This window comes from Anaerosporobacter mobilis DSM 15930, assembly GCF_900142955.1.
Lineage (GTDB): Bacteria > Bacillota > Clostridia > Lachnospirales > Lachnospiraceae > Anaerosporobacter > Anaerosporobacter mobilis.
In genome coordinates this window covers 57672-115342 of record NZ_FRCP01000012.1, presented here as the reverse complement: position 1 = coordinate 115342, position 57671 = coordinate 57672, and the positions used below count along the sequence as shown (strand labels likewise).

Annotated in this window: 51 protein-coding genes and 1 riboswitch (2 of these 52 cut by a window edge); of the genes, 4 read left to right on the top strand and 47 right to left on the bottom strand. The window is 33.6% G+C overall.

Going from position 1 to position 57671, the window contains the following annotated elements:
• From BUB90_RS12155 to BUB90_RS12100, 12 genes are all read right to left on the bottom strand, one after another.
• Nucleotides 1-851, bottom strand: the start of a protein-coding gene (locus BUB90_RS12155) for a methyl-accepting chemotaxis protein (protein WP_073288071.1). It extends 1270 nt beyond the left edge of the window; the window shows 851 of its 2121 coding nt (coding positions 1-851); it begins with the start codon at nucleotides 849-851; the stop codon falls past the left edge of the window.
• Nucleotides 852-1142: 291 nt separating this feature from the next.
• Nucleotides 1143-1976 carry a carbohydrate ABC transporter permease gene (locus BUB90_RS12150; RefSeq protein WP_073288069.1) on the bottom strand — a complete coding sequence of 278 codons (834 nt, stop codon included), beginning with the start codon at nucleotides 1974-1976 and terminating at the stop codon, nucleotides 1143-1145.
• 4 nt (nucleotides 1977-1980) lie between these two features.
• Entirely contained in the window at nucleotides 1981-2871 is an 891-nt protein-coding gene (locus BUB90_RS12145) for a carbohydrate ABC transporter permease (RefSeq protein WP_073288067.1), read from the bottom strand.
• Between the two features lie 104 nt (nucleotides 2872-2975).
• Nucleotides 2976-4352: an ABC transporter substrate-binding protein gene (locus tag BUB90_RS12140; RefSeq protein WP_073288065.1), complete on the bottom strand. Its 1377-nt coding sequence runs from the start codon at nucleotides 4350-4352 to the stop codon at nucleotides 2976-2978.
• 215 nt (nucleotides 4353-4567) lie between these two features.
• Nucleotides 4568-6832 (bottom strand): helix-turn-helix domain-containing protein, encoded by a 2265-nt coding sequence (locus BUB90_RS12135; RefSeq protein ID WP_073288063.1) that lies wholly within the window; start codon nucleotides 6830-6832, stop codon nucleotides 4568-4570.
• A 311-nt stretch (nucleotides 6833-7143) separates the two neighbouring features.
• Nucleotides 7144-9264 (bottom strand): methyl-accepting chemotaxis protein, encoded by a 2121-nt coding sequence (locus BUB90_RS12130; protein ID WP_073288061.1) that lies wholly within the window; start codon nucleotides 9262-9264, stop codon nucleotides 7144-7146.
• 291 nt (nucleotides 9265-9555) lie between these two features.
• On the bottom strand, nucleotides 9556-10593 hold the full coding sequence (locus tag BUB90_RS12125) for a 2-hydroxyacid dehydrogenase (protein ID WP_073288059.1): 1038 nt from the start codon (nucleotides 10591-10593) through the stop codon (nucleotides 9556-9558).
• Nucleotides 10594-10622: 29 nt separating this feature from the next.
• Entirely contained in the window at nucleotides 10623-11651 is a 1029-nt protein-coding gene (locus BUB90_RS12120) for a ribonucleotide-diphosphate reductase subunit beta (RefSeq protein WP_073288057.1), read from the bottom strand.
• Between the two features lie 116 nt (nucleotides 11652-11767).
• Nucleotides 11768-14062 (bottom strand): ribonucleoside-diphosphate reductase subunit alpha, encoded by a 2295-nt coding sequence (locus BUB90_RS12115; RefSeq protein ID WP_073288054.1) that lies wholly within the window; start codon nucleotides 14060-14062, stop codon nucleotides 11768-11770.
• 418 nt (nucleotides 14063-14480) lie between these two features.
• The gene (locus BUB90_RS12110; RefSeq protein ID WP_073288052.1) at nucleotides 14481-15842 is read right to left on the bottom strand and encodes an MATE family efflux transporter; all 1362 of its coding nucleotides are present in this window, start codon (nucleotides 15840-15842) and stop codon (nucleotides 14481-14483) included.
• Between the two features lie 162 nt (nucleotides 15843-16004).
• Complete coding sequence (locus BUB90_RS12105) at nucleotides 16005-16796, bottom strand: helix-turn-helix domain-containing protein (RefSeq protein ID WP_073288050.1); 792 nt, start codon at nucleotides 16794-16796, stop codon at nucleotides 16005-16007.
• 232 nt (nucleotides 16797-17028) lie between these two features.
• Nucleotides 17029-17979, bottom strand: coding sequence for a radical SAM/SPASM domain-containing protein (locus BUB90_RS12100; protein WP_073288048.1), 951 nt, complete (start codon nucleotides 17977-17979; stop codon nucleotides 17029-17031).
• Between the two features lie 278 nt (nucleotides 17980-18257).
• Between BUB90_RS12100 and BUB90_RS12095 the strand changes: the two genes are divergently transcribed.
• The 3 genes from BUB90_RS12095 to BUB90_RS12085 are packed head-to-tail and all read left to right on the top strand — an operon-like array spanning nucleotide 18258 to nucleotide 20156.
• Nucleotides 18258-18632: a GntR family transcriptional regulator gene (locus BUB90_RS12095; protein WP_073288046.1), complete on the top strand. Its 375-nt coding sequence runs from the start codon at nucleotides 18258-18260 to the stop codon at nucleotides 18630-18632.
• Nucleotides 18625-19521 carry an ABC transporter ATP-binding protein gene (locus BUB90_RS12090; protein WP_242952534.1) on the top strand — a complete coding sequence of 299 codons (897 nt, stop codon included), beginning with the start codon at nucleotides 18625-18627 and terminating at the stop codon, nucleotides 19519-19521. Before BUB90_RS12095 ends, BUB90_RS12090 begins: the two co-directional genes overlap by 8 nt.
• The gene (locus tag BUB90_RS12085) at nucleotides 19515-20156 is read left to right on the top strand and encodes an ABC-2 transporter permease (protein WP_073288044.1); all 642 of its coding nucleotides are present in this window, start codon (nucleotides 19515-19517) and stop codon (nucleotides 20154-20156) included. The genes BUB90_RS12090 and BUB90_RS12085 overlap by 7 nt, the downstream gene beginning before the upstream one ends.
• 79 nt (nucleotides 20157-20235) lie before the next feature.
• Here the strand turns inward: BUB90_RS12085 and BUB90_RS12080 are convergent, their stop codons facing one another.
• From BUB90_RS12080 to BUB90_RS12030, 12 genes are all read right to left on the bottom strand, one after another.
• Complete coding sequence (locus BUB90_RS12080; RefSeq protein ID WP_242952533.1) at nucleotides 20236-21207, bottom strand: N-acetylmuramoyl-L-alanine amidase; 972 nt, start codon at nucleotides 21205-21207, stop codon at nucleotides 20236-20238.
• A 37-nt stretch (nucleotides 21208-21244) separates the two neighbouring features.
• Nucleotides 21245-22459, bottom strand: coding sequence for an AI-2E family transporter (locus BUB90_RS12075; protein WP_139241760.1), 1215 nt, complete (start codon nucleotides 22457-22459; stop codon nucleotides 21245-21247).
• A gap of 312 nt (nucleotides 22460-22771) precedes the next feature.
• Nucleotides 22772-24268, bottom strand: a complete 1497-nt coding sequence (araA, locus tag BUB90_RS12070; protein WP_073288040.1) for an L-arabinose isomerase — start codon at nucleotides 24266-24268, stop codon at nucleotides 22772-22774.
• Nucleotides 24269-24424: 156 nt separating this feature from the next.
• Nucleotides 24425-24952, bottom strand: coding sequence for a GNAT family N-acetyltransferase (locus tag BUB90_RS12065; protein ID WP_073288038.1), 528 nt, complete (start codon nucleotides 24950-24952; stop codon nucleotides 24425-24427).
• A 231-nt stretch (nucleotides 24953-25183) separates the two neighbouring features.
• Nucleotides 25184-26674, bottom strand: a complete 1491-nt coding sequence (locus tag BUB90_RS12060; protein WP_073288036.1) for a serine hydrolase domain-containing protein — start codon at nucleotides 26672-26674, stop codon at nucleotides 25184-25186.
• Nucleotides 26675-26894: 220 nt separating this feature from the next.
• The gene (gene ppdK, locus BUB90_RS12055; RefSeq protein ID WP_073288034.1) at nucleotides 26895-29519 is read right to left on the bottom strand and encodes a pyruvate, phosphate dikinase; all 2625 of its coding nucleotides are present in this window, start codon (nucleotides 29517-29519) and stop codon (nucleotides 26895-26897) included.
• A gap of 721 nt (nucleotides 29520-30240) precedes the next feature.
• Entirely contained in the window at nucleotides 30241-31629 is a 1389-nt protein-coding gene (locus BUB90_RS12050; protein WP_073288032.1) for a glycine--tRNA ligase, read from the bottom strand.
• Between the two features lie 160 nt (nucleotides 31630-31789).
• Complete coding sequence (locus tag BUB90_RS12045) at nucleotides 31790-32398, bottom strand: hypothetical protein (protein WP_073288030.1); 609 nt, start codon at nucleotides 32396-32398, stop codon at nucleotides 31790-31792.
• Between the two features lie 77 nt (nucleotides 32399-32475).
• Nucleotides 32476-33216, bottom strand: coding sequence for a DNA repair protein RecO (recO, locus tag BUB90_RS12040; protein ID WP_139241759.1), 741 nt, complete (start codon nucleotides 33214-33216; stop codon nucleotides 32476-32478).
• The gene (locus BUB90_RS23275) at nucleotides 33161-33352 is read right to left on the bottom strand and encodes a hypothetical protein (RefSeq protein ID WP_139241758.1); all 192 of its coding nucleotides are present in this window, start codon (nucleotides 33350-33352) and stop codon (nucleotides 33161-33163) included. The genes recO and BUB90_RS23275 overlap by 56 nt, the downstream gene beginning before the upstream one ends.
• A gap of 131 nt (nucleotides 33353-33483) precedes the next feature.
• Nucleotides 33484-34392 carry a GTPase Era gene (era, locus tag BUB90_RS12035; RefSeq protein ID WP_073288027.1) on the bottom strand — a complete coding sequence of 303 codons (909 nt, stop codon included), beginning with the start codon at nucleotides 34390-34392 and terminating at the stop codon, nucleotides 33484-33486.
• 179 nt (nucleotides 34393-34571) lie between these two features.
• Entirely contained in the window at nucleotides 34572-37514 is a 2943-nt protein-coding gene (locus BUB90_RS12030; protein ID WP_084139224.1) for an insulinase family protein, read from the bottom strand.
• 406 nt (nucleotides 37515-37920) lie between these two features.
• Between BUB90_RS12030 and BUB90_RS12025 the strand changes: the two genes are divergently transcribed.
• A complete protein-coding gene (locus BUB90_RS12025; RefSeq protein WP_073288025.1) occupies nucleotides 37921-38121 on the top strand; it encodes a cold-shock protein in 201 nt (66 codons plus the stop codon).
• A 98-nt stretch (nucleotides 38122-38219) separates the two neighbouring features.
• Here BUB90_RS12025 and BUB90_RS23530 read toward each other — a convergent pair whose 3' ends face one another.
• The 23 genes from BUB90_RS23530 to BUB90_RS23095 form a co-directional block, all read right to left on the bottom strand.
• Nucleotides 38220-38390 carry a hypothetical protein gene (locus BUB90_RS23530; protein ID WP_170865488.1) on the bottom strand — a complete coding sequence of 57 codons (171 nt, stop codon included), beginning with the start codon at nucleotides 38388-38390 and terminating at the stop codon, nucleotides 38220-38222.
• 28 nt (nucleotides 38391-38418) lie between these two features.
• Nucleotides 38419-39015 carry an accessory gene regulator ArgB-like protein gene (locus BUB90_RS12020; protein WP_073288023.1) on the bottom strand — a complete coding sequence of 199 codons (597 nt, stop codon included), beginning with the start codon at nucleotides 39013-39015 and terminating at the stop codon, nucleotides 38419-38421.
• 23 nt (nucleotides 39016-39038) lie between these two features.
• Complete coding sequence (locus BUB90_RS12015; protein ID WP_084139223.1) at nucleotides 39039-39230, bottom strand: hypothetical protein; 192 nt, start codon at nucleotides 39228-39230, stop codon at nucleotides 39039-39041.
• 21 nt (nucleotides 39231-39251) lie between these two features.
• Entirely contained in the window at nucleotides 39252-40004 is a 753-nt protein-coding gene (locus BUB90_RS12010; RefSeq protein ID WP_073288019.1) for an ABC transporter permease, read from the bottom strand.
• Nucleotides 39988-40917: an ABC transporter ATP-binding protein gene (locus BUB90_RS12005; protein WP_084139222.1), complete on the bottom strand. Its 930-nt coding sequence runs from the start codon at nucleotides 40915-40917 to the stop codon at nucleotides 39988-39990. Before BUB90_RS12005 ends, BUB90_RS12010 begins: the two co-directional genes overlap by 17 nt.
• Nucleotides 40910-42121: a zinc metalloprotease gene (locus BUB90_RS12000; protein ID WP_073288017.1), complete on the bottom strand. Its 1212-nt coding sequence runs from the start codon at nucleotides 42119-42121 to the stop codon at nucleotides 40910-40912. The genes BUB90_RS12005 and BUB90_RS12000 overlap by 8 nt, the downstream gene beginning before the upstream one ends.
• Nucleotides 42105-43463: a radical SAM/SPASM domain-containing protein gene (locus BUB90_RS11995; protein WP_073288015.1), complete on the bottom strand. Its 1359-nt coding sequence runs from the start codon at nucleotides 43461-43463 to the stop codon at nucleotides 42105-42107. The genes BUB90_RS12000 and BUB90_RS11995 overlap by 17 nt, the downstream gene beginning before the upstream one ends.
• A gap of 91 nt (nucleotides 43464-43554) precedes the next feature.
• Nucleotides 43555-43716, bottom strand: a complete 162-nt coding sequence (locus tag BUB90_RS23525) for a hypothetical protein (protein ID WP_170865487.1) — start codon at nucleotides 43714-43716, stop codon at nucleotides 43555-43557.
• A 45-nt stretch (nucleotides 43717-43761) separates the two neighbouring features.
• On the bottom strand, nucleotides 43762-43905 hold the full coding sequence (locus BUB90_RS23520) for a hypothetical protein (protein WP_170865486.1): 144 nt from the start codon (nucleotides 43903-43905) through the stop codon (nucleotides 43762-43764).
• Nucleotides 43906-43932: 27 nt separating this feature from the next.
• Nucleotides 43933-44112, bottom strand: coding sequence for a hypothetical protein (locus BUB90_RS11990; RefSeq protein WP_073288013.1), 180 nt, complete (start codon nucleotides 44110-44112; stop codon nucleotides 43933-43935).
• A 337-nt stretch (nucleotides 44113-44449) separates the two neighbouring features.
• Complete coding sequence (locus BUB90_RS11985; protein WP_073288011.1) at nucleotides 44450-45163, bottom strand: LytR/AlgR family response regulator transcription factor; 714 nt, start codon at nucleotides 45161-45163, stop codon at nucleotides 44450-44452.
• Between the two features lie 43 nt (nucleotides 45164-45206).
• Nucleotides 45207-46562 carry a sensor histidine kinase gene (locus BUB90_RS11980; protein ID WP_073288009.1) on the bottom strand — a complete coding sequence of 452 codons (1356 nt, stop codon included), beginning with the start codon at nucleotides 46560-46562 and terminating at the stop codon, nucleotides 45207-45209.
• Nucleotides 46563-46580: 18 nt separating this feature from the next.
• The gene (locus BUB90_RS11975) at nucleotides 46581-47264 is read right to left on the bottom strand and encodes a hypothetical protein (RefSeq protein WP_073288007.1); all 684 of its coding nucleotides are present in this window, start codon (nucleotides 47262-47264) and stop codon (nucleotides 46581-46583) included.
• 321 nt (nucleotides 47265-47585) lie between these two features.
• Nucleotides 47586-49502: an FtsX-like permease family protein gene (locus BUB90_RS11970; protein ID WP_073288005.1), complete on the bottom strand. Its 1917-nt coding sequence runs from the start codon at nucleotides 49500-49502 to the stop codon at nucleotides 47586-47588.
• Nucleotides 49492-50256 (bottom strand): ABC transporter ATP-binding protein, encoded by a 765-nt coding sequence (locus BUB90_RS11965; RefSeq protein WP_073288003.1) that lies wholly within the window; start codon nucleotides 50254-50256, stop codon nucleotides 49492-49494. Before BUB90_RS11965 ends, BUB90_RS11970 begins: the two co-directional genes overlap by 11 nt.
• Before the next feature lie 118 nt (nucleotides 50257-50374).
• Nucleotides 50375-51415: a sensor histidine kinase gene (locus tag BUB90_RS11960; RefSeq protein ID WP_073288001.1), complete on the bottom strand. Its 1041-nt coding sequence runs from the start codon at nucleotides 51413-51415 to the stop codon at nucleotides 50375-50377.
• An 85-nt stretch (nucleotides 51416-51500) separates the two neighbouring features.
• Nucleotides 51501-52202, bottom strand: coding sequence for a response regulator transcription factor (locus BUB90_RS11955; protein ID WP_073287999.1), 702 nt, complete (start codon nucleotides 52200-52202; stop codon nucleotides 51501-51503).
• A gap of 143 nt (nucleotides 52203-52345) precedes the next feature.
• Nucleotides 52346-53275, bottom strand: coding sequence for a hypothetical protein (locus tag BUB90_RS11950; protein WP_139241755.1), 930 nt, complete (start codon nucleotides 53273-53275; stop codon nucleotides 52346-52348).
• A gap of 16 nt (nucleotides 53276-53291) precedes the next feature.
• Nucleotides 53292-53585 carry a hypothetical protein gene (locus BUB90_RS11945; protein ID WP_073287995.1) on the bottom strand — a complete coding sequence of 98 codons (294 nt, stop codon included), beginning with the start codon at nucleotides 53583-53585 and terminating at the stop codon, nucleotides 53292-53294.
• A 34-nt stretch (nucleotides 53586-53619) separates the two neighbouring features.
• On the bottom strand, nucleotides 53620-54384 hold the full coding sequence (locus BUB90_RS11940) for an SDR family NAD(P)-dependent oxidoreductase (protein WP_073287993.1): 765 nt from the start codon (nucleotides 54382-54384) through the stop codon (nucleotides 53620-53622).
• A 4-nt stretch (nucleotides 54385-54388) separates the two neighbouring features.
• A complete protein-coding gene (locus BUB90_RS11935; protein ID WP_073287991.1) occupies nucleotides 54389-54994 on the bottom strand; it encodes a TetR/AcrR family transcriptional regulator in 606 nt (201 codons plus the stop codon).
• Between the two features lie 263 nt (nucleotides 54995-55257).
• On the bottom strand, nucleotides 55258-56811 hold the full coding sequence (gene purH, locus BUB90_RS11930) for a bifunctional phosphoribosylaminoimidazolecarboxamide formyltransferase/IMP cyclohydrolase (protein WP_073287989.1): 1554 nt from the start codon (nucleotides 56809-56811) through the stop codon (nucleotides 55258-55260).
• A gap of 244 nt (nucleotides 56812-57055) precedes the next feature.
• A riboswitch (ZMP/ZTP riboswitch) is annotated at nucleotides 57056-57138 on the bottom strand.
• 196 nt (nucleotides 57139-57334) lie between these two features.
• Nucleotides 57335-57671 carry the final stretch of a GNAT family N-acetyltransferase gene (locus BUB90_RS23095; RefSeq protein ID WP_242952532.1) on the bottom strand. The gene runs 653 nt beyond the window's last position, so the window shows 337 of its 990 coding nt (coding positions 654-990); its start codon lies beyond the right edge, outside the window; its stop codon occupies nucleotides 57335-57337.

Here is a 57671-nt window from a genome sequence, read left to right as displayed (position 1 = left end):
CCGTTCATATCATCTACTTCTAATACTTCATTGTAATAATCTTGATCGATAAATATATTCTCTTCTCCAACTTCTGATTGCGAGGAATATATCTCAACACCATCTTTTGTTACAAGTGAAGTAATAGAACCGTCTTGATAGATCTTATCTAACATCATCTGTACATACTTATAATCAAGATCTGTTATAATGTATGTACTTCCCTTCACTGCTTCTTTGATGTATGTTAAAGCATATCCTCTCTCTACTCTCACATCAATTGCACTATGTAGACCATACCAACCATCTTTTTCAGAATTCCCCTCCATTAAATCTGTAGAGCTAAACAATTCGAAGGCCGAATCTTGAATGCCATCATTCCCTGTCACGATTGGCGCTTTTGTATCATTGATAATATACATATTTCTTATTCCATCTATAAGTACACTATTCGTCATAACATCATTCTTCAGATTCCTCATGTACTGTAAATCCTCGAACATATCATTATTTTTCATTTTATAGTAATACTCGAAATTCTTACTGGTTATTAGCTTTACTACTTGTGTATCAACCTCTGTAAACTTACTCTCCATATACCTAGAATTTGCCTCTAGGACTTGACTAAAAGAGCTCTCATAATTCTTAACTATTGCATCCGATGCTAAGTCATAAGATATGATCCCTAACGCAAATATCAATATTACTGGCGCAACAAAACCCATTATTAAAGCCGTACGCAGCTTCTTTTTCTTAGATCTTTTGGTAGACATTTTGCCTTTCGTTACATTCTTTTTGGTTTGTTTAACTTTCACTTTTGGTAGTTTTACTTCCCTCTTTTGTTTTTTAGTTTCCTTTTTTCCACTTTTCATGTTATGAATCTCCTTAAACATACTTCCATTATGTAATAATCGTGATAAAACACAATCCCCAAGTCATGTTTAAATCACTTATACGCATCACTTTATCAAAAATTTTGCATATATCTCACATTATACCATAAAATACATAATTTTTCTATTGCTTTGATGAATAAACAAATAAAAAGGTACCTATCAATCAAATTGATAAGACCTTTTTATAATCTGCTTTTATTATTATTATTATTATGCCCTGCCTATCACAGGCCTTCCCTGTTATACTGCTAGCTCAACGGCAATATCTTATTCCTTTACCGCTCCAGCTGCAATCCCTGCCAATATATATCTTTGAAAGAAAACATATATAATAATCGTTGGAATCATTATTATTATTATCCCTGCGGCTAGTGTCTGCCAAGACCCTTGTTGCGCATTCGCATAATTCATCAAAAATGTCGTTAATGTTCTAAGCTTATTCTTTGGCATATAGAGGTATGGTATATACATATCGTTTATAATATTAATAGCTTTAATAATACAAACGGTAGCCGTAGCCGGCGCTAATAAAGGAAATATTATCTTTCTAAAAAGCTTAAAATACGAACACCCATCTATTAAAGCAGCTTCATCTAGTGACACTGGAAGCGTTGAGATAAACTGTCTATATATGTATAATTGCATTAAATCCGATGCGATATATATAATAATTGGTGCACCTAACGTATTATACAGATTCAACCCTTGTATCACTTTGAATCTAGAGATTTCTGTTACAAATGTCGGAATCAACATACCAATAAAGAAAAGTCCAACTACTATCTTCTTACCACGAAAATCAAATCGTTCAATTATAAATGCTGTAATTGTACCAAACATTACATTAAAAAATAATGATACCACTAACATAATTCCTGTATTTTTAAAACCTAATAATAGATATTTATCCGTCAATACCTTTGCGAAATTATCAAATGTAATATTCTTTAATGGAGGTAGTAACAAAGGTGAAGTCAACACCATATCTGCTTTTGTTTTTAATGATGCAAATAATGTTAATAGGATAGGTGCTAATACAATTAATACCATGGCTATACATATTATCTGCTTCATAACTTGATTAGAAACTCTCTTAACCATGCTGTTACCTCCTATTCTTTAAAACGAAACCGTGAATGATTTTATTTTGAATTATATAAATTACAATAATTAACACCATAATTGCAACTGCCATTGTTGAAGCCAAGCCAAAGTTAGAAAACGTAAAGGCTGTTTTGATTGTATACAGGGTAAAGGTCGATGATGCATAACCTGGGCCACCTGATGTCATAACAAAAGGAATGTCAAACACTTGTAAGGCACCTCTTATATTATCAAATAATACAAAATCTACCATCAACATAATTGCTGGAACCTGAATGAACTTAAATATGTGAACTGTTGTTGCTCCATCCACTTTTGCTGCCTCTTCAAGATCTTTTGGTATTGATTGAAGGGCTGCCATAAACAAGATTACATGATAACCACTATATTTCCATACGGATACAAACGAAAGCACATAGTTTACAATTTTAACATCTGATAACCAATTACGAGACAAGCTATCCAAATTAAGCACTTGTAAAATAGAATCAAATGCACCATTGATTGGTGAGAAAAAATAAGAGAATACATAAGCAATGGCAACACCATTAATGATGTATGGCATAAAAACCATTGTCTTGTAGAACTTTGCAGCTCTTAATTTACTTATAAGTAAAACTGCAAACCCCAGTTCCACTGGTATCATTAATAAATGTACTACGAAGTAAACAGCATTGTTTTTTAACGAAAGCCATAAGTCGCTATTCTTTAGCATGGAGATATAATTATCAATCCCAATAAACTTACTAGATGGTGAGTACCCATCCCAATTAGTAAAACTCATTTTAAACAAATCGAATGCCGGAAATACTACAAATGCTATTAATAAAAGTAACGGTATAACAAGTGAAATAAAAATAAATTGTTTTCTTTTTCTAGATAATTTACTCACAGCTGCCTCCTTATCTTAGGTTAACGCGCCAATTTGAGACGTATCAAATTGGCAGTTGACCTATTTAGAGGCTACCAACTGTAGCCTCTATGCTAATAATTGTTTTATTTTATTCCGAGGTTTGCTCTCGCATCCTTCCATGCAGCATTAAGTTTTTCAAATTCCTTATTTAAATCAAAATCACTAATAGACATTTGAGCACCTAACATCTTATAGTCAAAGGTAGTCTCATTTTGAATTGAAGCGAAATCGTCTCCACCACCATCATACATAACCAATACTTTATCAGGACAAAGTGTATCTGATTCAGCAAGTACAGGGTCTTTGTCTTTCGTAAAGTTCTTCATAGCAGAGGCCGAAGAAACATAATTAAGAAAGTCTGGGTACCAAGCCTCTGAGTAAAACCACTCAACAAAAGCGGTTGCAGCCTCTTGATTTTTTGAATGTGTTGTTACTCCCATGAAGGAATCCCCTTGTACAATTACATTGTATGGATCTGATTCTGTGTTTCTTGTTGGTAAATAGAACGTACCTAATTGAGATACATCTTCCGTTGCACTCTTAATGTTTTGAAGTCCCCAATCTCCTAAAGCAATCATAGCTGCACCTTTTGTTGCGAATAACGTAGTTGCTTGATCATTTCCTAAACCTAAAGGATCTTTTCCTAATACCCCAGAAGTAAATAAACTATGTACTTTGTTATATGCTTTATATATATCCGTTCCTTCTGAGAATGGAGCATCTTGTGTAGTCATTGTATTCCAGTTTTGTCCATTACCTGATTCAAGAGCTGGCATAAACTCCATATATGGATAATCTGGCCATGAATCCTTTAATCCACAGGCAATTGCCATGAAATCCTTATTATCTTTTTCATAATAAGCTTGTAATGTCTTCGATACTTCTTCTAATTCGCTCCAAGTTGTAGGTACTTCTACACCTGCTTCTGCAAAAAGATCTTTCCAATAGTATACATATTCATATCCTGAAGTCATTGGAATTCCTAGTACTTTTCCATCAATCGCATATCCTGATGCCAATTCATTGTTTGAACAAGCAACTGTATCTTTTAAATCAATTAAGTAATCTTTAAATCTTGATAAAGTAAAAGGCTTATTAAACATAACATCTGGTAGTTGATTTGCAGATGCTCTTATCTTCATAGTGTTCCAATATTCACTGTCATCTTTAACTTTTTCTACTTCAATATCAATATTGGGATATTTCTCTTGGAACTTACCTACCATATCGTTTTGCTCAATAAAATCATTAAGATTATTATCCCAGATAGCAAATGTTAGTGAAGCTGATAAGTCTTTTTCTTGTCCTTTTTCCTCCTCTTCTGTATTAGTAGTATCTGTCGTTTCTGAAGTAGAAGGTGTAACCTCTTCCTTTTTGTTATTCGTTTTAGAACAACCTACTATAGAAGTTGCTAAAAGAATACACGTTAAAATAGTTGCCATAAGTTTTTGCTTTTTCATAAAATTCCTCCTTTTTTTTGATAGCTGTATCATAACAATCTTTCCTTCCAATCACTATGGAAAAACTTCATATTTCTTGATTAATTTTCACATGTTATGGTATTGATATCTTGATAATTCGTTCGTATTCCTGTTAAATAGTAAGAAATACATAGTTAAAGAATAAAACATAGACACTCTTCATACATATAGTATATTGAGTGTCTACATTGTTTTTAAGCCGTTTTTCGATACTGTGCAGGGCTTGTACCAGTATTTTTTTTGAAAACCCTATTAAAATTCTCCACATTACGATATCCAACCATCTCTGCTATCTCATATATCTTAAAATTAGTTGTCTTTAATAAATCTTTAGCCTTTTCGATTCTAAGGGATGTAAGATAACTTATGAATGTCTCTCCTGTTTCTTTTGAGAATTTACTTGTAAAATATTTCTCATTCAATTCCACATAATCGGCTACTTCTTTCAGCGTTAGATCAGAATTTTCATAATGGTTGCCTATATACCTTTTCGCTTTCAGTATAATATCATTTTCTTTAATGTATAGTTTTTCTACCGAATAATCAATAATCCAATCTATGTAATTTGTTAGCCATAGCTTTAAACTACGAATATCTTCTATCCGTTCTAATTTCTCATAATAATTATACTGTTCACCAAAGATCTCATAAAAATTGGCATGGTTCGAATAGAACTTCTTTGCAATTTCAAGAATCAATCCTAATACATGTAATTGCCCCTCTCTAAGTGATGCTTTATTCAATACTTCAAACAACTTTTCTTTTTCCGGAATAACGGTCCTTTCATCAGCTATATATAAAGCTTTGGAAAAATCCAAATATTGATTTGAATATTGTATTATTTGATCCATAAGTTCATCTTCTTTATTACAATCAACAATGGCATTCTTTCCTTTCAGAAAACGGAAATCAAAACTACCTTTCAAATGCTCTAATTCCTCAAGAAAATTCCCATAACCATATTGCTTTTTGCTAATACAAACAGTAATATCAATTCCATGTTCACTATATGTTGATTTTTGCAACTCCTGTATCATACTATAGATATTTACTACATAATCTTCTTCTGTTATACGATAGAATGCATACATGATAGTAGGATTCTCAATATATGCAATACATCGTGAACTAAACCTTAGGTTGCGTTCAAAATTACAATGGAGCTTTTCCATCTCATTATACTCGCTCTCATTCGTTTTACCTTTATTAAGAACAAATCCTAGAATAACATAACTATCTTCAAAAAAGTATTTTGATTTTCTATTCACCTCAGCTGGAGTTATCTCACCAGTAATCATTCCTGTAAAATAATCCTCTAATGTTTTTTCGCTAGTCCTTACTTTCTCTTCATAATCAGAAATTAATACTTGTAATCTTCGTACCATTGAATTAAAAGAATGAATCATTGTACGAATTTCATACTGTCCACCTGGTTCAATATGGATTTGTAGTTCCCCCTCTTCAATCTGTCTTAAACCATAATTTATTCTTTGAATTGGCTTTACTATACTTCTCAAGAAATAACTAGAATAATAACCTACTAAAAGTAATATAATCAATGCAACTAATAAAACCCAAAGCGCAACCCTCCAAAAACTTGCACTCAAATCACTTGTTTTTATGTAACTGTTTATGTACCATGTATCCGAATATAATTTTAAAGGTGTTGTAATCTGTGTATATTTCGAGTTGTTATAATTCTCTTCTCCATCTAACGTAGTAAATATATTTTCTCCATCACTAGATTTCATTTCCATAATACCGAAATTATTATTTCCCTTTAGATATTCTCTATTATAATTCTTAATTTTATCAGCAACCCCTGAATTTTGGTAAAACATAACCATCTCTATCTTCTCAGATCGATCGGTCCTACGATCAGGCGCGAAAGCAAACACTAATACTAATGAATTCTTTTTTGCTCCCGCGTAGAGGCCGTTGTTTAAATCATTATTTATGAATCCAATAACTACCTGATTCTTGTTTTTAACTGCGGTCCTATAACATGTACTACTACTTGTTTCCTCATATGATTTATTGATTGTATTCTTATAATATGAGATTCTTTGATCCTTCATATAAAATCCCACGGAAATTATATTAGATGCCGGCTCCAAAGCCAGACTACTTGCTTGATTTAACTTTTGAGAAGAATCATATCTAGATTTCAGGTCCTCTGAGTCTGTTCCTGCTGCATAATCTAATATTTCATTGTTATTACTGTAGATTAGATGGGATAATCTCATAGACATAACTCCAATATCAGAAACCAATTCCGTTACTATTGTTTCGTGTACTTGCTTAATATTTTCAATTGCCTGCTTTTTAAATTCTTGATTAAGTATATTCAGTACCGTAACCAGCACAATTAATATAGGACATATTATAAAGCTAAAAAACGATATATAAAAAACTGTCTTTAGCTGCATTTTAGACCATTTTATACGCTTTAATTTCATAAGAATCCTCCCAGTACAAGTATCTAGCCACATTTGATATTTTGTTGATTTTTATTGCTTAGAAAACATACAAATTAGCTAAATAGTATAATTATATTTTGTAAACCATCTTATTATTTAGTAGTTTTGCAATATATACTCATCAATTATTCAATATTACCATACATATCATCTATTTACAAAACAATTTTTACAAAACAACAAAATGGTACTTTGCTAATATATTGCATACATTAGCAAAGTACCATTTATTAGTTATTTGTGGTCATTCTCCACATATCAACACTCTTAAATCTACCTTCTTCTATTACCTAAATCTTAAATTTACCGATTGCTTGTTGTAATACTTTCGCATCATTAGTAAGTCCCTCTGCTGCACCCGCTAATTGCTCAATCTCTTCCGATTGACTAATTGCAGTCGCACTAACTTCCTCGGAGGCTGCCGCCGATTCTTCAGAAACTGCTGAGATATTCTGTATAGAATCTAAGGTATCATTCCTTGCACTTTCCATGCCTGCTACATACTGTTTAATCTTATCAAGTTCTAATACCAAATCTTCTACTAGTTTATTAATGCTACCAAATACTTGAATCGTATCTTGTAAAGCCTTTTCTTGTGTTAGAACAATTTGTTCTGCCTTCTGTGTTGTTTTCGCTGTTGCATTTGTTTGATATTGAATGGAATTAATGATTTCTTGAATCTGATTTGCCGATTCCATTGACTTGGTAGCTAGATTTCTAATTTCTCCTGCTACTACTGCAAAACCTCTACCAGAATCACCAGCTCTAGCTGCTTCAATGGAAGCATTCAATGATAGTAAGTTTGTTTGTTCAGAAATCTCATTAATTGCATTAACGATATTCTCAATGGAACGAGAATTCTCTTCCAGGTTTTTCATTCCTATTGATATCTCTTTTGTTATCTGTGAAGTTGCCTTTGCTTTATCATTCAAATTATTCACAATTGTCAATCCACTTGCCACTGTTTCCATAGTATTCTCGAACAAGCCATCAATTTCATTGGTTTCATCATATACTTTATTAACCATGTCTGATAATGTTGACATCTGTTTCAAACAAGAGTCTGTATCAATTACTTGTTTGGAAGAACCTATCGCAACTTCATTTATTGCAATTGATATATTCTTTGAGGATTCTAACACAATTGAAGAGGTATTCGACAAGTCTTCTGCCGAAACATTTACCCTGTCACTAACCTCAGCTACTTCTTTTACAAGGTGTTGCATGTTACCAATCATATTGGACAGACTGTTTTCTAATATCTTAAACTCATCTTTTCGCTTAGTTTTAAACTGAACTGTCAAATCACCTTGTGCTACGCTTTCCATTGTATCTTTCATGTCTCCAATTGCTTTACCAATACCTCTTGCTAATGCTGTCCCAATCATCAATGCTATAATCGCAGACACAATGGCAAATGCAATACTTGCTTTTCCGATTGAAGTTGCATTCTTAAGAATAATTGTTTTCGGAATCAAGTTACATAATACTAATTCTGTTTCTCCAACTTTGCTATATGTAAATAGATAGTTCACATCGTTTAAAGTCACATATTCATGCCCACTTGTCTTCCCCGATTCTAATACTTTTATGTAATAATCTTGATTAGCAAATATATTGTCTTCTCCAACTTTTGACTCAGTAGAATATACCTCTACTCCATCTTTTGTTACGATGGAAGTAATTGCTCCTTCTTGATACATATTATCAAGCATAGACTCTACATATCCATGATCAATATCGGTTATTACGTATGCTTTTCCCTTTAGCGCTTCCTTAATGTAGGATAACCCATACCCCTTTTTTTCTTTCGCATCAATTGCACTATGCGAGCCATACCAACCATCTTTTTTAGATTCTCCCGCTATTAAATCTGTAGAAGTAAACAGTTCATACGGTGAATTTTGAATTTGATCATTGCCTGTAACAATAGGAGCTCTATTATTACTAAGGATATACATACTTCTTATCCCATCTATAAGCACACTGTTCGTCATAACATCATTCTTAAGATTCCTCATGTACTCTAAGTTCTCGAACATGTCATCACTTTTTCCATTATAGTAATAATCGAAGTTCTTATTCGTAATGATTTTAATTGATTGTGTGGCAACTTCTTCAAATATACTTTCCATATATCTAGCATTTGCTTCTAAGATATCATTGGAAGAACTCTCATAATTCTTAATCATCGCATCTGATGCTAGATTATAAGATATAAATCCCAAGGAAAATATAAATATTACTGGTGCAGCAAAACCCATTAGTAGAGCAGTACGTAACTTCCTTTTTCTAGATTCCTTCTGAGATATTTCATTTTGCTTCACTTTCTTTTTTGATCTCTTTACTTTCTCTTTTGGTTGCTTTACTTTCTTTTTCTGTTTTTCCATTTCCTTTTTTGCTTTTTTCATATCATGTACCTCCTTAACCACCAATTAATTATGCATTCAAACAATAGTGAAAAACCATAATTCCCCTAGTCATGTTAAATTCACTTATATGCATTGTTTTTTTACACTAATTTTGTATATATTTTATATTGTACCATATATTACATAATACTTCTATTGATTTTAAAGAAAAACTAAATTAAAAGGATACTTATGAATTTAATCGCTCCCTACTTTGAAACTATTTCCATTTTATTAAAAAAGGTAAAAAAATAAGGACGCTATTTATTAACGCCCTTTTTTTGCATACTCTTAGAAACAACGACCTGATTCTTTCCTCGCGCAATTCTCAATCACTTTACCAGATTGGCAATGATAACATACTTCATTCGTTAAACATTCCCCTGCAAAGTACTCATCAAAGTTATCAATTGTAACCTTAGCGATATTCTCTAATGCTTCATTGGTTAAGAAGGCTTGGTGAGAAGTTAATAATACATTTGGCTTTGATACAAGAAGGGATAACATATCATCTTTCACAATAGCTCCAGACATATCCTCAAAGAAGTAATCTGCCTCTTCTTCATATACATCAAGACCAGCACCTGCCACGGTTCCATCATTCAGTGCTTCAAGTAAAGCTTCTGTCTCAATTAACGCACCACGAGAAGTATTGACAATATATACACCCTTCTTCATCTTAGAGAATGCATCTTTTGATAATATATGTTTTGTTTGATCTGTTAATGGACAATGTAAAGAGATAATATCACTTTCCTTGAATAAGGTGTCTAAGTCCACATATTCAAGATCTGTATTCTTAGCAGGATACAAATCATATGCAAGTACACGCATACCAAATCCCAAGCAAATCTGAATAAATGTTTGTCCAATCTTTCCTGTTCCGATAATACCTATTGTCTTCCCATATAAATCCATTCCCGTCAATCCGCTCAGACTAAAGTTGAAGTCTCTTGTACGGTTATATGCTTTATGAATCTTACGATTAACTGCTAACAAAAGTGCCATCGCATGTTCTGCTACCGCATGTGGTGAATATACCGGTACACGTACAACATGTACCTTGCCAAATGCCGATTTAAAATCAACATTACTATACCCAGCACATCTCATTGCAATAATGTTAATTCCAAGATCATAAAGTTGATCAATTGTTTCTTTACAGATTTCATCATTTACGAATGCACAAACGCCTTGGCATCCTTTTGCTAGTCCTACTGTTTCATTGTTCAATTTACTCTCGATAAATTTGAATTTATAGTTTGTGCCTAACTTTTCAAGCCATTCCTTATCATATGGTTTTGTATCAAATACTGCAATTTTATTCATAATTTTCCCTACCTTTCTGTAATCATTCTTTATTCTAATTCATCAAAATCAAAAGCTGCTGCCTTAGTATAATTAGTAACTTTTGCTTCAAAGAAATCTGTCTTCGTACTATTTAAGTTGGCAAAAGATTCCAACCAAGACATTGGATGTTCTTTAATATCAGGATATAATTCACTGATTCCAATTGCTTTAAGTCTTAGGTTTGATAAGTACTTAATGTATCTATCAATCAATTCATTGTTAATTCCAAGAATTTGATTATCTGTTACATATTGCCCCCAGGATATCTCGTGCTCTACCCCAGTTTTCATCATCTGACGAATCTCTTCTTCAAATTCAGGTGTAAATAACTCTTTATTCTCAATTCTCATCTCCTTGATGATGTTTTGGAATAATACAAGATGCGTAACTTCATCACGGTTGATGTATTTGAATATCGTACTTGTTGCTGTCATCTTACCTTGTCTTGCTAAGGTATAGAAGAAGCTGAACCCTGAGTAAAAATAAATACCTTCTAGGATGTAGTTGGCTATAATGGCACGTACAAAATTATGCTCATTCGGATCTTCATTAAATCGTTGATAGATATCAGCTATAAATTTATTTCTTGTTAACAAATGCTCATCTTCACGCCACATATCATAAATCTTATCACGTGTAACTGGATTCGTTACTGTGTCAAGGATATAAGAATAACTCTGTGCATGAATCTCTTCTTGAAAGGCTTGAATATTTAGCAGAGAGGTAACTTCTGGTGCTGTAATATATCTCGAAATATTCGGGAGATTTTCACTTTGAATGGAATCTAAGAAATTCAAGAAAGAGATAATCTTATCGAACGCATTTCTCTCTCCATCCGTTAGATACGGAAACTGTTTTATATCCTCGTTCAATGCAATCTCTTCTGGAATCCAAAAATTATTCAGCATAGTCCGATATAAAACCCTAGACCAATCATACTTAATTCTATTCCATTCTCGTAGATTGGTTGTATTCCCATTTATCATACTACTTGTACCACGTACACCAAATTCGTTAAATATTTTCTTTTTATCCATATCTTTTCCTCTCATTTTTCTTTATATATTTCGTATTAAGGATTCCAAAGGTCCATTTTTATCTCCAACGTTATTTATGACCTTATGAACCTTGATTCATTTAAGTTAGAGTAATTCTAGCTTGAACAACTTGTACATTCATCCATCTCAAGGGATTGGTTTCTTATATAGTAAATCGTCTTAAGTCCTTGCTTCCAAGCCTCTACATATAAGTTTAGTATATCTTTGGCTTTATATTCAGGCGTGATATAGAAATTAATGGATTGAGATTGATCAATATGACGTTGACGAATTCCACAGGCTTTAATGGAATATTGTTGATCAATTGTATGGGCTTCTTTGTAAAACCAATAGTTTTGATCATTCAATTCCGGTGCAGTTTTTGTTATAAAACTCCCCTTCTTCTCTTCTACGAAGAAACGTCTGAAGATTGGATCAATTCCTGCGGAAGTATTGGCGATATTCGATGTACTTCCTGTTGGTGCAACCGCCATAATATATCCATTACGTAAACCATACTTAGCTACATCTGCTTTCAACTTCTGCCATCTTTCACTTGAATACCCACGTTTATCAAAGTAAGCTCCCGTCTGCCATTCTGAACCTTCGAAGGCATCATAAGCTCCCTTTTCTTTCGCTAATTCCATAGAGGCCTTAATCGCTTGGTATGCGATCTCTTCAAACAATTCATCCGCTTGCGCTAAATGTTCTTCGCTTTCCCATGGGATTTGATTTTTCGCAAGATAATGATGATATCCACTTGTTCCAAGTCCAATTGCACGATATTTATCTGATGTAATCTTAGCGTCTAATTCAGGAACTTGATTCAAGGTAATAACGTTGTCAAGCATTCGAATCTGTAGAGGAATATTATGTGCTAAATCTTTCTTTTCGACTTTACCAAGGTTAATCGAGTTCAGATTACAAGTAACCATATCGCCCGGTTTCATCTTATGAATGATTTGTTTGGAACCATCTGCTTCCTCTATTATAACTTCTTCTATTAATTCAGTCTCGCTCATATTTTGCGCAATTTCTTGACAAAGATTTGATGCATAGATCATTCCTTCATGCTTATTGGGATTTGCCTGATTTACTGTATCTCTAAAGAATAAGAAAGGTACACCTGTCTCAACAGCACTTTTCATAATCTTCTTCATAATATCAAGTACTTTCACTGTGATTCTAGGTAATTCTTCACAGGCTTCACAGGCGAGATATCTTCTTGTAAATTCTTTATCTTCTACTTCATCGTAACTATCTTCTAAGGAGAATCCCATAACTTTCTTTACCATATATGGATCAAACAGGGACCACTCCCCTCTAGTCTCCAAACGTTCCATGAACAAGTTTGGAATGCTTAATCCTGTGAATATATCGTGAGCCTTTCTACGATCATCTCCGTTGTTCGTCTTAAGTTCAAGGAAATCATATAAATCAGCATGCCAGATATCAAGTGTAACAGTTGCCCCACCTTTACGGCGACCTAATTGATCAACTGCTACAGCAGTATCATTATATAGACGTACCCATGGGATAACTCCTCCTGATGCATTCTTGTGTCCTCGGATCTCACTATTCAAACTACGAATCTTACCTAAATAGATCCCTAAAGCCCCACCATGTTTACTTACCTTTGAGAACTTTTGGTTGACATCATAGATTGACCAAAGATTATCCCCCACGGTAGATATGAAGCAACTACTTAATTGATAGAAGCTAGTTCCTGCATTCGCTAAAGTAGGAGTCGCTACTGTCATTTGCAATGTGCTTAAAACATCATAGAATTCTTTTGCATACTTAACTCTATTCTCACCTTCTGGTATTGCAAGATGCATTGCAATCACTAGAAAACGTTCCTGTGGAAGTTCACAACCGCCCCCATCCCTGCTACGTATAAGATATCGATCAGCTAATAATTTTACGCCTTCATAATTGAATAGATAATCTCTCTCAGGTTTGATGTACTCGCCTAATTCCCGAATCTGTTCTTTCGTATAATTCTCTTTTAGATAAGTGCCATATTGATTCGAAGCTGTTAATGTATCCACTAATGCTACAAAATCACCATAACCAAAATGTTTATACCCTCTACTGATAGCTGCTTCCTTATACAAATCAAATACAAACAATCTTGCCGCTACGTACTGCCAATTAGTATTGGTACGATTTGTTATGTTCCCGAATTCATCTCTTGTTGCATGAATTACTTTTTCAATTGCTGTCTGGATTAATACTTTCTGAATAGCTTTGGTAGTCATACCATCAACGTATTGTATTCTTGCATCTAGCTCTAATTCAATAGGATCACAACCGTCCAATCCTTCACATGCAAATGCAATCATTTTCTTTGTCTTTTCCACGCATAGTGGTTCTATCGAGTTATTTCGTTTTCGAATGTTAATTGTCATTACTGACGCCCTCCCAGACCTTAAGTTCTTTTATTTTTATCTATATATTGATTTAATCTATTACTTTTATCATCTCAAACACATTATATAGTATTGTAATAATAATTACTATTACTATATACTTTTTAAGATAAAATATCAAGTGTTAGTTTTCCTCTATATCAATTTTATTTATCTACAGAACAGGTTATACTATGCATGGCTCATTCTTACATACCAGAGTAAAAGAAAGAAAAAGAGACAATTTTTATTCTCTTACTTAAAGGCATGTTTAACGATCAAACTGAGTGCCAAAAGAATAAAAATTGTCTCTTATCTTGTTACTATAATTACTTACTGGTTAGAGTGTCAAAAGCTAATTTAAATTTCGTCAATTTGCATAAATTTATGTGTGAGTATGTTATGTCAACGTAGTCCATTATGCTTTAGCTTCTAATCGCTCAAAATTGTGCAACCAATCTACTTTCTTATAATAAATTAAGAATATAATAGAACTTAAGGACCATGTTAATGGATAAGCCCAAAAGATTACTCCAATCTTTGGCACGAGATGAACTGCTACGGTGATATACGTAATACGAATCAAACACCAAGTAATCAACATTGTTATCATCGGAACAATTGCTTTACCTGCGCCACGCATAATTCCGGCTATACAGTGGGAAAACGCTAATAAGCAATAAAACAATGCTTCAGTCCTTGATTGTTTTGTACCGAAAGCAATAACTGTTGGATCATCGTTGAATAGACGTATAAATATTGGTGCCCCTATCCATATTATTATTCCGACAATCTCTGCCATAGTCACAGAACAGGCGATACCGAATTTGGCTCCTTTCTTAACCCTGTCGAACTTCCCAGCCCCAAGATTTTGTCCAACGAAGGTTGTTAATGCCATAGAAAAACATGTAATTGGTAAGAAGGCAAAACCTTCAATTTTTGAATATGCCCCACAACCAGCCATTGCATTAACACCAAAAGCATTAATATTCGACTGAACAATAACATTAGCAAAACCAATGATAGAATTTTGCACCCCAGATGGTAAACCTAACTGTATAATCTGCTTAAACATCGGGCCATTAAAACGAATCTTACTTAATGAAACCCTATATACTGTATCATAATGCATTAAGCGATAGAAGCACAATATTGCACTGATTGTTTGAGAGATAACAGTCGCTAAGGCTGCTGACCCAACCCCAAGCTTTAATACTCCTACAAAGAAGAGATCTAAGGCAACATTGACAATAGAAGCTACAATCAGGTAATAAAGTGGGTGTCTGCTATCCCCAATTGCTTGTAATATACCAACTGCTATGTTATACATAACAACTGCTGTTACTCCAACAAAGTAGATACGGAAGAATAGAATTGAATTCGGTAAAACCGATTCTGGTGTTCCCATCCACTTCAATATCTGTGGAGTGAATATAATTCCTAGTATCGTTAAAATTACACTTGCTACCAAACCAAATGCTATGTCAGTATGTATTGCTAATTGTAATTTCTTATAATCTTTAGCTCCAAAATACTTTGATATGACAACGCCAGCTCCCATGGCGATACCATTGAAGAAACCAACCATTAAAAATATCAAATTACCAGAAGAACTTACTGCTGCTAGTGCATCATTACCGATAAAATTACCAACAATCAGTGAATCTACTATGGTATACAACTGTTGAAACACATTTCCCCAAAAGACTGGTATTGCAAACAAAATAATTTTCTTCCAAATACTCCCCTCCGTGAGTAATGTTGAATGATTCTCTTTCACAACTACAGATCCTTTCGTATATTAATCCAAACAATAAAATCGATGGCTCCAATTTGTATTGTACACGAATTTGAACCACCGACATATAAGTATAACAGATTCTATTGGATATAAAATGTAGTTTCTTATAAATAAAAAGTAGTTTCACGTAAAAACTTAATTCTAAACTTCAAAAAAGGTAAGTACACATCCGTCAATCGTTGTAACTGAACAAGTTTTTCCTCCCCACACTTCCTCTTTTACTTCAGTAACCTTGTTCCAACCATTCAACTTAATAAATTTATAAAGGTTATCTACTCCCGTGATTAACATAAATCCAACTACTCTTTCTTCTGGTTCTCCCTTAAACAAATGAATTCCTGTGAATGGTGCTATATGCAGTGCTTCCATCTCCATTGGAATATGATTTACACAACCATACAAACCAAGGCCCTCACCATCACGTGATTCAATCTGACCATACCAACCAAGAATCTTCTGAAACCATTCTAACGTTTTATCCATATCCATGGTGTGATAAACAGCTCCTGTTTCCCTAACAACATAACCTCTCTCGCTTAATTTACTCATAAGTCCTTTCCCTCCTGATAAATTAGATTTAATATCAATTCTAGAGAATACTTGCAGATTGGCTTGTGTTTTTCTTGCTTCTGACGGTGTAATCCCATGAAATCTTGTAAATGCTCTTGTAAAACTTTCATTCGTCTCATATTGATAATCAATTGCAAGATCCATGATAGAAGTTACTGCATCAATAACTTCATATCCAGCAAGCGTAAGCCTTCGATTGCGAATATATTCACTCACTGTACAATTACATAGAAGTGTAAACATCTTTTGGTAGTAAAATGTAGAAGTATATATACTACCTGCTAACTCTTCTAGCGTTACCTTATCTTTAATATGATCTTCAATATAATTGACTGTACTTTGAATATCCGTTACCCAATCCACAACATCACCTCCTTACAAGTAAATAATAACAGTTATTTTACTCTCTTTCTTGACTTTATAGGTTCTCATTTGTTCAATTTTAATCTATGGTTTCAGTATTTCTACAGCTTATATAAGATAATGCTAATTAGAAATTATAAGGTAGTTTCACGTAATTAAAAATCTAAACATTAAAATCTTCCGATTTACTTACTATAATACTTTCCCGTAAATACCTTAAATCGCAGAACCTTCATAAAGTATTCCTTTTTACTACATTCGCTACTGCTTTACAAAAACTACAAGGAGAATAATAATCTTCTTGATTAATGTTAAGTTCCTTTTGTCCAACGACTTCTACTAAACCTTTTATTCCATCTTCAATTAAAGCTTTGGTGAATGGATTTTCATATGGATTGTATCTTTTTAATATCGATATGATATCTTCCTCCAATATATTTCCTATGACAAAATTACAAGGTAGCACATCACCATTACAATCAATCATGATTTCAGATACCTGATCGAGCGGTGTGGTATACAAGGCTTTACCACATTGAAAAGAGTAATCCATTGGTTTCTTTTCAAAGAAATCCTTTAGATAGATACTCGCACTACCTTCTGGAAAGATAACACCACCTTCATTTCTTTCTATATGTAGATCATCAAAGTAAGCAAGGCATTCTCTTGTCTTCTGGTTATACGGATTATCATCTTCTTCTGCTACTAACCAAGCTGGTTGAAGACGAAGTCTTCCTGTATAATATTCACACAATGCTGTGACAAATTGTCTCTCCCATTCAAGTGGGAGAAACTCAGAATGAAAGCAATCTACTGATAGCAAGATATCATTCACTCCACTATCTTCTAGCATCATAGCAACTTCTTTTATTCGATTATTATCCTTCGAAAAACACCCATTGGTTATTAATTGTCTCTTGGGAATTCCACATTCTTTGGCTACTCTATGAATATCACATACTATTTCTGGATAAATCAATGCCTCTCCACCAAATGTCATGACGGAACGAATTTGATTACATCTCGATAAATCTTCAAGCGCCATGGCTGCTCGTACTGAATCTAAACGATGGGTAGCTGGTAGTTTCCCCTCTGAACAATGCTTGCATCTACTGGTGCAGGAATTATTAACAGTAAACTCTACTCTATGAATGTTTTTTATGTATGTATTATTAATCTGCATAAACTGTCTCCTTTTCATTAACTAACATAGTAAATAGACATGCTCGTCGGTACCACTCGCTTTCAACGAAATGACTTATAGGAATTAGATTACCTTATTATACCATGCCAATATATCGAAGTAAAACATATACTTTCTGTCATTATGCTACCGATCTTTTCTCGTTTAACCATTGTCACTTTATTAACAAAATTAATTCTGACCACTTGACATTTAAACATTCAAGCGTTATATTGTATATAGCGTATATATACAATATAACAAAGGGGTGCATTCCATTGGATATCATTATCAACAATTCTTCTGGCATTCCCATATACGAACAGATCTATAACCAGCTCAAATCCTTAATTGTAACAGGCAAATTGAAGGAGGGAGACTCCCTTCCATCGATGCGATTATTAGCCAAAGAATTACGAATTAGTGTTATCACTACCAAGCGTGCTTATGAAGAATTAGAACGCGATGGATTGATTGAAACTATAACTGGTAAAGGAAGTTTTGTGGGAAAACAAAATATTGCGGTTATTCGTGAAGAATACCTGAAAGAAACGGAAGATTATCTTAGCAAAGCAATCGAAAGCGCAAGGCATGCAGATTTGTCACTCAAAGATTTAACAGACTTATTAAAGATACTATATGACTATGAATAAAGAAGGGAGAATATTAGCTACTATGGAATACTGCCTCGAAATAACGAATCTAAACAAACAGTATACGAATTTTCAACTCAGGGATATTAGTTTTAATTTACCCAAAGGTACCATCATGGGATTTATTGGAGAAAACGGTGCTGGAAAAACTACTACAATCAAATCTATTCTCAATCTTATTAATATCGATTCTGGTAATATTGTATTTGATGGTAACGATATCACTAGGGATATGAGCCAACAGCAAAAGGAAGCAATTGGTGTTGTATTAGATGAAAGTTGTTTCCACGAAATGTTACGAGCGAAAGATATACAAAAGATTATGAAAAATATGTATAAAAACTGGGACACTACTATGTTTGAGTCTTATATAAATAAATTCAAAATCCCCACTAATAAGACAATCAAAGAATTCTCTAAGGGAACTAAAGTGAAACTGAACTTGGCCGTTGCTCTTTCTCACAAACCAAAACTATTGATACTCGACGAGGCAACAAGTGGTCTGGACCCTGTTATTCGAAATCAAATCCTTGATGTTTTCTTAGACTTTATACAAGATGAGGAACATACGATACTTCTCTCCTCTCATATAACAACTGACTTAGAGAAAATATGTGACTATATTACATTTATCCATGAAGGTCAAATCGTATTCTCACATACCAAAGATGAAGTTTTAGAGAACTACGGTATTGTCCGTTGTTCTAACAGCAATGCAATAACTTATGATTCCTCCTATGTCGTTAGTATGAAGAAGACACAATTTAATTCTTCTATACTAATCAAGAATAAAGGTCGTTTTGTAAAGCAATACCCTACTTCAATCATTGAACCAGTAACATTAGAAGAAATCATGTTATTCCATTCAGGAGGTGGTCAGTCATGTTAAGAGGATTATTGCTCAAGGATCTATTAATTCTTAAGAAAGGATTATTAATGGGAGGCACAATTCTCGTATTTTATAGCATATTGGGTATATATGGTGAAGAAGCTTCCTCCTTTAGCGCTTATTTTTTATTATTCTTTAGTTTAATAAGTATCTCTTCCTATGCTTATGATGAACAAGCAAGATGGGTTCCTTATGCTCTTACTACTACAATTAATCGTACCAAATTAGTACAATCCAAATATCTTCTTGCCTTTTTCATGATTGGTTTAGGGTTTTTATGCTCCTTCCTCTTATCCTTACCATATCAGATTGTGCAGTCAAATACGTTTGTTTTAACCATATCACCTATCACATGGGGTTTTCTCTATGTGAGCATACTTTTTAACTTAATACTACTTCCAATACTATTTAAACTGGGAAGTGAGAACAGCCGTATAATAATTTTTGCATTATGTGCTTTACCTACAATTCTTCTTGTTATTCTAGATAAGTATAACTTTCTACCCGATATGAATCAGGCAACTATAGAGAGTATAATAAAATATCTACCTTATATTGGAGTAATTACAATCCTTATCCTTGGGTTACTTTCTTATTCCATAAGTTTGAAAATTGTAAAAAAGAAAGATTTCTAAATTAAACCAAAGGAATCAATAAAAACCATGATGAAGCGTCTGTTCTTGACACTTCATCATGGTTTTCTCTAAAATCAACTTATTTCGCATAGTAATCATCGATTCCATTACAGATACCTTCCACCATCTTGGCTTGGTAACTATCTTGCTGCATCTTCTTATCTTCCGATGGATTACTCATAAATCCCATCTCTAGTACAATAACAGGTATTGTACTCCAGTTTGTTCCCGTTAAGTCATCCCTTGCTACTGTACCTCTATTCTTAGCTCCAGTCTTATCACAGAATTTCGTTATAACCGAAGAAGCTAGCTTCTTACTCGATTTACTAAGACCTGATACATATGGATTCTTTGTAGATGGATATAAGGCACTCGCACCACTTGCACTTTGACTTGTTGATCCATCTGCATGAATACGAATACAGATATCTGCACCGCTTTCATTAGCCAATATAGCTCTTTCTTTATTACTTATGTTCACATCATTCTTATCACGAGTCATAACAACTTCATAACCCCTGTCTAATAAGGCTGCTTTTAGTTTAAGTGATACTTCTAGTGTTAATTTGTATTCAGGAACTTTCGTACTCACGCCTGATGTTCCTGATGCTACTTTTGCTTTTTTGTTAGTTGAGCCTGGACCAGTTGCCTCTGTCTCACTATTTCCTTTGCTCTGGTGCCCTGGATCAATCGCAATAATCTTCTTACCATTAACAGTTACTTTTACTTTCGTAGATGCAGAACCTGCTTTAGCAGTTATTGTAACTTTCCCCGCTCTCTTAGCCGTGAACTTACCCGTTTGTGTGATAGTACCAATCTTCTTATTGGATACCGACCAAGTAATCTTTGACGAGGTACCTTCTACTTTCGCGACAAAGGTATAACTCTTTCCTGCGGTAATTGTAGTTTTCTTCTTCGTTATACTAACTCTTTCTTGTCCCTTTGCAGTTGAAGCACTTGCTATACTCGTATAGTTTCCTACATTTCCAAGTAAAACGATACAAAGTACGATACTCCACATACTTTTAATAAACTGTTTTCTTACATTCATATTATTCCCCCGTAGCACCCATAATCATTGTATTCCATTATTCTTCTTGTTCTTCACACGCTGCTTCTTGTTCCTCACCTGGTGAATCTTCCATAACAACTTGCAGCTTCTTGCTGTTTCGTAAATTAACATCGTCTCGCAATAAGGAATATACCGTAGATACAACAGGTATGAAGAATAGCATACCTGGAATTCCAAACAAACTACCACCCAAACTTACTGCTACCAGTACCCATATAGAAGGTAACCCAACTGAATTACCAACTACTTTTGGATAAATCAAATTACCTTCAATTTGTTGTAATATCAGAAATAGAATGATAAATAAAAGCGCTTGTGTCGGATTGTTAATTAATATCATAAATGCCCCGACAAAACATCCGATAAAAGCACCCACAATAGGGATTAATGCTGTAAATGCAATCAATGTTCCTATTGTTGTCGCATATGGCATCTTAAATATAGACATAGTTATTATAAACAGTGTGCCAAGAATTACTGCCTCTAGACACTGTCCACATATGAAATTGGTGAAATTACTATACAGTCGGGACATCACATCTCTAATTGCAGAACTTACTTTTTCAGGTAGATATGCTGTTAGAATTCGCTTTCCTTGATCAGATAGCTTCTCTTTTTGAATTAATATATAAAGTGCGAAGATTATACCAATCGTAAAATTAATCACTTCGCTTATAATACTTCCAGCCACTGATACTGTTGAAGATAACGTAGAATATAACATATTGCCTACACCATTCTTCATAAACTCAACAAAGTTAGGAATTATCGTTTCCCAATTAACTTCTATGTTTTCTAATTGCATAATTTGTTGTTTTAAACCCGGGTACTCAACACTCCATTGCTCTAACTTTAGTATAATTCCCTCTACAAACAATGGGATTTTATTGCCGAGTTCCGTAGCTGTCTTCGCTAATTGTGGTATCACCGCTATGATTACGAGTGTAATAATTAACAATACCGTTATGACTGATAAGAGTATGCCAACTGATCGTTTTAGCTTTCTTGCTGATTTCCCTTTCCACTTTTTGAATACTTTAGTCTCATACGCTTTCAATAGTATGTTTAAAACAAATGCAATACCCCCACCATAGATAAATGGTTTCAATATTCGAATTCCAATAGCCACACCTGCTAAAACCGCAGAACTATTCATAAGTGCTAATATCATAACTGCAGTAAATACAATCAACCAACGAATTTGCTTCAGTTTTGTTTTGTCAAAACCCACTATAATTTCCTCCATCTTATATTTATTTATCCAATTAAATATGATCCAAAATCTTATAGAATAAGCACTGTCTAATTTCGATTATAGAACAAATACCGTATTTATATCATGATATCATTATTCAATGGGGCAAGCAATTAAAAAATCTTAAATTTTTCTCAATTACGTTTTTATACTGCATTTTTACAAAAAATTACTGTTGCAATGCCCTTAATCATTTTGTTTCATATGATTACATCGATACAAAAAACAGCGAAATACTCATTACGAATATTTCGCTGTGCCTTAGTTCTTTATATTATTTACGTAATATTATCGGAATGCTATTGAATTCCATCTAAGTTCGTTCTTGAATCCACGAATCGTTGTATCTTTGTCAATAACAACACATTCGATTCCCATAGCTGCTGCCCAGTCTTCCATCTGTTCCGTTGTTAAGTCATATGAGAAGGCTGTATGATGTGCTCCACCAGCTAATATCCAAGCTTCTGCTCCTGTATTCAAATTAGGTTGTGGTGTCCAGAATGCAGTTGCTACTGGTAATTTTGGCATTGGTTTTTCCACTTGCTTACACTCTACTTCATTTACGATTAAACGGAAACGATTTCCCATATCTATTAATGAAGTGGCAATACCTGAACCTGATTTAGAAGTAAACACTAAACGTGCAGGATCTTCTCTATCCCCCATTGTTAGCCCAACCACTTTGATTCCAATCTTACTATCTGTTATAGAAGGACAAACCTCAAGCATATGAGCTTGTAAAATACCTTCTTTTCCTGGCACAAGATTATATGTATAATCTTCCATGAATGAAGTACCTTTCTTATCTTTCATATCAGCAGTCATGATCTTCATTAAACGTACCATAGCGGCTGTTTTCCAGTCACCTTCTCCACCAAATCCATAGCCTTTTTCCATTAATCTTTGAATCGCTAACCCGGGGAGTTGTTGTAGACCGCCAAGATCACCAAAATGTGTAACAATTGCTTGGTAATTCTTTTCCCTTAAAAATCTTTCAAAACCTATTTCAATTCCTGCTTGTGCTGCTACGTGTTTCTTGAATTCTTCTGGGTTACGGCCCTCTAGTAGAATATCATATTTTGAATAGTATTCTTCTACCAATGTATTAATATCAGCAGTGGATACGTCTTTCACATAATCAACGATTTCATTCACTGGGTATGCATCAACTTCCCAGCCAAATTTGATTTGTGCTTCAACCTTATCCCCTTCTGTAACTGCAACATTTCTCATATTATCCGCAACACGGCAAACACGTATATGAGAAGACTCCATTAATCCGATTGCAGTTCTCATCCAGCTTGCAATTCTTTCTTGAACGTTCTTATTGTTCCAATGTCCAACAATTACTTTACGTTCGATTCCCATACGAGTTACAATATGACCGTACTCACGGTCGCCATGTGCAGATTGATTTTCATTCATGAAATCCATATCAATTGAATCATAAGGAATCTCTTCATTAAATTGTGTATGTAGATGCATCAATGGCTTTCTATATTCCTGTAAACCTAAAATCCACGATTTTGCTGGTGAAAATGTATGCATCCATGTAATAACACCGGCGCACTCTTCGTCTGCATTTGCTTCGTTAAATGTCTTTCTAATTAATTCATTGGTAATTAACGTAGGTTTCCAAATAACTTCAAAAGGCAAAATTCCTGATTTATTTAAGTGCTCAACTATAATTTTAGAGTGTTTTGCAACATTTTCTAAGCATGTATCACCATACAAATCTTGTGAACCAGTTGTAAACCAAAACTTATAATTCTTACTTCCTGTCATAACCATACCTCCATAAAATAATATTTATACTATTATTCTAAAACTTGTACGGTCATCCTGTAAAGTTGTCGTAAAACAAAAGTAAAGAGTCGACACTCGGTAACTACTTGCGAATGGTCGACTCTTTGTATTAATACCTATGTATTCTTATGCAAACTAATTATCAAATCGGAACACTAATTTAAACATTTCATCTATTATCTTTTCTTCGGTTGTATATTGATTCTCTGTATAACCTCCAATTGTCTTATACCAAAAAGTTTTTGCACGAATATTATTCTCAGCCAGATGTGTAAAAAGACTCCATTTACCATGATGTTTTTCAAAGATTTCAATCATAGCTTGATATGCGATAGATTTTCCTCTAAATGGACTTAAGAGAAATGTCTCATATACAAAATAATCTACTCCTTTTGCAACATATTTACCACTTCCTACAAGGCAAAATCCTGCTGGTATATTATCAACCACTATCAGATATGGATATAATACATTGGGATTTTCAAACCATACTTGCTGAATATCATATTGCTCCGCAAGCGTTCTTATTGGTTCTTCCTCAAAGATTCCATACTCATTGGGTAGAATGCCGTGGATTCCAGAAATATCATGTAAATACAATGGATACATATTTTTAATTATAAAACAATTCGTATTATCTGTTAATTTTATCTCAATTTTCATTTTGAATTGCTCCTTTAACTATAAGATTAGTAAGTACTTATATATCAAATGCAATTCTTTTCTATTGAATTATTTTACTTGTATCAATATGACGCTCCATACATCTCAATAATCATATCAAAGAATTGCATGGAGCTTACTACTGAAACTTTTCACTCGAAATATTCTCATATACATTAAAATACCCCTTTCCCTTTTATCACCATATCATGGAATTTCTCTTATGTCAATTTATACCTTCTTGCTTATCATTGCTATTCTTCTAAGCTTAGTTATTATTGATAAAACGCAGTTAATGACAGCGAGAAACTCCCATGCTAATATTGCGTTTGGCATCCATACCCTAATAAAATGATAATTATAGTTCAATAAGTATGGCCAGATAATGATAAATACCAATAAAATTATTCTTAATACTAATCCTATTATAAGTCTTCCCATTTTATAAGATGTCGTATTTTCATTTTTAATCGTTTGCTTTTTCTGTTTAACTAAATATATAATCTTTATACATAAACTCACCAGTGCGATTATGGTTAAAATTGAAAATACCAAATTCAGTAATATGGTAAAATCATCATAACTAAATCTGTTCATCTGCCTTCCATTCATATGATCATATATATTATAAGCTATTTGTGTAGGTACACTTGAATTCAAATTTGCCAGTACAAATATAGCCTCCTGTTTTTCTAAATCTATAATTACTTGTGCAGAATAATTGGGATTACTTGCGCTATGATTAATAACTCTAGCTTCTATATCAATACTCCACCCATACGAATAATAGTTATTCGTATCTTCATGTCCTGCAGTCTCTTTATTCACTTCATGGGATTTACTTATGGCACTCTTAAGCTTATCCGGTATATCGCCAATACCCAATTGAGCATTAACCCAAAACCCCAAATCCTTGACATTCGTCACCAAATATCCAGCTGCAATATTTCCATAATATCTGGGCGCACTATACTCTATGCTTTTCCCAAAGAAAACCTTATACCCTTTGGTGAGTTTGTCCGACACATTTTCCTGCCCAGTTGAAAAATAACTTTCTGTCATTCCTAAATGAAGTAGTATATTATCTGTTACGAAATCTTGATACCTCCGCCCTGTAACCTTTTCAATAATAAGTGCTAGTACATCATAGTTTATGGTAGCATAGTTATGTTTTGTTCCAGGATAGGAATCTAATGTAATAGTGGATAAATTACGTATGGTTTTTTCAAGCATATCATCTGAGGTTCCTTCTGGAATTAGCCGAATACTCCAAGATGGAATACCACTGGTATGAGCTAACAGCTGGTCAATGGTTATGTTCACTTGTTCCCCGTTATAATTGGGTGTAAACCAAGAAAGGTAATCCGTTATAGCATCTGAGCTAGCCAAATATCCCTCTTCCTCTAATAAAATTATAGCCAAAGCTGTAAATGCCTTTGTCGTTGAAGCTAGCTCAAACAATGATTCAGCATTAATATTCTTATGATTTTTTTCATCTGCGTATCCGTAACACTTATATTCTATCTCTCCTTGCTTTGATAGTACTATAGCCACTCCCGGAGTCGAAGATTTATTCATCATGGTTTCTACCATACTATCCACATCGTTATAGCTACCTGAAGAAAATAAAGTACTAAGTTCTTTCCTCCAAATTACCATGATAATAATAACAACAATCAAGCTAATACTTACTACTGTTCCTGCCCTCTTTATTATCTTCACCCTTATATTCTCCCTCTTTCCCCCTCTTTTTTAATTAAAAGATAGTGTATTTTCAATTTGCCTGAAATCTACCCTTGATTTCCAATTCATCCGTCGTTAAACTACTATGTCCTCCACTACTACCGGACTAGAACCTCAATTTGATATTACTTTTGAGTAAAAAAGAAGCACTCTATCATTTTTGACGTGATAGAGTGCTCTACTTTAATATATAGCCTGCTTACTCTTGATTAAGCGCTGCTTGAGCTGCTGCCAAACGAGCGATTGGTACACGGAATGGTGAACAAGATACATAATCAAGTCCAATCTTGTGGCAGAATTCTACTGAAGATGGATCTCCACCATGTTCTCCACAGATACCAATATGTAAGTTAGGACGAGCAGCTTTTCCTAATTTAATTGCTGTTTCCATTAATTTACCTACACCAATTTGGTCAAGTTTTACGAAAGGATCGTTTTCAAAGATCTTAGCATCATAGTAAGCATCTAAGAATTTACCAGCATCATCACGAGAGAAGCCATAAGTCATCTGAGTTAAATCGTTTGTTCCGAAGCAGAAGAATTCAGCTTCTGTAGCGATTTCATCAGCTGTAAGAGCAGCTCTTGGGATTTCGATCATTGTACCAACTTCATATGTCATATCAGAACCAGCTGCTTTGATTTCAGCATCTGCTGCTTCAACAACCATCTTCTTAACATAAACTAATTCCTTAGTATCACCAATTAATGGAATCATAATTTCTGGTTTGATTGTCCAATCTGGATGAGCTTTCTTTACATTGATTGCTGCACGGATAACAGCTGTAGTTTGCATCTTAGCGATTTCTGGATAAGTAACAGCAAGACGACAACCTCTATGTCCCATCATTGGGTTGAACTCATGTAAAGAAGCGATAATTGCTTTGATTTTCTCAACAGATTTACCTTGAGAATCAGCAAGTTTCTTAATATCTTCTTCATCAGTTGGAACGAACTCATGTAGTGGTGGATCTAAGAAACGAATTGTAACAGGGTTACCTTCAAGAGCTTCATATAATGCTTCAAAATCACCTTGTTGTACAGGAAGAATCTTAGCAAGTGCTGCTTCTCTTTCTTCTACAGTATCTGCACAAATCATTTCACGGAATGCATCAATTCTATCGCCTTCAAAGAACATATGCTCTGTACGGCAAAGACCGATACCTTCTGCTCCAAGTTCTCTAGCTTTCTTAGCATCTGCAGGAGTATCTGCATTTGTTCTAACTTTTAATCTTCTATATTTGTCTGCCCATAACATAATTCTTTCTAATTCACCAACGATTGTAGCATCAACTGTTGGCATAGCACCATCATAGATATAACCTGTAGAACCATCGAAAGAAATGATATCTCCTTCATGATATTCTTTACCAGCTAATTTGAATACTTTATTCTCTTCATCCATGATGATTTCTGAACAACCAGATACACAGCAAGTACCCATACCACGAGCAACAACTGCTGCATGTGATGTCATACCACCACGAGCTGTTAAGATACCTTGAGCTGCTTTCATACCTTCAATATCTTCTGGAGAAGTTTCAAGACGTACTAAAACAACTTTTTCTCCTCTATCTGCCCATTCTTTTGCATCATCAGCAGTAAATACAACTTTACCACAAGCTGCACCTGGAGCTGCTGCAAGAGCTTTCGCAATTGGAGTTGCTTTCTTCACTGCTTCTGTATCAAATTGTGGGTGAAGTAAAGTATCAAGATTTCTAGGGTCAATCATCTTAATAGCTTTTTCTTCTGAGATCATTCCTTCATCTACTAAATCACAAGCGATTTTAAGAGCCGCTTTAGCAGTTCTCTTACCGTTACGAGTTTGTAACATGTAAAGTTTTTTATCTTCGATTGTGAATTCCATATCCTGCATATCTCTATAATGATCTTCAAGTTTATTACAGATTCCCATGAACTCATCATAAACTTCTGGCATAATTTCTTTTAATTGAGCAATTTTTTGTGGTGTACGAACACCAGCAACAACATCTTCACCTTGAGCGTTCATTAAGAATTCACCCATAAGTTTTTTCTCACCAGTTGCAGGGTTACGAGTAAATGCAACACCTGTACCAGAAGTTTCTCCCATGTTACCAAATGCCATCATCTGTACGTTAACTGCAGTACCCCATGAATAAGGAATATCATTATCACGACGATAGATGTTTGCACGAGGGTTATCCCATGAGCGGAATACAGCTTTGATAGCTCCCATTAACTGTTCTTTTGGATCAGCTGGGAAATCAGAACCGATTTTTGTTTTATATTCAGCTTTAAATTGATCTGCTAATTCTTTTAAATCTTCAGCTGTTAAATCAACATCTTGAATGATGTTTTTTTCTTTTTTCATTTTATCGATAAGTTCTTCGAAGTATTTTTTACCAACTTCCATAACTACATCTGAATACATTTGGATAAATCTTCTGTAACAATCCCAAGCCCACCTTGGATTACCCGATTTACTTGCTAATACATTAACAACTTCTTCATTTAAACCAAGATTTAAGATTGTATCCATCATTCCTGGCATAGAAGCTCTTGAGCCTGAACGAACAGATACTAGTAATGGATTTTCTTTGTCACCGAATTTCTTTCCAGTAATTTCTTCCATCTTTGTGATGTGCTCCATGATTTGACTCATGACTTCATCATTGATTTTTTTTCCATCTTCGTAGTATTGTGTACATGCTTCAGTTGTAATTGTGAAGCCTTGTGGTACTGGAAGTCCCAAATTAGTCATTTCTGCTAAGTTTGCTCCTTTACCACCAAGCAGATTTTTCATTCCAGCATTTCCTTCTGTGAATAAATATACCCATTTTGCCATTATGTAACTTACCTCCTAATATTTTTTTCGTATGACACGTAGATTGCATGTCAATGCATGATCTTTTTTCACTATCTATGTGCAAATATTTAATTTGATAGTAGGTGTCATACCAATATTAACCAGATTTTTTCTGATTTACTAGTGTACTTGTCCTATTTATACCCCAAATGGTTTCAAATACACGACATAACAACATTTTTTGTTATGTCAGTCACCAAATTTATTATAGCATAGTTTGTATAGTTAAGGAACATTTTTTTTTGTAATTTTTACTTACATGATATCTGTAAACCATTCTTATCCATATGTATTATGCACTTTGTCTAATATGTTTAATATTTATAATTTTTATTGTGCATATTATCTTGCTGAATTTTGAAACAATTCAATAAACAGTATTATCCAATCTACTTAATTTGAACAATTTACTTAAATATGGTATTTCGTGAATTTTTTATCCATTGCTAGCAATTCGATGTTTTCTTTTCTTTTTATTCCTATTAATTTTCTTTTATTGGTTATTTAAACGCAATAAACACAATATATTGTATACAATATATTGTGTTTATTGTTCTTTGTTATTATTTTAACAATATTTCATTGAATACTATTCACTTTCTAAACAGTTATCCAGTACCATTCATATTTTATTTATATCACAAAAACCCCCATAGAAAACAGTATTTTCCATGAGGGTTTTACTACTATATTAAACTAATTAAAATTCTAATTTCTTTTCAAAATACTCTTTTAAGTCAGCAATCTTAACTCTTTCTTGTTCCATAGTGTCACGATCTCTAACAGTAACAGAAGCATCTTCTTCTGATTCGAAGTCATATGTGATACAGAATGGAGTACCGATTTCATCTTGTCTTCTATAACGTTTACCGATGTTACCGCGGTCGTCGTATTCGCAGTTGAAGTATTTACTTAAATCAGTATAGATCTTTTCTGCACCTTCTGCTAATTTCTTAGATAATGGAAGTATACCAACTTTAACTGGAGCTAATGCTGGGTGGAAATGTAATACGGTACGAACATCTCCCTCTCCGATTTCTTCTTCATCATAAGCACCGCATAAGAACGCTAATGTTACACGATCTGCACCAAGTGATGGTTCAATAACATATGGAACGTAGCGTTTGTTTTGTGTATCATCAAAATAACTCATATCTTCTTTGGATACATTTTGATGTTGTGTTAAATCATAGTCTGTTCTATCAGCGATACCCCATAATTCTCCCCAGCCGAATGGGAATAGGAATTCAATATCTGTTGTTGCTTTACTGTAGAAGGAAAGTTCTGCTGCATCGTGATCACGTACACGCATCTCTTCTTCTTTCATACCGAGATCTTTTAACCAATTGATACAGAATTCTTTCCAGTATGCAAACCATTCAAGGTCTGTATCTGGCTCGCAGAAGAATTCTAATTCCATTTGTTCGAATTCTCTTGTACGGAATGTAAAGTTACCTGGAGTAATTTCGTTTCTGAATGATTTACCAACTTGACCTATACCAAATGGAATTTTCTTTCTTGAAGTTCTTTGAACATTCTTGAAGTTAACAAAGATTCCTTGTGCAGTTTCTGGTCTTAAGTAAACTGTATTCTTTGCATCTTCTGTTACACCTTGGAATGTCTTGAACATTAAGTTGAATTGACGGATATCAGTGAAGTTATGCTTTCCACAGGTTGGACAAGCAATTTTATGTTCTTCAATGTATTTAGCCATTTCTTCATTAGACCAAGAATCCACAGAACCTTCAATAGCAATACCATTTTCAGACATATAATCTTCAATAATCTTATCTGCTCTGAAACGTTCTCTACATTCTTTACAATCCATTAATGGATCAGAGAAGCTTCCTAGATGTCCTGATGCAATCCATGTTTGTGGATTCATAAGAATGGCACAATCAACACCTACATTGTATGGGTTTTCTTGGATGAATTTTTTCCACCATGCTTTTTTAACATTGTTTTTTAATTCCACACCTAGGTTACCATAATCCCAAGTATTAGCAAGTCCACCGTAGATTTCAGAACCCGGATAAACGAATCCTCTTGCTTTGGCTAATGCTACAATTTTTTCCATTGTCTTTTCCATTTGCTATTCAACCTCTCAAATCTTTTTTATATATCTTTTTCTATAGTTATCTGAAATTATATATGATAATTATGTGTTTGTCCAATCTATTATTATAATAAAATCTATTATTATAATAATAAGTGAAACTATTCGTAACTACGTCTTTCACCTAGTTATACTATTTCTTTTTCTCAAACACAACTACCGTTACGTTTTCTCCACTGGCTTTTAGTACATCTTTTTCTGCTTTTTGAGCATTGCTATAATATAAGATAGTTCCACCAATCTTAATATCTAACGGTTCCTGAATGACTAGAACAGTTGCTCCTTCCTTACTTAGAGCAGTTTCTCTTGACACTGTATCACCACTTTTTGCGTCTACAAACTCTACCACAGAAAGAATGGAATCATCTTGTAATGCCTGAGATGTAGTGAGTACTTTGGCATTTATTCCATTAAATACAGCATAATCATCTATATCATTATAATTGAATACAACACTTGCTTTTTGATCCGCAACATGAATAGAGTGCATCTTAATCTGATCTTCCCCATTCTTCTCGTTGTAATCGGTTACTTCTTCATTAATAAATGCTTCTAATTCTTCCTGACTATAATAATCCTTATCAAAATCCTCAACTATCGATGATTGCACCGTGTTATCTTCTTTTATTACTATTGTATTCGTAGTAACATCCTCTGCAGTGATAGAAAGTTTATTCTTCCCACAACCAGTCATAGCTACAAGAAATATTGTTCCTAACAACACAAGTGTGACCTTTTTCATTCATTGTACCTCCCCCACTCGTTATTTATCCAACCCTTGTAATTGTAACCTTAAATAACCATATTTTCAATAGCAATTTAAAACATATCAAGCATCTCCAAGGTTTTGAACTCCTTGTCAATATACATAGTTATATAATGTTTCATACAATAACGCAGTTCTGATAATACCGAATCGGATACCGTAAATGTATATAATTTTTCAATTGATGATGCAATAATAAACTGCATAGCATAGATTGTTGAATCTTGTAGATGTATAACTCGCCCTTCCTTAGTTAAGCAGTCCAAGCAAACTAATCCTCCACTAGATAAACTTAATGCATTTAACTTCTCTTTCTTACCACACTTAACACATTCAAATACTTGAACCGCTTCCCCGTTCAATGTCATAATTTTAAGCTCGAATATGTATCGGATGAGAGGGTACGGTATGGTTCCTTTCGTAAGTGCTCGTAACGATTGGTATAGAAGTTTTAATATAGCTGACTCATCTATATTCTCTCTTGTTAGATACTCTGCAAATTCACAAAAATACAACCCATACGTTACTGCTTCTAAGTTATTACGTAGTTCAACAAAATAATTCTGTACATCACAACCATTTACTTGGTAGGAAGTTCTGCCTTCATAAACTGTAAATTGACCAAAGGTGAATGGTTGCGCGCATGCAAGTAAGGCGCTATTTTGTTTTCTAGCGCCTTTTGCAAATGCTGTTATCTTTCCGCGTTCTTTCGTTAAAAGAACTACCCTCTTATCATACTCACCAACTGGCATTGAAGCCAGTACTATTCCCGTTACAATCACTGGTGAAATCACTTTCTCCACCTTCTCTGACTTGATTATTTTCTTCTTCCGCATCATCCATATGTTCACTTGTACAAGCAACATAATTCAAATAGTCCGAAATATTTCCTGACTTTTCAAATTCTGACCAATAATTATCTTTTTTCATTTATTAGCGCCCCCTAATTCTTTTATGTTCTTTCTAAACAACGTTATTGTTGTTCTATTCATTAGGTTGCCCATTTCTGTACTACCTTATTCTAATTATATAAAGATACTAACTTTTTATAGATTAACTTATTATTCGATTTCTCGTTTGCTATATCCATAATTCTTAAGTAAGAAGTCACTGTCTCTCCAGTCTTTCTTAACTTTTACCCACAATTGAAGATTTACTCTCATATCAAGTAAGTTCTCGATTTCTTGGCGTGCTAACGTTCCGATTTTCTTTAACATTGCGCCTTGTTTACCAATAACGATTCCCTTATGAGAATCTCTTTCACAGACAATCGTAGCATCGATGTCAACAATATTGCCCTTCTTACGTTCCTTCATGCTTTCTATAGACACAGCTATACCATGAGGAATCTCTTCATCAAGTAGACGAAGTGCCTTTTCACGAATTAATTCAGCAACAATTTGTCTTTCCGGTTGGTCTGTAATGGTATCTTCATCATAAAATTGTGGACCTTCTGGAAGATAATTAAAGATTGCTTTCATTAAGTTCTCTTTGTTCTCACCATTAAGTGCTGATACCGGCACTATTTCTGCAAAATTGCAGATATCTTTATACGCACCAATGAAGGTTAAGATTTCTTCCTTCTTAACTGTATCAATCTTATTAATTACTAAGATAATTGGAGTTTTAACACGTGTTAATTGTTCTGCTATGTGTCTTTCCCCTGCTCCAATGAATGTTGATGGCTCAACTAACCATAAGATTACATCTACTTCATTCAACGTTCTCTCTGCCACTGTTACCATATATTCTCCAAGCTTGTTTTTTGCTTTATGAATACCTGGTGTATCAACAAATATAATTTGTCCATCATCACATGTATATACCGTTTGAATACGATTTCTTGTAGTTTGTGGCTTATCCGAAGTAATCGCAATCTTTTGACCTATTATTTGATTCATAAGTGTAGACTTACCAACATTTGGTCTACCTATTAGTGTAACAAAACCTGATTTATATATATTCTTCATCCTATCCCATGCATATCGCAACCCTTACGATATTGCCATATTTACAATAGTCAATTGCGAAACTCTTTGTAAGTCGATATGGAGAGGAGTTTCGTAATTGTCTATTATTAAAAGTGTGAAAGCTGGCAACGCATGGTCCCTTTCTTTAGTGTCGTTTAATCTTTCACACTACTATTTCTCTATATAAGGCTTTTTATTGCGCCAAACATATCTGCATTATCCTGTAATTTTGTTTCATTACCGATTACACATAAGTTGTTGTCTGCAAGAATTGCTCCAACTAAACCTGCTAAAGCACGAATATCTCCTTGTGTTGCAGTTAAAATCTGTTCTCTTTCTCTTTGGAAATCCATTGTCGTCATATCACTTAGGTAAGAAGCTAGTGAACGACCACCTTTTGCGGCTGGATTTAATGGTGTATCTACACTACTGATTGTTCCTATAATATATTTTGTCATATCACGATCATCTACGTCAAAGTTAGCGATATAGTCAACTACTTGGTCGTAGATTTTATTCGTTTCTTTAAGGTTAGGGTCACGATATGAAGTGAAATAGCCGTTTCCATCAAAGCTAAATCCACACATAGATCCATATGCTCCGCCCTTAACACGAATATTGTTCCATAGATAATCAAAGCTTAAGATAGACTTAAGAACACGTAATACTCCCGTATAAGAATAGCCATCTTCTCTATAATTGCCAGTACGAGCTACGTATTGAACCTTAGAAGCTGTCTTGAAACCTTCATTCAACTTCTTACAGTCAAACTTACCTAATGAAGTATTAATTTGCACATTACTTAACCTATCGATGAATGGTTTAATGAATGGGTCAAATAATTGATACCCCTCATCATCAGCAGTAACACTTAATAATACCGTATCTTTTCTAAATAAGCAATCCATAACTTGCTTTAAATTATTAGTAATTTCTTCATGTTTGTTATCAAAATTATTTACAAGATTATCAATAAAACGATAATAAGAGATACCATTAGTTAGTTCATCAAACATAGCCGCTTGTGAATAGTACGAGGTAGCACGGCTTACCGCAACAGAATGTCCGGATGAATTCAATTTCATCTGAAGACGAGATTTAATTTCCATAAGTATCTCTAGCATTCTCTTACTGTCCCCAAGTTTACTCTCATGAATAATTTCATTTAGTAGCTCCATTGCTACCCCAAGTTCTTGATATAATACCTTAATCTTGAAGGCTAATACTGGTTTGTAGTTGGTAATATCGTTTTTCTTCACATAGGTACTAATGAACGTATTAATTCCACCAGTATGAATATTGATTTCATTAGATAACTCTAAGAAACTGTTTTTTTCAGTATCCACATAACCTAGAACGGTTGATAACAATCCTATATAAGGAACTAAATCATTTGGTACGTATTTTGCATCAAATAGTATTCTTAGATATGCAATTTGATTTGTAAAAATATCATGCTGTACAACTGTTGTAGAATCAACCATCTTAATCTTATTATAGATTGGTTGTGCATCTTTGCCTATATCTTCCCTATCAAGTAAAGGTATTGACTGTAATTCTTCTGCTGTTGAAGCTTGTTCTTGATATTTGGTTAATTCTTTAGTATTTTCAATAATTTGATTAATCTCATCACCGCTTAGACTTGCTTTATATGATTCAAGTTTCTTCTTAATCTCTTCTTCAACTTTTGCTGTTAAACCAATTTCAGGTTTCACAATAACAACACTCACATGATTATTATTGATAAGATATTGCTTTATTAATTCCTCAAAATAACCGCTATTAATCTGTTCTTTTAAGAATGCGAATATCTGGTTGGCCTCCATATGAGCAAATGGTTTTGAATCATCATATAACCAACTTTCCAGTAATTGAATACCATACATAAGTCCCTTAGGAAACTGTCCAAAATCTGCTTCTCTATATTTGAATTCATAAAAATTAATGGCTGCACGTAATGCTTTCTCATCAATTCCATCTTTCACAATCTTCTCTAATGTCTCTTCAATTACTATTAGGAATTGATCTTTATCACTTTCATTAGCATTCTTCGCAATAATACTGAACATTGGTTGCATAATACTACTATCATAATCACTAAGGATATCTTGACCAATCTTAGCATCTAGTATTGCTTGCTTTAGTGGTGCTCCAGGTGCGCTAAGAAGTACATATTCAAGTATCTTCATAGACATAACTAATTTGGCATCTAATGAAGTACCCACTACTGCGTTATAGCTTACATACGTATTATTCTCAACAGGCTCTTCTGCAGAGATGGAATAGCTAGCTACAACTTCTTTTGGCTTTTCAAAAGATTTTTGCATCTCAATATGGGAATTCACTTGTATTTGATCAAAATCTGACAGATATTCTTTATCTAACCAATTTAGTTTTTCTTCAATATCCACATTACCATAGAGATAGATGTAACTATTCACTGGATGATAATATTTCTTATGAAAATCTAAGAATTCTTCATAGGATAAATCAGGAATGTTGTCAGGATCTCCGCCAGATTCCGTACCATAAGCAGTATCTGGGAATAGAGATTTCTTAATCAAACGGAATAAAACTTGCTCTGGAGAAGAAAATGCACCTTTCATCTCGTTGTATACAATACCATTAATTTTTAACTCATCCTCTTTATTCTCTAATTCATAATGCCAGCCCTCTTGTTCAAAAATCTGCTTTTTATTATAGATATTCGGATATAAAACCGCATCCATATAGACATGCATTAAGTTTTGAAAATCTTTATCATTACAGCTTGCAATCGGATAAATTGTTTTGTCAGGATACGTTACTGCATTAAGGAAAGTATTCAATGAACCTTTCTCTAATTCAATAAAAGGATCTTTAACTGGAAAATTCTTTGATCCACATAAAACAGTATGTTCTACAATGTGAGCTGCACCAGTTGAATCCATTGGTGGTGTTTTAAATCCAACGAAGAATACTTTGTTATCATCATCGTTAGACATTACAACAATACGTGCTCCACTTTTTTTATGCTTTAATATAATACCTAAAGTTTTTAACTCATCTATAGATTGAGATGTTACTATTTCGTATTGAGGCATGATGCCTAATTCATCAACACTTTTTATATTTTTTGACATGCTGTGTTTCCTCCTAAATTTGAATGGTCCATAGGACCATTATCCTATGTCGGCTACGCCAATCCTAATACATTTATACAATCCGTGCACAAATCTAATTAATTCCCATATTCTTTCATCAATATAAGTATTTACCATCGTTTTAGATTATAGCATACTACTTACATTTTGTCACCAAAACCCCATATTTAAACGCTTTTGATATATTTTTTTATCTTGGTTTTTTTGTTTGATAAATTGACTTTTTTCGATAAATATGTTAAATTTAAGTAAGACTATTCATTAAGTCGACGGTTTCAATTTGAACCTTGTTTAAATAGCCATCGGCTTTAACCAAAAGGGATATGATTTGTCTAAATCAGAGAGGGATATAATACCCGCTATAATGTATTAGGAGGCACTATTTATGAAAAACGGTACTGTAAAATGGTTTAATGCTAGCAAAGGATTCGGATTCATTACTGATGAAGAAGGAAAAGATATCTTCGTTCACTTCTCAGCTTTACAAATGGATGGATTCAAAGTTCTTGACGAAGGTGACAAAGTTGAATTTGATGTTGTTGATGGAGATAAAGGACCTCAAGCAACTAATGTAGTTAAACTATAAAATCAATACTATGTTACATAAAAGAGGTGGGAAATTTTTTCTCCACCTCTTTATTACTTTTCTATTTTCAACTTGTACATTTTATCCTTTATGAGATACTATTTGTTAAACTCTTTTACTAACTCAACATCTGGTACTTTCGGTTGACAGATAAACCATAGACAACAGCTCCCTACAATTGCATGAATGGATTTAACACATAACATCATCATCATTGGAGCTACACAATTCTTACCAATCTTATTCATTACATCCTTAATTCTTAACATACACTACCTCCCATAATTAAAACATTATTTAGTTACTACTATCACGATTAAAAATCGGTAACAATAAAATACTCTCAACTAATACTCCCGCCACTGCACTATTTATAATACTTTGATTACTCTTAACTGTAATAAGCAGAAGTATTATAATAATTTCAACAACAATTACTACTCTACTTTCGAATCTTAATTTTATTCTTTGCATAGCTTCTAATCTTTTATTCTTTGAATCAATTGGTGCTAAGATAAATACAAACAACCCACTAATTATCAAACAAACCAACCACGTAATTGCCATTATTGAATAACTCGGAAAACTATTAGTCATTGCTGTAATACTCTTAATACTTACCACTGCTAATAGTAGATAAGTAGTTATGCACTTCCAATGTAGATTACGATGTGCTCCACCAGCCTTTCTTCTAAGTATCACATAGAAGGCCATATAAACCAACATCTCTAGCTCCATATTCAAAAATATCCCTGTAAACAATACGAGAAGTGTATTTAACGCAATGGATAGTATCCCTTCAAAACCATATTCATATAATGGACGATATTTCTCTTGTGCAAGGTTACTAAGAATCACATAATTGGTAATCTTCTTTGATAAATATTGGTACACGTTATCTCGCCACCTCTCTAAAACTATTTGATTTCTTCAGGATTCTTAACTATTAATGACTCCACTTTACCACAAGAATCACAAAAATTAATGAGCAATTCCGATCCTCCAAGTCCTACCTTCGAGTCCAAGGAATGAACTGATGCAATTCCAAATAATTTTCCTGTCTTAAAACTACCATTTCCACATTTTTCACAAATTTGTTTTGATTCCATATTATTTCTCCTTTTAATAAATTATTTTTCTATATCCATCTTTATAAATTTCACATAGGAAACTGTTCCAAATAAAAACATATACATAAAGCAAACCACGGCTGCCATACCTAAGTTAACGGTACTAAAAGAGGCTGCTATTGCCTTCAAATAATAGGTTCCAATATAGCTTGATAGCCTTGGTAGCATTGAGCTTAAAATACTACTCACTAATGTAATACCAACAACTACACCAACGATAATTCCACTGTTTTTTATATATAGTGCTAAGAAAAAATTAAAAACTATCCATGTGATTAATGGAAGTAAACTCCAAACATAAGCTGCTATATTATAACCCACATCATTTTGTATTACAGCTGATCCGAACGCTAGGAAACTACCTAAATATGAGGTAATGTAAACGACTACAAGCATAATAACTGTTGCTACAATTACCGCCAATACTTTTGAAATGATAATTCTATTTCTACCATATCCACTTAATATTGATAACTTCAATGTTCCTTCATTGTATTCATCTGCTATTAAAAAGGTAATCATCAAAGTTGCAAAGATTGGTAACAGCAAATCAGATACTGTGCTGAGTAATTGAAGTGGATACTGAACTGCTAGCTCCTTCAGCGTTATGTCTTCTCCAAACTGTCCTGCCATATACACTTGTTTTACAATGAGGGAAAAGACTAGGGCAACAAACGCTAGAATTCCACAAAAGATGTAAATTCTTTTACTTCTAAAAATCTTATACATCTCATTCTCAAACAACTTTTTCATAAGGTTCCTCCTTTACGAGCATAAGAAAAATATCTTCTAAAGTAGGATCAATCTTAATAATATCTTGATCTTCAAGTTCCAAATCATCCAGTAGGTTCATTAAGTCTTCTCTAGTACTATTACTCATGCTAACGGTAACGGAATCAAAATCCGAAGTAATAACTTCATACTCTTCAATTTCAAAGAGTCTTTTTAATACTTTCTCTGTATCATTCGTTATAACCTTATACAGTTCTTTACTCACTTCGTATATCTTCTCTGTATTACCATAATAGACAGTTTTACCATGATTTATAACAATGATCTTATTACAAATCTTTTCGAGATAGTATAATAGATGAGATGAAATTATTACCGTTACTTTTTCTTCTTTCGCTAATTTACTAATTAGTTGATATATCTCTCGCATCCCCTGCGGATCTAATCCATTGGTAGGTTCATCAAGGATAATGACTTTCGGACGATTCAGCAAAGCCCTAGCTAATCCTAATCGTTGTTTCATCCCTGTAGAATAAGCCTTCACTTTCTTGTTCGCTGCCTCCGTTAGACCTACGAATTCTAAAAGACTACGGATTCTATCCATATCTACGTTAGGATACAGGTTAGCTATTAGTTTAAGATTCTGAATTCCTGTAAGATAATTATAAAAGGAAGGTGATTCTGACGTAAATCCTACATCACGAGATATTACATTGGAGTTATTATCTAGTTGTTGCCCATTAATATATATATCCCCACTGCTTTTACTAATCAATCTGGTGATAATCTTCATTGTTGTAGATTTTCCAGCACCATTAGGTCCAATTAATCCAATTACATCGCCTGCTTCAGCAGAAAAGCTGAGGTTATCAACGACTTCCTTATCATTATATTTCTTACATAGATTATCTACTCTAATTATCGTTTTAATCATGCACTCTCACCTTATTTCTATTTTTTAGATAGACACTAATTATTTCTATTACCTTCTTGCCAAGTATTACTGCCAAGATTAACAAGATTACTCTAAACTCATATAGATATTGCGAAAACGTATATCCCCTACTCATTCCTTTATTGATTACACTCATAATCCATCGTATCTCGAATCCAATTACTGTAGCATAAAAACCTACCGATACTAAGAAATAGATTGTATATAATCCATGGAAAGAATTCTCTCTACCAAGTGCCCATTCTTTAAATTGTTTAAAGGAGCCTTTTCTTAGATTTGGTCTTTTTAGTATTGTACTTAACATAAAATATCCATCTAATGGAAGCAATGGAGATATATTAGCAGCTACAAGAGATATATTCGTTGTACATACTAATAATAAAAACTTATATACATTGCCTTCTGCAAATTGTAGGAGAATTCCCGCGAAGGCCGCTATACTCATGTTGCAATAAATTCCTGCGAACCAAACACGTAACCTAAGCTTTGGCTCAATTGTGTAGATTCCAGGCATCTTCACATAAAACATTGGAGTTCCCACATATAATGCAAGTACCAACTGAGAAGGTTTCAATCCATATCGATACCCAACAATTGCATGTGCAAATTCATGAATCCCAATACTTAGTACAAATATCCCAAGCATTGCTACTATACCTAATCCTACCGAACCACCTAGCATATAGTTTCTTAATGTAAAGAATTCTTTCATGTTGAATATCATTAAGATTAATCCAACAAGTATTAAAGTACTACAAACCCAAGTAACTGGAGTGAGTAACTTATCAGTAAATTTTTGAAAACTAGAGTATAACTTCTTCAAATTGACTTTCTTTAAAGTAACAGATAGGTAATCCATCTCTTGTTTCTCTACTTTATATTCTTCTAGTGGATTACTAATCAATCCAGCCTTACATAGCCAAGTATATAAATGCTCCATATTTAATTTATATCCATGACTTTCTTCCAAAATGCTTTCTATATCTTGTAAACTATGTGAACCATCCATATAACCGACAGCCGCTTGAATTGCCTCCTTATTGTTCTCGTCTAGTTGAATAAAGCGATCTTCCTTGATACTACCCATGCAATAAATGTTTCCGTCTTTCTTCTCAAACAACGTCCAAACATTAATATCTTCTTCTATAATTGGTTTAATATAATTCTCATGCACTCTTATCACACTCACATTCTTTTTTACTAATCTTATATAGATTAATAATCACTCGTTCTGTCATTTTACGGTACATATCACAACTAACCTCACTATTGGTAAACACATCTTTTGTTTCAAGTAGATTAATTCCAAGGCATCCTGTGCAGCTTCTTCGAATAAAGCACTCTTTACATTCTGGTATTGTCGTTTTATTAAAATTCTCAAGTCTTGTAACAGTTTTCACAAAGTTCTCTGACTCAAATAAATGTTCATCAAAGATACTACCAATACATAAGGATTCATCATCTGTAAACATGAAACATGGATAGACCTCACCAAGTGTTGATATTGAATACTCAGCCAATCCAGCCGCGCATATATATTTGCTACTTCTTTTTGTATAGAATGCATTCACAACTCTTTGTACCAAAGAATACGTATACGTATGCATCTTCTTAGGATTTTCAAACACATCATCAACAGATTGAATGAATTCATCTCGATTTTTTAGTACAAAATCACAAGTTTGTTCTCCTCCAGCTGGAACAATATGCAGTGGAATCTCGCCGAATTCAGATCTGATATATTGAATAATATCTGCAATATGAACATCATTTTTAATATGATTTTCATTGTAAGTTACTTCAATCGTTGAAGGTTGATCTGTGTTTTCCTTTAGTTTCCTTATATTTTTAAGAATTACTTCCGATGTACCAAGACCATTTTCATAAACTCGCATCATATCATTAACAAGTGGTACACCATCAAAACTAACCGTAACTTGCATCTGATACCTATTAACCAGTTGAATAAAATCCTCTCCTATCATGGTTCCATTCGTTACAATTCCAATTCTCGTCTTTATTTCTTTGTTCTCATTCTTTTCTGCTATATACTCACAGATATAATGAATAAGTGGCATATTCATTGTTGGCTCTCCACCAAAGATCTGAATCATATGAATAACTTCAAATTTGTTAAAGAAAACATCTAACGCTTTCTTAGCTACAGATACTTCCATCATATTCTCATCAGATTGATAACTTCCGCCGTTGGCATAGCAATACTTACATCTCAAATTACAACTATTCGAAATATTTAAAACTAACTTTTCTAACCCTTCAAACTCTTCCTTATTAACTTGTTCTTGACTTTTTTCAGGAATCTTACTTCCACTTTGTAACAACGAATTTACTTTATTAATATCATTTTCAGATACATCAAACATTGTCATTATCTCTTCCTTAGAATAACTATTTTCAATTGCTTGAATAACACCTGCTGTCTTCTCATTTACTTCAAAAAACCTCATACTATCTGGTAAATATGCTAAACATACATTATCTTCTTTAATTATCTTTGTCTTCATAACCACCACCAACCTTTTCTTTTTTCTTTTTCTTCATTCTTTTTTCTTTATACGGCGACCTTCTTATGAAGTCGCCGTATATAATTTTAATTTATTTAGGGCATCCGAATCCGCACCAAACTCCAGCCGCTATACAGCCTACGCCACAAAGTGCTCCACCTGGTTGAATGCCTTCTTCTAATACGGCAACTGTTTCAAGATCTACTTCTCTCATTCTAATACAATCATCTTGTTCTTTTTGATAATTACTCATTGTTTAATCCTCCTCTAATTATGTATTTCTTAACATGATGCTTAATTAGCACCAGATACCACAAACTGCTCCGCCACAGCCTAAGCCACATAATCCACCAAGTGCAGGTGTAATTGTTTCTTCTAAAGCTTCTGTTTCTGTGATTTCAACTTCCTTCATTACAATTTCATTCTTATTCAAATCGTTCATCTTCAATTTCTCTCCTTTTTCTTAATATTAGAATCCACAAAGTAGTCCGCCGCAACCGCCACCACATGCTGCACCAGCACAGATAGCAAATCCACAAGCACAACCACCAATAATAAGAGGCATATCACTAGCTGGTAAAATATCAACCTCATTAATTACAATTTCTGTAGTAAGTACTTTTTCTTGCATTACATTTTTGTTTTCCATCATACTTTCTCCTTTCTTTACCTCAATAATGTTATTTTCTATTTTTAATTTATTAATAAGACATTACCGATTCACCCGGGTTTTTCTTTTGGCTTTGCCTTACTGACAAGTTAATAATACTCAATATTCAGTATGCTATCTATAAACCGAAGGTATTTAACCAATAACTCATTGTATTTTACATTTTTATGACTCCTCATACTTCAATCACATGAAATTCAACCAAATTATTGAACTGTTTGGTTTCAACCATCTCAGACCGTTTTTATATTAATAAAACATATTTTTCTATAAATTAAAGAAGAGCAGTCGATTGACTGCTCTCTAGATTACTAATTTATTTTCCACCGTAGTACTGCTCTTTTACGATCTTACTGAATTTTCGTCCCAATGTAAAACTCATAGAATTTTTTAATACTACTTCGTTACTTTCAATTGTTGTAATATAGTTCTTATTCACTATGGTTCCTTGATTAATCTGGTAAAACATCTTCTCTAATTTCTCAATCATATTCGTTATGGTAAGGTAACAATAATGAACCGAATCCGTAGTATGTATTGCACACTGGTTATGTTCTTTTTCTATATATATAATCTTATACTGTGGAATCTTTTTCTTAACATTATCCTCCACAATTGTAATCATCGTACTAACTATTTTTGATTTCTGCATGATAATTTGATTAACCGCTTTAATTATCCATTTTTCTAACTTTTTAGGATCTAATGGTTTTACAAGGTATCCAATTGCTTCTGCCTCGAAAGCTTCCAAGGCAAATTCAGCATGTCCTGTTATAAAGATTGTAACCATATCATTGTATAATTTCTTCAGTTGTACAGCCGCTGAAATACCGGAAATTTGTTTCATATTAATATCAAGAAATGCAATATCAACACGATGTTTCTTCGCATATTCTACTAGCTCTTCTCCACTTTCAAAACACTTTAGATCAATATCTAGGTTATGTTTTTTCGCTATCTCACTTATATATACTTCATTAATCTTTAGCATCATTGTCTCATCATCACAAACAGCAATACAATATTTCATAACTTCCTCCAGTTCGTGGATAATATGTCCATATTAAATCACTTTACATATTCTTTTCTTTTTGATAGGATCGATTACTTTCTTTTGATATGAATATCTTAACAATAAAATTAATATCATCCGTACTGTATTCAAGCGTTCCGTTGTACTTTTTGATTATATCTTGCATGGTGCGACTACCAATACCATGCGATTCCTTATTCTTTTTGGTTGTCATTAATCCTTCCTCGGTAATTAGTGGTGCCTCTACAAAAGGATTCTTACAATCTATATACCAACCCTCTTCTTTCTCAACACAAACAAACTTAATCTCTCGATCAATATCGATAGCGTCAACCGGCACTTTATCTGTTGCCTCGATCGCATTATCTAGTATATTACCAATCAAAGAACAAATCTCAATTTCTGTAAGTATGAAATCCTTTACTTCAATCCAAGTAACTAACTGTATCATCTTCTCGTTAGCTAGATGTTTTTTATTGTTCAATATAATACTTAAAATTTCATTATTTACAATAATTATATCGTTTGCTTCCTGTAGATTCTTATATATACCATTCAAATAACTTTTCAACTTATTGTACTGCTTCGTATCTAACAATCCATAGATTACCCCAATATGATTGTTCATATCATGGCGTAAACTTCTTAGATTATTTGATAATATATTCATGTTTTCATTCTGCTGTAATTGCATCTGCATATACTGCGTCTTTAGTCTATTCTCCGTTAATTGCCGAGAAAATCGAAGTAGTCTGTAGATATTAAATATGAAAACGATAGTCACTATAATAATGTTAAATATAATTAGAAGTAAAATCATCTCTGGTGAAATTCTACTAATATTCAAGTAAAAGATATAAGTTAAAAATACTAAGGAAAAATCTGTAATTATCATCAAAAATATCATATCTTGTAGTTTATTCTCAACACCTACAATATTGTTCTGCCAATCATGAAATTTTCGAATTAAGGTTAATACTATATAGCGACTTATAATTGAGATCAATGTAATTACAATAGTGGGTTTACTAAAATCATTAACAACAGTTTCCTTAGTTAGTAAGAAAATTCCCATTACTAATATATCGGATATAGCTAATCCTACCATATATAGTAATACAATAAGAATCTTTAATCTTAACGAATCTTTAAATAAATATACTGTAAGGAAAAGTATAATCCCAAAATTAATAAAGGTTAACATAGAATTAAATACAGCATTATCATTATCCCAACATAGTACAGATTTAGTAATCATAATAACAGCCACTATTGCTGCTGCAAAACTAGCTACATTCACAGAATATCGCCTTTTTAGAAACAGATTTACAATTTTAAACCAAACATACGCTTCAAATACATTTAACAATATTAATAACAGACGATTTAGTATCATCACTTTATTAAACTCCTCTTATACGTTATGTAATTCTTTAAACTTTTTCTTTTTAACTTTATAGTTAACTTTCTTAATTTCTCCCATTCCAATCTTGTAGCTATAATCAAAAAAATCATTGCTTAATACTGAATCACTTGATAATATAATACCTATTGCATTCTGACTATCAATATAACACTGAAGGAATTCTATAATCTTATCCTTACAAGCAGAAGAAGAATATAACCAAAAATCTTCTAATAATATTAGCTTTGGTCTTTTTTGTGATGTTGCTATGATTTCAATCAACAACTTCTCATCTTCTGATACTTGTGACATATTTTGTTCTAAAAGATAGTCCAAATTCATAAAGTGCAACATACTTTCTATAAAACTAAAAGATGTTTCATGATCCTCTCTCTCCACAGTTAGCACACTAAAAATATCAATATATTCTCTAACTGCAATATTATCAATTCGCTTTCTATTGTTAAGAGAGATGTATTGAATTAATTTCATGTAGGCTGGAAGATCTGCAACCATACTTGTCTCATTAAGTATAATGTCTCCATGATAAGGAGTCTTCCCTAAGAGTACATCAAATATAACCCTTGCTAAATCTCCTTCGAATTTAACTATTGAATTTTCTTGAATATTCATAAAATATTTGCTGTTTTGTCTATTACAGCTTGCTATGTTTTTAATCCTTATATTAAGCACCCTTTTTACTCCCCTTGTAATTTTCTTAAGGCAGTAGCCATCTTATGTTATCATATCACTTTTTTAACTGGTACATTAATATTCTAGGATATTCTACATTTATTTCGTGACATTCAACCGTGTTATCTTGTATATTTTACCATAACATTCCATTATTTACAACCAATTGCTTCCTATAGTATAAATTATCCATTTTCATCTTTCTATTAGTTACTTATCAACAATAATACTACAAAGAGGTGGAGAAAATAATTTCTCCACCTCTTTGTAGTATTATTGTAATTGTTTCTTCCTTCCCATTGAGAATCTCTCCTGTCCAATTCAATTTCCGCTCTTCATTAACTCTGTCATATAGTTTCTCTTGGTTATATAATAGAATATACTTTGTAATACGAAATACAATAAAATTACCACGCTTGCTGTTTGAATAAACTGTTTTATGATATCTCCACCACCAACAATAAAGGTCATGAGATAGATTAAGGATACTCCCATATAACTTCCAAATACCAATGGCAAGTAGAAGATAATTACTAACTCTTTTCCTATGATTTGGCTAATTTCTTTCTTTGTAATTCCGATCTTATACATCTGAAAGAATGTCTTCTTCATCTCTCCAATCTCCGAAAACTGTTTAAAGTACAACACACTTCCACTTGCAACAAAGAATAGAATTCCAAGTACCGTTGTTACGAACAAGAACACAGAATAGCCTTTCTTTAAGTCATTGTATCCCGTAATTGTTGAGTTAATAGGATACTCTGCTTTCTCGTTTAGTTGTTCCTTTAAGGCTAAAACACTGGCACCAGAATTCTTCCAATCTCTAAACTTTAGTCCATGGTAATAATACTGGTTTTCCAAGCTAGCCAACCCGTGTAATTTCTTATAGTCATTGTCATTCATAACAATAATTCCATCATTACCAAGCGCAATGATATTCCATGTACTCCGAGTAGAATCCTTCATCGTTGCCAATATACTCGTCTCCCCAACAAGTATATCATAGCGTTCTCCTAGAACAACTCCGTGCAATCCTGGTGTCCAATCTAGTATATATTGAATTACCTCACCCTCATCTAATGTAACATTTTGTTCAACTATCTGATTATAATTAGTAACAGACATTATTGGCTTTTGTATCGTTTCTACGCTTCCATTTAACCTAATCCCGCCTACAAGGAACGGAAGATCTAATGACTTGTGGATATCATACTTAGAAAATATATTATCTAACTCTTCACCACTAATAGTATACGCATTACTTCCTTCTATTACTTCTAGATTATATGGATTCAACAAGGCAATATCTTCTGATAATCGTAGTAACGCAAACGGTGATGCAACTAAGAAAATTGTCATTGTACTAAGGATACTTAAGATATATATAATCTTCTTATTCTGATTGAATTTATGATGGATCTGCGTAATAGTCACCAAATACTTATAATAATTTCTACTTTTCTTAAACAGGTGTATGACATAGTTTCCGCCATGACTAATAGCCATATACAAGCCAGCAAAAGATACAATCATATAGATTGCTAGTATTGCAGGGTTAGAATTCCATTTATCATTGGAAGCAATAATTGCCACAGATACAACACTTACAATCATTATAACAAACCCCAAGACCCCAAAGACAGTATCTCTCTTTCTATATTCTAATCCTTCTCTTTGGCGAGCTTCTTTTAATAATAGACCAATGTTCATCTTCTTCATCTTCATGTTGGTTTCTAGGAATACGATTGCAAATATTATCAAATACACACCTATGGTTACCATATAAGACTGCATAGATAATTGAAAATCAATATTATCAATTTCCATCATTGATAATACAACCATCTGAAACAGTCTTGATAACAATGTTCCAATTGCAATACCAACAACCATAGAACCAATGCAGATTAGCACATTCTCTAATAATACTAGGTTTTTGATATCCTTTTCATTCATTCCAAGACTCATATAAATCCCAAATTCTTTATTACGGCCTTTGATGAAAGTCCTATGGGCATAACTTATAAAGAATATAGAAAAGGCTCCGATTGCCACCAAGGTGATTGGAAATACATAGCTTACCAACTCCATCTGTTCTGTACCCTTTAAATCTTCGTTAAAAAGCATGGTCGTATACATAAAAAACAGCATTATGGTAAAGCAACTACAAAGAAAGTATGAGGAATAATTTCGTATATTCTTCTTAAAGGTCTTAACTGCGACATTCCTAAAAGTCATTGTTCTCACCTCCAAGGGCGGCCTGACAATCTAAAATTCGATTAAAAAATTCTTTTCTTGTTCCCTTGTTTGCTACCTCTAAGCAAATCTTACCATCTTTGATAAAGATTACTTTCTTACAGAAACTAGCAGCGAATACATCATGTGTAACCATGAGTATGGTAGCATTCTTTTCCTCATTCATCATCTTAAAACAATTCATAACCGCATTGGCTGACTTGGAATCTAGATTACCTGTTGGCTCATCTGCAAAAATCATAACCGGATCATTCACAAGCGAACGACAAACTGCCGCTCTTTGTTGTTGCCCACCGGAAATTTCATAAGGATATTTATCTGCGATGTTTTCAATCTCGAATAGCTTCAAAACTTCTGCTGCTTTGGAATTCATAATAGCACTATCTTTCTTATCAAGTACCATTGGCAATATTATGTTCTCTTTTACGGTTAAGCTGTCTAACAGATTGAATTCTTGGAATACAAATCCTAAACTTCTTCTTCTGAAAAGTGCCATATCAAATCGGTTCATCTGATCAATTCGTTTTCCACTGATAACAACACTTCCTGTGGTTGGCTCAGTAATTCCACTTAATATACTAACAAGTGTAGATTTACCACTACCACTTGGTCCCATAATCGCAACGAACTCCCCTTCGTCTACTTTAAAATCTACTCCATTCAACGCTTTCGTTGAATTCTCACTTTTTGTATCCCCATAAATCTTTGTTACTTGATTTGCTTCTAATACCCTCATCCGAATAGCTCCTCTCCTTGTTTTTCAATACGTTTATCATATCGTATTTTTTCTTTCAATAACATCGATTTAACTAAAGAAAGCTTACAGTATTGTAAGCTTCATTTATTCTCCCTTATTAGTTAAAAACATTACTCGGATAATTCCTATATATAATCTTTACTTTCGTTCCTGCTGCTATGCTTGATTCTATACTTAATTGGCACTGGATATGTTCACTAATTTCTTTGCAAAAATACAACCCGATTCCCGATGCATTTCTCCCATTCCTTCCGTTTTCTCCTGTGAAGAAGGGTTCGAATACTCTAGGTAAATCAGTCTCTTCCATTCCGATTCCTTCATCTTCCACATATAAAACAGTTTTTTTTCCCTCTTTTGTTAATCGGAACGTTACATTCTTTGCCTCGCCCTCTTCCTTCGAATATTTTACTGCGTTAGAAATTATTTGATCTAACATATGGCGATTCCATTTGCGGTCTGAAAGCACCTTGCTACTCGCACCCCCACATTCATTAATCACCTTAGGAAATACCTTCGAATAAATAAACAGGCGTTTATTATTGTTGATAATTTGATTGATTTCATCTGCTAAATCAAATTCTTCCGGCACGTAATCCTTGGCAAACTCCTGTAGTCGCATAATATTCAACACCATGTCCAAACTCGATAGGAGTTTATCATTCTCTAAAGTAATATCTTTCATAGCTGTCTTTTCCTCTAATTCTCCACGGCTTGCTCGTTGAATTATTAGACTCTCTACCGTAACAGGTGTCTTCATACTATGAATCCATGCAGATAAAAACCTTCTGCGCTCTTCTTCATCACTCTCCATAGATCGTATCATCTGTAGATATTCACGATGTATCTGATTGAAGGCGCGATTAATGGCAATCTCATCTTCCTTGGTAAATCTTCCTTCATAAGCACAGTTTTTTTCCATCCTACTAAGACTCTGATAGAAACTTCTATATGATACATAACGGATGCACATCCATATAAAATAAATCGTTATGGCGATACTGTAAGGATAAATTACTTCTACGGATTTTTTAGTACTTAACTGATAGAATACGGTAATTAAAACTATTGCCATAAAATAAAAGATCGTATCTGGAGCTATACGCTTTACATACATTCTAAGTATATCTTTTTCCTTCAAAGTAACAACCACTCCCCCTACCTACTATAAAGAGACGTGAATACTTTCACTACTCTCTTTCTCAAATCGCTCCCTTTACAGTGCCTTAGATATCAAAAACATATCCAACTCCACGTTTCGTCTTAATACAATCATCATATCCTAATTCAGATAATTTGCTTCTTAGCCTGGTTATATTCACCGTCAAAGTATTATCATCTACAAAATCACTTTGATCCCATAAGTTCTCTAGCAATTCTTCCCTTGTTAATACTTCATTTGCTTTCGTTATAAACACTTTCATTAATTTAAATTCGTTTTTACTAAGTTCTATTACCATATTATTAGTAGCTATCTTAAAGCTTTTTTCATCTAACCTAAGTCCGCCAGCTACTAATTTATAATCTACCTCGTTTCTTATACTCAGAGTATCCTGTGCATAATCCCCGTAAGTACGTCGTATCATCGCATTTATCTTTGTCGTGAAAAGTTCGACAGGGAAAGGTTTTACTATGTAGTCATCCGCTCCAAGTTCAATACTCATAATTTGGCTCAAGTCACTATTTCTTGCCGAAGTTATTACGATAGGGACCTTGCTATGCCTACGAAATATTCTGCAATAATAATTCCCATCATAATAAGGTAAATTAATATCTAGCACGATTAAATCGGGTTTACTTTCTTGAAACCGTTCTTCTACTTTGTGAAAGTCTTGTACTGCCACTATCTGATATCCATACGATGAAAGAATCTGGCTCATCTGTTCTCGTAGTTTGGCATCGTCTTCAATTATCATGATCTTATACATAGCTTACCTCACTAGTGATATATTCTTCCTTCTTTTCTACTTCTTTAAATACCTATAAGAAATACCTTTCTAAGAATACCAATTCATTCCATTCGGATAAATTATATCACACCTTCTACTATTTATCAAAATAAGGGATGGTACTACTTCAAATCTTGCAAACGTAGTATCAAGTTGTTAAAATAGATTTGTTCCTTTTGAAACATCTCATCCTTTACAATATGCATAGTTAGATTCAACTTTCCCTCCAAGGTAACAGCTCCACAGATTCTATGAGCATATGGTACAATAGGTGGTAGAAAAGCAAGATGGTCAATCCGCATCTCACCATAGTTACTACGTATATCTACCTTCATTAGATTGCTAACTCCAATATCACGTAGATTTTCTGAATATTGCATTAGATTACACAATGTATTAGAGGGACTTCCTGCTTTATGAACGTATCGATTCACACAAGCGGAATCAATAAAAGGCCCGTCTAGTAAATCAAGGAATCGTAAAACAAAGTAGTTAATCTTAGGATTTATCAGTTTCTTTTTTATAACTTTATGAACCCCTTGTGCATTTTTTATTAAACTCCTTCTTTTCTTATACTTATATTTAAAAGCAATTCCTGTAACTAGATTCGCCATTCCCCGGTAGTTCTCTCGTATGGAGACTGCTTGTCCTACATCTGCTTTTTTGCTATAAGTAGCAAGCATTACAGTAGTTAAAAGGCTATTTACTGTTACAGCCGCATTTTTTGCATACTGACAAATATATTCGGTCTCCTCCTTAGTAAATTCGTGATTAAAAAAGTCATGATCGATATGATTCCAATATTCTTTAAATACTTCTTTGCAATCTGTAAAGGAGTATATCTTGCGTTCTCTTAACCATTTATTATTTAAATTCTTTATGTACAGTTTAATAAGAAAAGGCATCTTACTTTCTTTCGGTAAATCCTGCCCCTCTATAATCTTCAATTTCTTAAAACTGAGTTTTTCACCAGATAGAATATTCATGATATCCTCAATCAGATACGTGATTGAATTCCCATCTCCCGCTAGATGATGGGCGATAATAACCAATTCCGTTTCGCACTTTTTAGGAATAAGGAAAAACCGAATCAATTCGCATACGAATACGAGCCTGTTTTATAGCAATTGTTCCCCATTCTTCATAAACGATAGTAATCGGAACAGCAACTTTAGTTTTTTCATATCTAGATTCTCCATCCTCATCTATGATAATCTTACAATTTAAAGATTCCTGCAAGTCACAAGCATTCCTGATTGCATTTTCCAATGCTTGCATAGATGGTACCCCATATATACTCACCTTCTGAACGATTTGAATATTGGGGCCAAACAGATGTGTTCTCTCCGTTCTTAGCCTCATACCAAATATTCCTTTCTATATCCTTCTATATACACTATACAATGCTTGTTCCACCATCAACACAGATATACTGACCTTGCACGTAATTGGAAGCATCACTTGATAAAAATAGAATTGTGCCATCCAGTTCTCCATTCTCTCCTGCCCTGCCCGCTGGTGTAAGCATATTATACCTTGCTTTAAACACGAATGATTTATTCATTCGGTCCGTCATCTCCGTTTTAAAGTAACCAGGTCCAATTGCATTTACCGTTATTCCATATTTGGCATATGCAGCCGCCATTCCCGTTGTTAAGCCAACGATTCCTGCCTTAGAAGAGTTATATGCTAATCGATATAATTGTTCATGTTTATCTCCTATAATCGCATTAACGGAAGCCATATTAACAACCTTGCCGTATCTTTGTTTTATCATATGTGGCACAACATATTTACTTACAAGAAACTGTCCACGACAATTAACAGAAAAACTTCGATCCCACTCTTCTACTGTAGTATCTTCCAGTCCACCACTAACTGCTATCCCTGCATTATTCAAAAGAATATCAACTCGACCAAAGGTATCTATAATTTTCTCTACAGCGCCTTTGATACTTTCTTCCTCGGTCACATCACAAGGAATTGCTAATGCTCGCCTTCCTAGTTTCTCTATTTCTTTTTGTAATTCTTGTAAACGTTCTTCTCTTCTCGCTAATATACATACATCAGCGCCTGCCATGGCATACGCTAATGCCGCATCTCGACCAATCCCCGAAGATGCACCTGTTACTACAGCCACCTTATTATCTAATTCAAACATGTAATTACTCCCCTTTCACCAATAACGTTCTACTTAAATCCTTCGCTTCAATCATCTCATACTGCGTAGTAAAAAGTTTCTTCAAAGCGTATAGATAGACAACTCCCCAATAATAATCTGCTAACTTCATCGCATTACCGGTTACAACCGTTCCTTCTTTTTGTCCTTGCTCAATAATAGCTGCCGTACATTTGTATAATTCCGATTGATATGTTGTATCACTAGAAGAATTATAACAATCTTGTTCCAGCATCATCTGTGTATTCAATGCAATCATTCCAGCAAAATTTTCATCTTTTGATAATCTTGCTAATACCGTTTTAGATAAGTTCATTATCTTCTTTTTTGCTGATATGGGAAGATGCGCTAATAACTTCATTTCTTTTATGTCCTGCTTTTCTTCAATCATCTTTTGTATCTCTTGAAACAAGTCTTCCTTAGATGCAAAGTATAAGTATAATGTTCCTTGACCAATTCCTATATGCTTTGCTAAATCACTAATTTTAGTTCCTGCAAAGCCATTCCTTGCAAAATAAAGCATGGAATCATGTAAGATTTTCTTTCTTGTTTGTTTTTTTATTTCATTACACTGTTGTTCTGTCTTTGGCATAGAATCCCCCTCTTTTTTCTATGAATGAATATTTCTTCATTCATAGATTAACATTAGTGGTATAAATTGTCAATACAAATCGGTAAACTTATCAAATCTTATGGAGCTAGGTTTGATAAGTTGCTCCCTACTATCTAAAAATAGAAAGCAAAAAAACAACTTTTACTATCATAAACTAAAGTTCTACATTTCAGTATCACATTTAGATCTACTATATAAAAGTTGTTTCTTTATAATTATTTAATTATAGATGTAACTATTAATTAGTGTTTAAAATGTCTCATTCCAGTGAATACCATTGCAATTCCATATTCATTACATTTCTTGATGGAATCTTCATCACGGATTGAACCGCCTGGTTGAATGATTGCTGTAATTCCAGCTTGGTGTGCTGCTTCCACACAGTCATCAAAAGGGAAGAACGCATCAGATGCTAATACAGCACCTTTTGTAGCGTTTTCATCAATTAATTCTGCTGCATGTTCGATACTTTGTTTCGTTGACCAAACACGGTTAACTTGACCTGGCCCGATACCTACTGTTTGCTTATCCTTTGCAAGGGCAATACCGTTAGATTTAACGAACTTAACAACTCTCCAAGCAAATCTCATATCTTCCATCTCTTTCTCAGATGGAGTACGATCTGTAACTACTTTAAGATCTTCTTCATTCATTAATTCACTATCGATTGTTTGAACGATAAGCCCACCGTTAACCTTCTTTAGGTCATAAGCATTCTTATCTTGTGGTACTTCAATATCTCTTAATTCAAGTACACGTAAGTTTTTCTTAGTTTGAAGTAATTCAAGGGCTTCTTTTTGGTAACTTGGAGCAACTAATACTTCAAGGAATACTGATTTCATCTTCTCTGCAAGCTCTAGAGTAACTTCACGATTCACTGTTACGATACCGCCATAGATAGAAACTTTATCTGCATCAAATGCTTTATCCCAAGCCACTACGATATTGTCATCACTACCAACGCCACATGGATTACCATGCTTACAAGCTACTACTGTTGGCTCTGTGAATTCTTTTAATAACTCTAATGCACCATTGGTATCGTTGATGTTATTGAATGATAACTCTTTTCCGTTTAATTGAACTGCATCTGCAATAGAGCCCACTTTCTTACCGATTTCTCTATAGAAAGCAGCTTTTTGGTGTGGATTTTCGCCGTATCTCATATCTTGAACTTTCTCGAATGTCATTGTTAATGTTTCTGGAAGTTCATGATCATTTCTTTCCTTCTTTAAGTAATCAGCAATCATAGTATCATAGTTTGAAGTATGCATGAATACTTTTTGCATTAAGTAGAATTTTGTATCAAGTGAAACTTGCTTTTCTGATTTTAATTCATTTAATACAGTTTCGTAATCTCTTGGATCAACTACTACTGCAACATCTTGATAGTTTTTAGCTGCACTACGAAGCATAGTTGGTCCACCGATATCAATATTCTCAACTGCTTCATCTCTTGTAACACCATCTTTTAAGATCGTTGCTTTGAATGGATATAAGTTAACAACAACCATATCGATTGTTTCTATGTTTAAGTCCGAAAGTTGCTTCATATGTTCTGGTTTACTTCGCATTGCTAATAATCCAGCATGAACAATTGGATGTAATGTCTTTACACGACCATCTAAACATTCAGGAAAGCCAGTTAATTCTGAAATTTCAATAGCAGGTATACCTTCGCTCTTTAACTTGCTATACGTACCACCTGTTGAGATGATCTCAATTCCAAGGCTCACAAGTTCCTTCGCAAATTCTACAATACCTGTTTTGTCTGATACACTAATTAATGCTCTCATGTTCTCTCTCCTTTGACCTAACTATTTGTTATGTTGCGTCTATAGGTTCCACACATTTTTGTTTACCAAGGCTTATTTTCTATGGTTTGGTTTATTTGGTTTATTGGTTTATAGAGTGTATTAGAAAATACAGTATAATTGCCGTGCTTCAATAAACATCTAGGATTATGTTCTCGAACTATTCGGCAGATTATGTTTGAATTTCCCAATAGGTATAGAAAAACCGCCTAGGTAACCAAAATAGTGTGGTTGCCCAGGCGGTCGGCTTATCATATTATTCGTACTCCCTATGGGTGCTCCCATTTTCCGCCAGTCATACGAATCTCTACTGATACTATACTACATAAATTCACAAACCGCAAGATTACAATTCATTAAAAATTGTTTAGTTTGATATAACTCATCCTTATTAATAACATAATGATTTTTGATTATTTATCTTAATTGTTAATGGCATCTTATTTTTCTACTTTTTATATCCACCTTTATTTCTTTTTTCTTTTTTTATATTTTGTATCTATTGTTATAATTGAGTTGGTGTTTTTACCATAACTTTCTCCGCAAATTTTTTATCATATGTTTGAAATTGGTCATCTGATATACTATGGAATACATCATCTTCATAATATCTTCCCGAAAGCTCCCCTAAAGCTCCCTCTCTTAGTTCTAATGCCATAAATGCATCGAAACTGCTACCATCTGACATAGTAATTTCATACTCTGACGCACTTTTAAATCCAAATCGATGATAATAATCAGGATTACCACATATAAGGATTGCCACAAATCCCATCTCTCTAGCTTTGTTAATGGTCCAATTAATTAGAATCGATCCAATCCCATCGCGTTGATATTGTGGC

Coding starts and splice junctions, on each gene's coding strand:
- BUB90_RS12135 (WP_073288063.1), bottom strand. CDS start 6,832: ATGAAATTAAAGCGTATAAAATGGTCTAAAATGCAGCTAAAGACAGTT.
- BUB90_RS11970 (WP_073288005.1), bottom strand. CDS start 49,502: ATGACTTTTAGGAATGTCGCAGTTAAGACCTTTAAGAAGAATATACGA.
- BUB90_RS11935 (WP_073287991.1), bottom strand. CDS start 54,994: ATGCCAAAGACAGAACAACAGTGTAATGAAATAAAAAAACAAACAAGA.
- purH (WP_073287989.1), bottom strand. CDS start 56,811: ATGAGAGCATTAATTAGTGTATCAGACAAAACAGGTATTGTAGAATTT.
- BUB90_RS12045 (WP_073288030.1), bottom strand. CDS start 32,398: ATGAAAAAGGTCACACTTGTGTTGTTAGGAACAATATTTCTTGTAGCT.
- era (WP_073288027.1), bottom strand. CDS start 34,392: ATGAAGAATATATATAAATCAGGTTTTGTTACACTAATAGGTAGACCA.
- BUB90_RS12010 (WP_073288019.1), bottom strand. CDS start 40,004: ATGAAAAAGTTGTTTGAGAATGAGATGTATAAGATTTTTAGAAGTAAA.
- BUB90_RS12030 (WP_084139224.1), bottom strand. CDS start 37,514: ATGTCAAAAAATATAAAAAGTGTTGATGAATTAGGCATCATGCCTCAA.
- BUB90_RS11990 (WP_073288013.1), bottom strand. CDS start 44,112: ATGGAAAACAAAAATGTAATGCAAGAAAAAGTACTTACTACAGAAATT.
- BUB90_RS12090 (WP_242952534.1), top strand. CDS start 18,625: ATGAATAAAGAAGGGAGAATATTAGCTACTATGGAATACTGCCTCGAA.
- BUB90_RS12005 (WP_084139222.1), bottom strand. CDS start 40,917: ATGATTAAAACGATAATTAGAGTAGATAATCTATGTAAGAAATATAAT.
- BUB90_RS11955 (WP_073287999.1), bottom strand. CDS start 52,202: ATGTATAAGATCATGATAATTGAAGACGATGCCAAACTACGAGAACAG.
- BUB90_RS12050 (WP_073288032.1), bottom strand. CDS start 31,629: ATGGAAAAGACAATGGAAAAAATTGTAGCATTAGCCAAAGCAAGAGGA.
- BUB90_RS12015 (WP_084139223.1), bottom strand. CDS start 39,230: ATGGAATCAAAACAAATTTGTGAAAAATGTGGAAATGGTAGTTTTAAG.
- BUB90_RS23520 (WP_170865486.1), bottom strand. CDS start 43,905: ATGAACGATTTGAATAAGAATGAAATTGTAATGAAGGAAGTTGAAATC.
- BUB90_RS11985 (WP_073288011.1), bottom strand. CDS start 45,163: ATGAAATATTGTATTGCTGTTTGTGATGATGAGACAATGATGCTAAAG.
- BUB90_RS12085 (WP_073288044.1), top strand. CDS start 19,515: ATGTTAAGAGGATTATTGCTCAAGGATCTATTAATTCTTAAGAAAGGA.
- BUB90_RS12100 (WP_073288048.1), bottom strand. CDS start 17,979: ATGCAGATTAATAATACATACATAAAAAACATTCATAGAGTAGAGTTT.
- BUB90_RS12025 (WP_073288025.1), top strand. CDS start 37,921: ATGAAAAACGGTACTGTAAAATGGTTTAATGCTAGCAAAGGATTCGGA.
- BUB90_RS12125 (WP_073288059.1), bottom strand. CDS start 10,593: ATGAATAAAATTGCAGTATTTGATACAAAACCATATGATAAGGAATGG.
- BUB90_RS11995 (WP_073288015.1), bottom strand. CDS start 43,463: ATGAAGACAAAGATAATTAAAGAAGATAATGTATGTTTAGCATATTTA.
- BUB90_RS11940 (WP_073287993.1), bottom strand. CDS start 54,384: ATGTTTGAATTAGATAATAAGGTGGCTGTAGTAACAGGTGCATCTTCG.
- BUB90_RS12080 (WP_242952533.1), bottom strand. CDS start 21,207: ATGAATGTAAGAAAACAGTTTATTAAAAGTATGTGGAGTATCGTACTT.
- ppdK (WP_073288034.1), bottom strand. CDS start 29,519: ATGGCAAAATGGGTATATTTATTCACAGAAGGAAATGCTGGAATGAAA.
- BUB90_RS12065 (WP_073288038.1), bottom strand. CDS start 24,952: ATGAAAATTGAGATAAAATTAACAGATAATACGAATTGTTTTATAATT.
- BUB90_RS12115 (WP_073288054.1), bottom strand. CDS start 14,062: ATGACAATTAACATTCGAAAACGAAATAACTCGATAGAACCACTATGC.
- araA (WP_073288040.1), bottom strand. CDS start 24,268: ATGACAGGAAGTAAGAATTATAAGTTTTGGTTTACAACTGGTTCACAA.
- BUB90_RS11945 (WP_073287995.1), bottom strand. CDS start 53,585: ATGAGGCTAAGAACGGAGAGAACACATCTGTTTGGCCCCAATATTCAA.
- BUB90_RS12140 (WP_073288065.1), bottom strand. CDS start 4,352: ATGAAAAAGCAAAAACTTATGGCAACTATTTTAACGTGTATTCTTTTA.
- BUB90_RS23525 (WP_170865487.1), bottom strand. CDS start 43,716: ATGAGTAATTATCAAAAAGAACAAGATGATTGTATTAGAATGAGAGAA.
- BUB90_RS12150 (WP_073288069.1), bottom strand. CDS start 1,976: ATGGTTAAGAGAGTTTCTAATCAAGTTATGAAGCAGATAATATGTATA.
- BUB90_RS23275 (WP_139241758.1), bottom strand. CDS start 33,352: ATGAAAAAAGATAATTATTGGTCAGAATTTGAAAAGTCAGGAAATATT.
- BUB90_RS12130 (WP_073288061.1), bottom strand. CDS start 9,264: ATGAAAAAAGCAAAAAAGGAAATGGAAAAACAGAAAAAGAAAGTAAAG.
- BUB90_RS12120 (WP_073288057.1), bottom strand. CDS start 11,651: ATGGATAAAAAGAAAATATTTAACGAATTTGGTGTACGTGGTACAAGT.
- BUB90_RS11980 (WP_073288009.1), bottom strand. CDS start 46,562: ATGATACTAAATCGTCTGTTATTAATATTGTTAAATGTATTTGAAGCG.
- BUB90_RS11965 (WP_073288003.1), bottom strand. CDS start 50,256: ATGAGGGTATTAGAAGCAAATCAAGTAACAAAGATTTATGGGGATACA.
- BUB90_RS23530 (WP_170865488.1), bottom strand. CDS start 38,390: ATGTTAAGAATTAAGGATGTAATGAATAAGATTGGTAAGAATTGTGTA.